The organism is Motilibacter peucedani (assembly GCF_003634695.1).
GTDB classification, from domain to species: Bacteria; Actinomycetota; Actinomycetes; order Motilibacterales; family Motilibacteraceae; genus Motilibacter; species Motilibacter peucedani.
On sequence record NZ_RBWV01000016.1, the window covers coordinates 57,336 to 114,213 of the forward strand.

General features: G+C 73.6%; 52 protein-coding genes (2 of these 52 only partly in view). 32 read left to right on the plus strand and 20 right to left on the minus strand.

Annotated features, from left to right (window positions below; translation table 11 throughout):
• The 4 genes in view from CLV35_RS17915 to CLV35_RS17930 are tightly spaced (at most 10 nt apart) and all read right to left on the minus strand, a layout consistent with a single transcriptional unit that may run on beyond the window.
• On the minus strand, positions 1–1,302 hold the 5' portion of the coding sequence (locus CLV35_RS17915; protein WP_121194883.1) for a mannitol dehydrogenase family protein. 183 nt of this gene lie to the left of the window's left edge; 1,302 of the gene's 1,485 nt are visible here — the first part of the coding sequence; the start codon lies at positions 1,300–1,302; its stop codon lies off the left edge, out of view.
• A 3-nt stretch (positions 1,303–1,305) separates the two neighbouring features.
• Positions 1,306–2,217, minus strand: a complete 912-nt coding sequence (locus tag CLV35_RS17920; protein ID WP_231122014.1) for a carbohydrate ABC transporter permease — start codon at positions 2,215–2,217, stop codon at positions 1,306–1,308.
• Complete coding sequence (locus tag CLV35_RS17925; protein ID WP_121194884.1) at positions 2,214–3,164, minus strand: carbohydrate ABC transporter permease; 951 nt, start codon at positions 3,162–3,164, stop codon at positions 2,214–2,216. The genes CLV35_RS17920 and CLV35_RS17925 overlap by 4 nt, the downstream gene beginning before the upstream one ends.
• Positions 3,165–3,174: 10 nt before the next feature.
• Positions 3,175–4,572, minus strand: a complete 1,398-nt coding sequence (locus tag CLV35_RS17930; RefSeq protein ID WP_121194885.1) for an ABC transporter substrate-binding protein — start codon at positions 4,570–4,572, stop codon at positions 3,175–3,177.
• A gap of 164 nt (positions 4,573–4,736) precedes the next feature.
• Between CLV35_RS17930 and CLV35_RS17935 the strand changes: the two genes are divergently transcribed.
• Together CLV35_RS17935 and CLV35_RS17940 are read left to right on the plus strand one after the other, a co-directional pair.
• Entirely contained in the window at positions 4,737–5,693 is a 957-nt protein-coding gene (locus tag CLV35_RS17935) for a sugar-binding transcriptional regulator (RefSeq protein ID WP_231122015.1), read from the plus strand.
• Positions 5,659–6,489, plus strand: a complete 831-nt coding sequence (locus CLV35_RS17940; RefSeq protein WP_231122016.1) for a phosphotransferase — start codon at positions 5,659–5,661, stop codon at positions 6,487–6,489. The genes CLV35_RS17935 and CLV35_RS17940 overlap by 35 nt, the downstream gene beginning before the upstream one ends.
• Positions 6,490–6,499: 10 nt before the next feature.
• Here the strand turns inward: CLV35_RS17940 and CLV35_RS17945 are convergent, their stop codons facing one another.
• Entirely contained in the window at positions 6,500–7,138 is a 639-nt protein-coding gene (locus tag CLV35_RS17945) for a hypothetical protein (protein ID WP_121194887.1), read from the minus strand.
• Between the two features lie 202 nt (positions 7,139–7,340).
• Between CLV35_RS17945 and groL the strand changes: the two genes are divergently transcribed.
• Together groL and CLV35_RS17955 are read left to right on the plus strand one after the other, a co-directional pair.
• Positions 7,341–8,963, plus strand: coding sequence for a chaperonin GroEL (gene groL, locus CLV35_RS17950; protein WP_121194888.1), 1,623 nt, complete (start codon positions 7,341–7,343; stop codon positions 8,961–8,963).
• Positions 8,964–9,089: 126 nt separating this feature from the next.
• Positions 9,090–9,992 (plus strand): SMP-30/gluconolactonase/LRE family protein, encoded by a 903-nt coding sequence (locus CLV35_RS17955; protein ID WP_121194889.1) that lies wholly within the window; start codon positions 9,090–9,092, stop codon positions 9,990–9,992.
• On the opposite strand, the gene CLV35_RS17960 is transcribed toward CLV35_RS17955, so the two are convergent.
• A complete protein-coding gene (locus CLV35_RS17960) occupies positions 9,989–10,321 on the minus strand; it encodes a hypothetical protein (RefSeq protein WP_231122017.1) in 333 nt (110 codons plus the stop codon). The two genes, CLV35_RS17955 and CLV35_RS17960, sit on opposite strands and share 4 nt — an antisense overlap.
• A 9-nt stretch (positions 10,322–10,330) precedes the next feature.
• Between CLV35_RS17960 and CLV35_RS17965 the strand changes: the two genes are divergently transcribed.
• Complete coding sequence (locus tag CLV35_RS17965; RefSeq protein ID WP_231122018.1) at positions 10,331–11,764, plus strand: DHA2 family efflux MFS transporter permease subunit; 1,434 nt, start codon at positions 10,331–10,333, stop codon at positions 11,762–11,764.
• Positions 11,765–11,773: 9 nt separating this feature from the next.
• Entirely contained in the window at positions 11,774–12,034 is a 261-nt protein-coding gene (locus CLV35_RS17970; protein ID WP_121194891.1) for a DUF4031 domain-containing protein, read from the plus strand.
• On the opposite strand, the gene CLV35_RS17975 is transcribed toward CLV35_RS17970, so the two are convergent.
• On the minus strand, positions 11,988–12,722 hold the full coding sequence (locus tag CLV35_RS17975) for a methyltransferase domain-containing protein (protein WP_231122019.1): 735 nt from the start codon (positions 12,720–12,722) through the stop codon (positions 11,988–11,990). The genes CLV35_RS17970 and CLV35_RS17975 overlap by 47 nt on opposite strands.
• 183 nt (positions 12,723–12,905) lie before the next feature.
• Between CLV35_RS17975 and CLV35_RS17980 the strand changes: the two genes are divergently transcribed.
• From CLV35_RS17980 to CLV35_RS17990, 3 genes are read left to right on the plus strand one after another with little or no spacing between them, the layout of a single operon-like run.
• Entirely contained in the window at positions 12,906–13,511 is a 606-nt protein-coding gene (locus CLV35_RS17980; RefSeq protein WP_231122020.1) for a DUF1684 domain-containing protein, read from the plus strand.
• A 46-nt stretch (positions 13,512–13,557) separates the two neighbouring features.
• A complete protein-coding gene (locus CLV35_RS17985; RefSeq protein ID WP_121194892.1) occupies positions 13,558–14,727 on the plus strand; it encodes an ROK family protein in 1,170 nt (389 codons plus the stop codon).
• Positions 14,724–15,293: a DeoR/GlpR family DNA-binding transcription regulator gene (locus CLV35_RS17990; protein ID WP_183062061.1), complete on the plus strand. Its 570-nt coding sequence runs from the start codon at positions 14,724–14,726 to the stop codon at positions 15,291–15,293. Before CLV35_RS17985 ends, CLV35_RS17990 begins: the two co-directional genes overlap by 4 nt.
• A 6-nt stretch (positions 15,294–15,299) precedes the next feature.
• Here the strand turns inward: CLV35_RS17990 and CLV35_RS17995 are convergent, their stop codons facing one another.
• Positions 15,300–16,964, minus strand: a complete 1,665-nt coding sequence (locus CLV35_RS17995) for a DNA repair helicase XPB (RefSeq protein WP_121194893.1) — start codon at positions 16,962–16,964, stop codon at positions 15,300–15,302.
• A gap of 87 nt (positions 16,965–17,051) precedes the next feature.
• On the opposite strand from CLV35_RS17995, the gene CLV35_RS18000 reads away from it, so the two are divergent.
• Positions 17,052–17,588 carry a GNAT family N-acetyltransferase gene (locus tag CLV35_RS18000; protein ID WP_121194894.1) on the plus strand — a complete coding sequence of 179 codons (537 nt, stop codon included), beginning with the start codon at positions 17,052–17,054 and terminating at the stop codon, positions 17,586–17,588.
• Positions 17,585–18,010 (plus strand): alternative ribosome rescue aminoacyl-tRNA hydrolase ArfB, encoded by a 426-nt coding sequence (gene arfB / locus CLV35_RS18005; protein ID WP_121195008.1) that lies wholly within the window; start codon positions 17,585–17,587, stop codon positions 18,008–18,010. Before CLV35_RS18000 ends, arfB begins: the two co-directional genes overlap by 4 nt.
• 2 nt (positions 18,011–18,012) lie before the next feature.
• Here arfB and CLV35_RS18010 read toward each other — a convergent pair whose 3' ends face one another.
• Together CLV35_RS18010 and CLV35_RS18015 are read right to left on the minus strand one after the other, a co-directional pair.
• A complete protein-coding gene (locus CLV35_RS18010; RefSeq protein WP_121194895.1) occupies positions 18,013–20,388 on the minus strand; it encodes a helicase-associated domain-containing protein in 2,376 nt (791 codons plus the stop codon).
• A complete protein-coding gene (locus CLV35_RS18015; RefSeq protein ID WP_121194896.1) occupies positions 20,385–20,621 on the minus strand; it encodes a hypothetical protein in 237 nt (78 codons plus the stop codon). The genes CLV35_RS18010 and CLV35_RS18015 overlap by 4 nt, the downstream gene beginning before the upstream one ends.
• Positions 20,622–20,770: 149 nt before the next feature.
• On the opposite strand from CLV35_RS18015, the gene CLV35_RS21045 reads away from it, so the two are divergent.
• Entirely contained in the window at positions 20,771–21,154 is a 384-nt protein-coding gene (locus CLV35_RS21045; RefSeq protein WP_121194897.1) for a cold-shock protein, read from the plus strand.
• An 81-nt stretch (positions 21,155–21,235) separates the two neighbouring features.
• Positions 21,236–22,486 carry a right-handed parallel beta-helix repeat-containing protein gene (locus tag CLV35_RS18025; protein ID WP_121194898.1) on the plus strand — a complete coding sequence of 417 codons (1,251 nt, stop codon included), beginning with the start codon at positions 21,236–21,238 and terminating at the stop codon, positions 22,484–22,486.
• Positions 22,487–22,491: 5 nt separating this feature from the next.
• Here CLV35_RS18025 and CLV35_RS18030 read toward each other — a convergent pair whose 3' ends face one another.
• From CLV35_RS18030 to CLV35_RS18040, 3 genes are read right to left on the minus strand one after another with little or no spacing between them, the layout of a single operon-like run.
• Positions 22,492–22,992: a hypothetical protein gene (locus CLV35_RS18030; RefSeq protein WP_121194899.1), complete on the minus strand. Its 501-nt coding sequence runs from the start codon at positions 22,990–22,992 to the stop codon at positions 22,492–22,494.
• 1 nt (position 22,993) lies between these two features.
• Positions 22,994–23,452, minus strand: coding sequence for a hypothetical protein (locus CLV35_RS18035; RefSeq protein WP_121194900.1), 459 nt, complete (start codon positions 23,450–23,452; stop codon positions 22,994–22,996).
• 10 nt (positions 23,453–23,462) lie between these two features.
• Complete coding sequence (locus CLV35_RS18040) at positions 23,463–24,989, minus strand: MFS transporter (protein WP_121194901.1); 1,527 nt, start codon at positions 24,987–24,989, stop codon at positions 23,463–23,465.
• Positions 24,990–25,038: 49 nt separating this feature from the next.
• On the opposite strand from CLV35_RS18040, the gene CLV35_RS18045 reads away from it, so the two are divergent.
• A complete protein-coding gene (locus CLV35_RS18045; protein ID WP_231122023.1) occupies positions 25,039–25,929 on the plus strand; it encodes a DUF3027 domain-containing protein in 891 nt (296 codons plus the stop codon).
• A gap of 10 nt (positions 25,930–25,939) precedes the next feature.
• Positions 25,940–28,924, plus strand: a complete 2,985-nt coding sequence (locus CLV35_RS18050; RefSeq protein ID WP_121195009.1) for a sacsin N-terminal ATP-binding-like domain-containing protein — start codon at positions 25,940–25,942, stop codon at positions 28,922–28,924.
• A gap of 16 nt (positions 28,925–28,940) precedes the next feature.
• Here the strand turns inward: CLV35_RS18050 and CLV35_RS18055 are convergent, their stop codons facing one another.
• Positions 28,941–30,482 (minus strand): MFS transporter, encoded by a 1,542-nt coding sequence (locus CLV35_RS18055; RefSeq protein WP_121194903.1) that lies wholly within the window; start codon positions 30,480–30,482, stop codon positions 28,941–28,943.
• 42 nt (positions 30,483–30,524) lie between these two features.
• Here CLV35_RS18055 and CLV35_RS18060 point away from each other — a divergent pair, with 42 nt between their 5' ends.
• Positions 30,525–31,577, plus strand: coding sequence for an Lrp/AsnC family transcriptional regulator (locus tag CLV35_RS18060; protein ID WP_121194904.1), 1,053 nt, complete (start codon positions 30,525–30,527; stop codon positions 31,575–31,577).
• A 25-nt stretch (positions 31,578–31,602) separates the two neighbouring features.
• Entirely contained in the window at positions 31,603–31,998 is a 396-nt protein-coding gene (locus CLV35_RS18065; RefSeq protein ID WP_121194905.1) for an OsmC family protein, read from the plus strand.
• Positions 31,999–32,171: 173 nt separating this feature from the next.
• Here CLV35_RS18065 and CLV35_RS18070 read toward each other — a convergent pair whose 3' ends face one another.
• Both CLV35_RS18070 and galK read right to left on the minus strand, forming a co-directional pair.
• Positions 32,172–33,638 carry a serine hydrolase domain-containing protein gene (locus CLV35_RS18070; protein ID WP_231122024.1) on the minus strand — a complete coding sequence of 489 codons (1,467 nt, stop codon included), beginning with the start codon at positions 33,636–33,638 and terminating at the stop codon, positions 32,172–32,174.
• A 196-nt stretch (positions 33,639–33,834) separates the two neighbouring features.
• Positions 33,835–34,998 carry a galactokinase gene (galK, locus tag CLV35_RS18075; protein ID WP_121194906.1) on the minus strand — a complete coding sequence of 388 codons (1,164 nt, stop codon included), beginning with the start codon at positions 34,996–34,998 and terminating at the stop codon, positions 33,835–33,837.
• A gap of 219 nt (positions 34,999–35,217) precedes the next feature.
• Between galK and CLV35_RS18080 the strand changes: the two genes are divergently transcribed.
• From CLV35_RS18080 to CLV35_RS18110, 7 genes are all read left to right on the plus strand, one after another.
• Positions 35,218–36,720 carry a sugar ABC transporter ATP-binding protein gene (locus CLV35_RS18080; protein WP_121195011.1) on the plus strand — a complete coding sequence of 501 codons (1,503 nt, stop codon included), beginning with the start codon at positions 35,218–35,220 and terminating at the stop codon, positions 36,718–36,720.
• On the plus strand, positions 36,717–37,787 hold the full coding sequence (locus CLV35_RS18085) for an ABC transporter permease (RefSeq protein WP_121194907.1): 1,071 nt from the start codon (positions 36,717–36,719) through the stop codon (positions 37,785–37,787). Before CLV35_RS18080 ends, CLV35_RS18085 begins: the two co-directional genes overlap by 4 nt.
• 43 nt (positions 37,788–37,830) lie before the next feature.
• Positions 37,831–38,904 (plus strand): substrate-binding domain-containing protein, encoded by a 1,074-nt coding sequence (locus CLV35_RS18090; RefSeq protein WP_121194908.1) that lies wholly within the window; start codon positions 37,831–37,833, stop codon positions 38,902–38,904.
• Positions 38,901–40,079, plus strand: coding sequence for a Gfo/Idh/MocA family protein (locus CLV35_RS18095; protein ID WP_121194909.1), 1,179 nt, complete (start codon positions 38,901–38,903; stop codon positions 40,077–40,079). Before CLV35_RS18090 ends, CLV35_RS18095 begins: the two co-directional genes overlap by 4 nt.
• Positions 40,080–40,119: 40 nt before the next feature.
• On the plus strand, positions 40,120–41,127 hold the full coding sequence (locus tag CLV35_RS18100; protein ID WP_121194910.1) for a sugar phosphate isomerase/epimerase family protein: 1,008 nt from the start codon (positions 40,120–40,122) through the stop codon (positions 41,125–41,127).
• Positions 41,128–41,219: 92 nt separating this feature from the next.
• Positions 41,220–42,368 (plus strand): ROK family protein, encoded by a 1,149-nt coding sequence (locus tag CLV35_RS18105; RefSeq protein WP_121195012.1) that lies wholly within the window; start codon positions 41,220–41,222, stop codon positions 42,366–42,368.
• 12 nt (positions 42,369–42,380) lie between these two features.
• The gene (locus CLV35_RS18110; protein ID WP_121194911.1) at positions 42,381–43,238 is read left to right on the plus strand and encodes an NAD-dependent epimerase/dehydratase family protein; all 858 of its coding nucleotides are present in this window, start codon (positions 42,381–42,383) and stop codon (positions 43,236–43,238) included.
• On the opposite strand, the gene CLV35_RS18115 is transcribed toward CLV35_RS18110, so the two are convergent.
• Entirely contained in the window at positions 43,225–43,452 is a 228-nt protein-coding gene (locus tag CLV35_RS18115) for a DUF2530 domain-containing protein (RefSeq protein WP_231122027.1), read from the minus strand. The genes CLV35_RS18110 and CLV35_RS18115 overlap by 14 nt on opposite strands.
• 47 nt (positions 43,453–43,499) lie before the next feature.
• On the opposite strand from CLV35_RS18115, the gene CLV35_RS18120 reads away from it, so the two are divergent.
• From CLV35_RS18120 to CLV35_RS18145, 6 genes are all read left to right on the plus strand, one after another.
• Positions 43,500–44,288 (plus strand): alpha/beta hydrolase family protein, encoded by a 789-nt coding sequence (locus tag CLV35_RS18120; protein WP_121194912.1) that lies wholly within the window; start codon positions 43,500–43,502, stop codon positions 44,286–44,288.
• A 30-nt stretch (positions 44,289–44,318) separates the two neighbouring features.
• Positions 44,319–44,735 carry a MarR family winged helix-turn-helix transcriptional regulator gene (locus CLV35_RS18125; protein WP_121194913.1) on the plus strand — a complete coding sequence of 139 codons (417 nt, stop codon included), beginning with the start codon at positions 44,319–44,321 and terminating at the stop codon, positions 44,733–44,735.
• Between the two features lie 4 nt (positions 44,736–44,739).
• A complete protein-coding gene (locus tag CLV35_RS18130) occupies positions 44,740–45,981 on the plus strand; it encodes an MFS transporter (protein WP_121194914.1) in 1,242 nt (413 codons plus the stop codon).
• Positions 45,982–46,097: 116 nt separating this feature from the next.
• Positions 46,098–47,270, plus strand: a complete 1,173-nt coding sequence (locus tag CLV35_RS18135; RefSeq protein WP_121194915.1) for a class I SAM-dependent methyltransferase — start codon at positions 46,098–46,100, stop codon at positions 47,268–47,270.
• Positions 47,267–48,241 carry a hypothetical protein gene (locus CLV35_RS18140; protein ID WP_121194916.1) on the plus strand — a complete coding sequence of 325 codons (975 nt, stop codon included), beginning with the start codon at positions 47,267–47,269 and terminating at the stop codon, positions 48,239–48,241. The genes CLV35_RS18135 and CLV35_RS18140 overlap by 4 nt, the downstream gene beginning before the upstream one ends.
• Complete coding sequence (locus CLV35_RS18145; RefSeq protein WP_121194917.1) at positions 48,238–49,239, plus strand: glycerate kinase family protein; 1,002 nt, start codon at positions 48,238–48,240, stop codon at positions 49,237–49,239. The genes CLV35_RS18140 and CLV35_RS18145 overlap by 4 nt, the downstream gene beginning before the upstream one ends.
• Here CLV35_RS18145 and serC read toward each other — a convergent pair.
• Positions 49,218–50,345 (minus strand): phosphoserine transaminase, encoded by a 1,128-nt coding sequence (gene serC / locus CLV35_RS18150; RefSeq protein WP_231122028.1) that lies wholly within the window; start codon positions 50,343–50,345, stop codon positions 49,218–49,220. The genes CLV35_RS18145 and serC overlap by 22 nt on opposite strands.
• Before the next feature lie 70 nt (positions 50,346–50,415).
• Here serC and CLV35_RS18155 point away from each other — a divergent pair, with 70 nt between their 5' ends.
• Complete coding sequence (locus CLV35_RS18155) at positions 50,416–51,180, plus strand: maleylpyruvate isomerase family mycothiol-dependent enzyme (protein ID WP_121194919.1); 765 nt, start codon at positions 50,416–50,418, stop codon at positions 51,178–51,180.
• Positions 51,181–51,193: 13 nt separating this feature from the next.
• On the opposite strand, the gene CLV35_RS18160 is transcribed toward CLV35_RS18155, so the two are convergent.
• Positions 51,194–51,568 carry a YchJ family protein gene (locus tag CLV35_RS18160; RefSeq protein ID WP_121194920.1) on the minus strand — a complete coding sequence of 125 codons (375 nt, stop codon included), beginning with the start codon at positions 51,566–51,568 and terminating at the stop codon, positions 51,194–51,196.
• 104 nt (positions 51,569–51,672) lie between these two features.
• On the opposite strand from CLV35_RS18160, the gene CLV35_RS18165 reads away from it, so the two are divergent.
• Positions 51,673–55,896 (plus strand): GH92 family glycosyl hydrolase, encoded by a 4,224-nt coding sequence (locus CLV35_RS18165; protein ID WP_231122029.1) that lies wholly within the window; start codon positions 51,673–51,675, stop codon positions 55,894–55,896.
• Here the strand turns inward: CLV35_RS18165 and CLV35_RS18170 are convergent.
• Positions 55,893–56,878, minus strand: partial view of a citrate synthase 2 gene (locus CLV35_RS18170; RefSeq protein ID WP_121194921.1) — the 3' portion only. The gene runs 88 nt beyond the window's last position; only the last 986 of its 1,074 coding nucleotides appear in the window; its start codon lies off the right edge, out of view — the gene reads right to left on this strand; it ends in the stop codon at positions 55,893–55,895. The two genes, CLV35_RS18165 and CLV35_RS18170, sit on opposite strands and share 4 nt — an antisense overlap.

Consider the following 56,878-nt stretch of genomic DNA (forward strand, 5'->3'; position numbering starts at 1 on the left):
GACGTCGCGCAGCGGGTCGACGACCTCGATCGGCTCGCCCTGCTCGTCGACGCCCTCGGCGTAGCGCGCCCAGCTGGCGACCACGGCGGCCGAGCGGTGGACTTCTCCTCCGGAGGCCAGGTTGAGGCGCACCACCGGCAGCAGCCACTTCGGGATGCGGTCGGAGCTCTCGGCGCACAGGCGTGCCAGGGTGTCGCGCACGCCGGCGTTGGAGAAGCGCTCGACCAGCTCGAGCTTGTAGCCGTCCAGGTCGATGCCGGGCACCGGCTCGAGGGTCGGGGTCGCCTCGACGTCCATGTAGGAGAGCAGGAAGCGGGCGAAGAGCTGGTCCTGCGCAGCGTCGTGCACCAGCCGGTAGCCCGCGAGGTAGCCGAAGTAGGCGATGGCCTGGTGGCTCGCGTTGAGCAGGCGCAGCTTCATCAGCTCGTAGGGCTCGACGTCGCTGACCAGCTGCACGCCGGCGTCCTCGTAGGGCGGGCGGCCCGCGCCGAACCGGTCCTCGAGCACCCACTGGGTGAAGGGCTCGCACACGACCGGCCAGGCGTCGTCGATGCCGAAGCGCTCCCGCACCTCGGCGCGGTCGTCCTCGGTGGTCACCGGCGTGATCCGGTCGACCATGCTGTTGGGGAAGCACACCTCGGCGCCGACCCAGGCGGCGAGCTCCGGGTCGCGGAGCGCGGCGAAGCTGGTGAAGCAGCGCCGTGCCACGTCGCCGTTGCCCTGGATGTTGTCGCACGACATCACGGTGAACGGCGGGATGCCGCGCGCCCGCCGGCGCACCAGCGCCTCGGTCACGAGGCCGAAGGCGGTGCGGGAGGCCGCAGGCTCCGCCACGTCGTGGACGACGTCGGGGTTGTCGACGACGAACTCCCCTGTGACGGCGTGGAAGTTGTAGCCGCCTTCAGTGATGGTGAGCGAGACGATGCGTACGCCGGGGTCGGCCATGCACTCGATGACCCGCTCGGGGTCGTCGGGGGCGAACAGGTAGTCGCGGATCGACCCGATGACCCGCGGCTCGAGCGAGCCGTCGGGGCTCTTGACGACCAGGGTGTAGAGGTGGTCCTGCTTCGCCAGCGCCTCCTGCATGCGGCGGTCGCCGGGCAGCACACCGACGCCGGTGACGGCCCACTCGTGGGCCCCGCCCTCGCTCATCAGGCGGTCGAGGTACATCGCCTGGTGCGCGCGGTGGAAGCCGCCGACACCGAAGTGGACGATGCCGGTGCGCAGGGCGCTCCGGTCGTAGGAGGGGACGGGGACCCTGCCGGCGATCTCGGGCAGGGTCGTCGAGCTCAGAGGAGTCATCGGCTACTTCACCGCACCGAGCGAGAGGCCGCGGACCAGCTTGTCCTGCGCGGCGAAGCCGGCGATCAACACCGGCAGCGACACCAGCGTCGCGGCCGCGCAGAGCTTGGCGAGGAAGAGCCCCTCGCTGCTGATGAAGCCGACGAGGAACACCGGGGCGGTCGAGGAGCGCGTCGCAGTCAGGTTGACCGCGAACATGAACTCGTTCCAGCTGAAGATGAAGCAGATCAGCGCGGTGGCGGCCAGACCTGGCATGACGACCGGGCGCACGACGTTCCACAGCACCCGCAGCAGTCCGGCGCCGTCCATCTGGGCGGCCTCGAGGATCTCGACCGGCACCTCGGCGAGGAACGAGCGCATCATCCACAGCGCGATCGGCAGGTTCATCGAGGTGTAGAGGATGACCAGCGTGTAGACGTTGTCGAGCATGCCGAGGTGCTTGACGATCAGGTAGACCGGCAGCAGCGCGGCGATCGCCGGCAGGAACTTGGTGGAGAGGAAGAAGAACATGACGTCGGTCCACTTCTCCACCTTCTTGATGGAGAGCGCGTAGGCCGCCGGCACGGCGAGCACCAGCACCAGGAGCGTCGAGACGATGCTGGCCGTCGCCGAGTTGACCAGGAACGGCATGACGTCGCGGTCGAACAGTGCCGAGTAGTTCGCGCCCGTCAGTGGCGCGAACACCGACGGCGGGTTGGTGGCTGCGTCGGCCTCCTTGTGGAACGAGGTCAGCACCATCCACGCCACGGGGGCGAAGAACAGCAGGGTCAAGAGCCAGGCGAGCACGGTCCACGCCATGCCACCGCGCGCGGCGAGGTCTGGTTCCTTCGTACGCCGTGGCAGGCGCCGCCGCGTGCTGCCGCCCGCGGTGGCTGGCCGGACTGTCTCGGTCGAGGCGTCGAGGGTGGTGCTCATGCGCCCTGCTCCTCACGGAAGAGCGACGAGATCACGCGCAGGGCGAACGTCGCGACGATGATGGTGCCGATGACGACGACGACGCCTGCAGCGGCCGCCTCGCCGTACTCGTACTTGCGGAACATGGTCTGGTAGATCTCGTAGGGCAGGTTCGTGGTCGCTGTGCCCGGACCGCCCTGCGTGATGGTGAAGATCGCGTCGAACGTCTGCAGGATGTAGATCGAGCCCAGCAGTGTCGCGAGCTCGAGGTACTGCCGCAGGTGGGGCAACGTGATGTAGCGGAAGGTGTCGAGGCCCTTCGCGCCGTCGACCCGCGCCGCCTCGAGCACGTCGCCGGGCTGCGCCTGGAGCCCGGCGAGCAGGATCAGCATCATGAACGGCGTCCACTGCCAGACCTGCGAGACCACCACCGCGGGCATCGGGTGCGCCGACACCCACGCGATGCTCGGCCCGTGGCCTCCGTAGACCTTGGCCACGGCGTTCAGGACGCCGTTCAGCAGGCCGTAGTCGGGGTTGTAGATCATGTGCTTCCAGATCAGTGCCGACGCGGCCGGCATGACGAGGAACGGGGCGATGAGCAGGGTGCGGGCCAGGCCCCGGCCCGGGAACCGGCGGTCCAGAAGGACCGCCAGCCCCAGGCCGATCGCCAGGCTGAGGAGCACCACCGAGGCCGTGAGCACCACGGTGTTGACGACCGCGGTGCGCAGCCGGTCGTCCGTGGCCACCGTCTTGTAGTTGCTGAAGGCGGCGAAGCTCTTCTCGCCCGGCTTGAGGACGTTCCAGTGCAGGGTCGAGATGACGATGGTGGCGAGGAACGGCACCTGCGTCACCACGACGGTGAAGACCAGGGCGGGCAGGAGCGGCGCCCGGCGCGCCCACCGCGCCTTCGAGCTCAGCGAGCGCTGGCGGACGGCGGGCCGTCCGGGCGCAGCAGCGAGAGTGGCCATCAGGAGTCCCCTACTTCTGCTTCTCGCCGACCGCCTCAGCGAGCTTCTGCCCGCTGTCGAGGGCCTTGTCGACGCTCGTCTTGCCGGCGATCGCGGCGCTGACCTCCTGGGAGACCTTGGTGCCGAGGTCGGCGAACTCCGAGATCGTCACGAACTGCACGCCCTTGGTGGGCCGCGGCTGCACTCCGGGGTTGACCGGGTCGGCCTCCTGGATGGCCTTCAGCGTCAGCGGGCCGAAGGCGGCGGAGGCCTTCTTGTACTCCGGGATCTCGTAGGTGCTGGCGCGCTTGCCGGACGGCACGCGGGCCCAGCCCAGCTTCTCGCCGACCAGCTTCTCGTAGTCCTTGCTCGAGGCCCAGAGCATGAACTTCGCCGCGTTGTCGGCGTTCTTCGTCGTCTTGGGCATCGCCCACGCCCACGTCCAGAGCCAGCCGGACGACTTCGTCTTCACGGTCGGAGCGAGCGCGTAGCCGATCTTGCCCGCGACCTTGCTCACCGACGGGTCCTCGAGCGAGCCGGCGGCACTGGTGGCGTCGTACCACATCGCGACCTTGCCCTGCGAGAGAGCGTTGAGGCACTCGGAGAAGCCGGCCTGGGCGGCACCGGGCTCGCCGTGCGCCTTGACGAGGTCGACGTAGAAGTTGGTCGCCTGCTTGAACTCCGGCGCGTTGACCTCGGCCTTCCAGTCCTTGTCGAACCACGTGCCGCCGAAGGTGTTGACCACCGTCGTCAGAGGCGCGAAGATCTCGCCCCAGCCCGGCAGGCCGCGCAGGCAGATGCCCTTCATGCCGGGCTGGGCGCCGTCGACCTTCGCCGCCGCGTCCGCGACCTGCTGCCAGGTCGGGCGCTCCGGCATCGTCACGCCCTTGGCCGCGAGGACGTCCTTGCGGTACATCAGGAACGAGGACTCGCCGTAGAACGGCAGCGCGTAGAGCTTGCCGTCGTCGCCCTGCAGCGAGGTGACGATCGGCTTGAGCAGGTCGGCCTTGTCGAACGAGGTGTCCTTGTCGGCGTAGCTGTCGAGCTCGTGCAGCCATCCGTTCTTGGCCCACAGTGCCGCTTCGTAGGCGCCGATGGTCGCCACGTCGTACTGCCCCGCGCCGGTGGCCACCTCCTGGGTCACCTTGTCGCGCAGCTCGTTCTCGGGGAGGATCGTGTAGTTGACCTTGATGCCGGTGTCCTTGGTGAAGGAGTCCGCGGTCAGCTTCTGGATGTCCTCCATCTGCGGGTTGCCGACCATGAGGACGTTGACGGCCTTGCCGCCGCCGCCTCCGCCGGTGCCGCTCGAGGAGCCGCCGCCGGAGTTGCCGCCACCTCCGCCTCCTCCCGCTCCGGCGCAGCCGGCGACGAGCGCGGTGGTGGCCAGCACGGCGGCGACGCTGATGCGCCGTGAAGAGCTGCGGGTCACGGGGTCCTCCTGGACTGCTGCGGGAAGGTCTGTCGTCGTCTGTGCACCTCGGCGCTCAAACGAGCGGAGTGCTGCTGTGCGGATCAATATGGGCGGTTCGGCGTCCGGCGTCAATGGAGAAGTGCGAATATGGGCGGCGACCGCTCAAACGAGCAAGGAGAGCCATGAGCGTGCCGGGTCCCTCGTCCCTCGTCCTCACCGCGAGCGTCGCTCGCCGCTACTACCTCGACGGCCGCAGCAAGATCGAGATCGCCGAGGAGTTCGGCCTGAGCCGCTTCAAGGTGGCCCGCCTGATCGACACCGCGCGATCGACCGGCCTGGTGCGCATCGAGTTCCACTTCCCGGGGGAGCTCGACCTCGACCTGTCCAGCCGGCTGCAGACCGCCTTCGGGCTGCGGCACAGCGTCGTGGTGGACAGCCCCGAGGACGACCCGGAGGTGCTGCGCCAGCACCTGGGCCGGGCCGCAGCCGACCTGCTCAGCGAGGTGGTGACCGCGGAGGACGTGCTGGGGCTGGCGTGGGCGCGCTCGCTGATGGCGATGCGCACGGCGCTGACCTCCCTCGCCCCGTGCGAGGTCGTGCAGCTGACCGGGGCGCTCTCTCGCCCCGACGTCGACGAGAGCGCCATCGAGCTGGTGCGCGACGTGGCGCGCAAGGGCAACGGGCCGGCCTTCTTCTTCTACGCGCCGATGATCCTGCCCGACGCCGCGACCGCCGCCGTGCTGCGCCGCCAGCTCGAGATCGAGCGGGCCATGAAGCGCTACCCGCGGGTCACCGTGGCCGTGGTCGGCGTCGGGTCGTGGGAGCCCCGGCACTCGACCGTGGTCGACGCGCTGACCCCGGCCGAGCGGCGCGAGATCCGGGCCCTCGGCGTGCGGGCGGAGCTCTCCGGCATCCAGATCGACGAGCAGGGCGACCCGGTCGCGACCCCCCTGACCGACCGGACCATCGGCATCACCGCCGAGCAGCTGCGCGCCGTGCCCGACGTGGTGGGCATCGTCTACGACAGCTCGAAGGCCGCGGCCGTGCGGGCTGCGCTGCGGGGCGGCTACCTCAAGAGCCTGGTCACCCATGCCAGCATGGCGCGTGAGCTCCTGGCCGGCGCAGATGACCCCCGGTGACGAGAGCGAGGTCCTGCTCCACGGCGGCACGACCAACCGGGGCCGCGTCACCCGCGTCGGCGACACCGTCCGCCGGCCGGTGCGCCCGACCAGCCGGTCGACCTGGGCGCTGCTGCGCCACCTCGAGGACGTCGGCTTCGCCGGGGCGCCGCGGTTCGTCGGCGTCGACCGGGCCGGGCGCGAGGTGCTGTCCTACGTCGAGGGCGACGTCGCGACGCCGCCCTACCCCGCGTGGGCGCTGAGCGAGCGGGCGCTCACCAGCGTCGCAGAGCTGCTCCGCGACTACCACGCGGCCGTCGCCTCCTTCGACGCGTCGGCGCACGAGTGGGGCCGCCCGCTGCCGCCGCGCTACCGCGGCCCGCTGGTCACCCACAACGACCCCAACCTCGACAACGTCGTCTTCCGCGACGGCGTCGCCGTCTCGCTCATCGACTTCGACCTCGCCGCGCCCGGGACCGCGCTCTGGGACGTCGCCTGCGCGGCCCGGCTCTGGGCGCCGCTGCGCGACCGGGCGGACTCGCCGCTCGAGGGTGAGGGCGACGTGGAGGAGGACTCGCTGCGCCGGCTGCGGGTCTTCGTCGATGCCTACGGCCTCTCGGCCGACGACCGCGAGCACGTCGCCGGCGCGCTGCTCTCCGCCCACGCGTGGTGCTACGGCATCGTGCAGGACGCCGTGACGCACGGGCACGAGTCCTTCACGCCGTACTGGGTGCAGGGCGGCGCGGCGCAGGCCGAGCGCACGCGTACGTGGCTGTTCGCCCACCGGCGCGAGGTGCGCGCCGCCCTGGTGCCGTGAGCCGACGGCCTCAGCGCTCGAGCGTGCCGCCGGCGCGCCACGCCTCGGCGGCGGTCTCGAGCCGTGCCGCCGCGCGCAGGTTGCCCTCGGCGAGCCGGCTCTCCTGCGCCTGCTCGCTCGGGCTCACGGCGAAGCGGCCGCACGCGATGACCCTGTGCACCGCGGCCGCGCGGTCCATGGCGCCGGGCGGGTCGCCGCGCAGGGCCGTCGACAGGATGGAGTCGCCCAGCGCGGCGAGGTCGCCGGGTGCGGGCCGGTCGGGCACGCCCGCGACGGCGTCGGGCACCGGCACGTGGCCCCGCCCGGCGGCGTAGATGCGGGCGGCTTCCGAGGACTGGCGCACCAGCCAGGCGCGCAGCAGGTAGAGCGACCACAGGGCGGCGGGCAGCCCGTCGTCCTCGGGCTCGGCCCACAGCTCGCGCAGGGCGTCGAGGCCGAGGGTCTCGTCCAGGCGCACCAGGTCGGCGGCGAGCGCCGCGTCCTGCTTGCCGGCCTGCAGCACGGCGACGGCCGTGGCGTAGGCGCGCTCGCGACGGGCCGCGGGGTCGGCGTCGTGGGCCGCCCAGCTCAGCCCGGGCGAGGGGAGGGGCAGCGGGCGGTGCGGGCGCGCGTACCGTCCCGCGTCCTGGGGGTGCTCGGGTTCCGTCATCGCCGTCCAGTGTGCACGCCGTCCACGAGCGGGTGGGCGGCACTTGCACTCGACGGACGAGAGTGCTAATCATGGGTTAGCACTCAGTACGACCGAGTGACAACGCGAGTGAGTCGACGAGACCGGGCCGACGCCCGGTCGTCCGTCGCGGGCGTCGTCTCGCCGCGGGTCAACCACCCCGTCCCGGGAGGACCTGCAACACATGGCCAAGATCATTTCGTTCAACGAGGAAGCCCGCCGTGGGCTCGAGCGTGGCATGAACCAGCTCGCCGACGCGGTCAAGGTCACGCTCGGCCCCAAGGGCCGCAACGTCGTCCTGGAGAAGAAGTGGGGCGCCCCCACGATCACCAACGACGGCGTCTCCATCGCCAAGGAGATCGAGCTCGAGGACCCCTACGAGAAGATCGGCGCCGAGCTGGTCAAGGAGGTCGCGAAGAAGACCGACGACGTCGCCGGTGACGGCACGACGACCGCGACCGTCCTCGCCCAGGCGCTGGTGCGCGAGGGCCTGCGCAACGTGGCGGCCGGGTCCAACCCGATCGCCCTCAAGCGCGGCATCGACAAGGCCGTGGCCGCGGTCTCCGAGCAGCTGCTCAACCAGGCCAAGCCGGTCGAGACCAAGGAGCAGATCTCCGCGACCGCCTCCATCTCGGCCGCCGACACCCAGATCGGCGAGCTCATCGCCGAGGCGATGGACAAGGTCGGCAAGGAAGGCGTCATCACCGTCGAGGAGAGCAACACCTTCGGCCTCGAGCTCGAGCTCACCGAGGGCATGCGCTTCGACAAGGGCTACATCTCCCCCTACTTCGTCACCGACTCGGAGCGCATGGAGGCCGTCCTGGACGACCCCTACGTGCTCGTCGTCAACTCGAAGATCTCCGCGGTCAAGGACCTGCTCCCGCTGCTCGAGAAGGTCATGCAGTCGGGCAAGCCGCTCGCGATCATCGCCGAGGACGTCGAGGGCGAGGCCCTCGCGACCCTGGTCGTCAACAAGATCCGCGGCACCTTCCGCTCGGTCGCCGTCAAGGCCCCGGGCTTCGGCGACCGCCGCAAGGCCATGCTGGCCGACATCGCCATCCTCACCGGTGGCGAGGTCATCTCCGAGGAGGTCGGGCTCAAGCTCGACACCGCGGGCCTCGAGCTGCTCGGCCGCGCGCGCAAGGTCGTCGTCACCAAGGACGAGACCACGATCGTCGAGGGCGCGGGCGAGGCCGACCAGATCGCCGGCCGCGTCTCGCAGATCCGCCAGGAGATCGAGCGCAGCGACTCCGACTACGACCGCGAGAAGCTCCAGGAGCGCCTCGCCAAGCTCGCCGGCGGCGTGGCCGTCATCAAGGCGGGCGCGGCCACCGAGGTCGAGCTCAAGGAGCGCAAGCACCGCATCGAGGACGCCGTCCGCAACGCGAAGGCCGCCGTCGAGGAGGGCATCGTCGCCGGTGGCGGCGTCGCCCTGCTCCAGGCCGGTGTCGCGGCGTTCGAGAAGCTCGAGCTCGACGGCGACGAGGCCACGGGCGCCAACATCGTCAAGGTCGCGCTCGAGGCCCCGATCAAGCAGATCTCGGTCAACGCCGGCCTCGAGGGCGGCGTCGTGGTCGAGAAGGTCCGCAACCTCGAGTCGGGCTGGGGCCTCAACGCCGCCAACGGCGAGTACGTCGACCTCATCAAGGAAGGCATCATCGACCCGGCCAAGGTGACCCGCTCTGCGCTGCAGAACGCTGCCTCGATCGCCGGTCTCTTCCTCACCACCGAGGCCGTCATCGCCGACAAGCCGGAGAAGAACCCCGCCCCCGCCGGTGCCCCCGGCGGCGGCGACATGGACTTCTAGGTCCCGCTCGCAGCACCGCACCACCGCCGAGGGGCGGTCCCGGCTCCGGCCGGGACCGCCCCTCGGCCGCGTCCGGGGTGCCTCCGGTACGTTCGTGGAGCCCGTCGCCGTCCGGAGGAGAGCCCCTTGCGCAGCTTCGTCGCAGACCCGGTGTCGGAGGACCTGCTCGAGCACGGCGAGGGCCCGCGCTGGGACGCGGTGCGCGACGAGCTCGTGTGCGTCGACATCATGGCCGGCGCCGTGCACCGCTGGGCCTTCCGCGGCGGGCGGCTCGCGCCCGTCCGCTCCTACGTCCTCGACCGTCCGGTGGGCGCGGCCAACCCGCTCGCCGACGGCAGCGGGTGGTTGCTCGCGGCCGGCACCGGCTTCGTCCGCCTCGACGAGGACGGCACCACGACCGAGCTGGTCGACGCAGCGCCGGGGCGCGGCGAGGTCCTGCGCATGAACGAGGCCGTGTGCGACCCGGCCGGCCGGGTCGTCGCGGGGCTCATGGCCTACGACACCGCGCCGGGCTCGGGGTGGGTCGTGAGCGGCGACCTGGACGGCGGCGTACGCACCCTGATCCCCAGGACCACGATCGCCAACGGCACCGCGTGGGACTCCGAGGGCACCACGATGTTCTGGTCCGACAGCGGCGAGGGCACCCTCGCCGCGTTCGGCTACGACCCCGCGACCGGCGCGCTCGGCGCCCGCCGCGAGGTGCTGCGCCGCGACCGCGCCGACGGCGTGGCCGACGGCATCGCCCTCGACGACGACGGCTGCGTCTGGGCCGCGCTCTGGGGCGGGCGCAGCGTCCTGCGGGTCAATCCGACCGGCGAGGTCCTCGCGGTCGTCGACCTGCCGGTCGACCAGCCCAGCGCCGTCGCGTTCGCCGGCACGACGCTGCTCGTCACGACCTCCCGCGAGGGCCTCGACGCGAGCACGCTCGCCGGCCAGCCGCTGGCGGGCGCGCTGTTCGCGGTCGACGTCGGGGTCTCGGGCCCGCCGGCCCGCCCGTTCCGCGGGGAGCTGCCGGAGCGGCTGGTCTAGAGCCCGCCGAGCGGCGCGACGCGCTCGCCGGCGTCCTCGCAGACCCACTCGGGGTCTGGCCCGAGGTCGGGCTCGACCCGCAGCTCGTGGGCGCCGTCGTGCAGCGGGCAGGCCGGCCAGCGCAGGCCCGCGTCGTCGAGCAGGCGCTCCTGCAGGTCCTGGGCGAGCTGGCCGGCGACCACGTCGGCGCCGCCCTCCCACGCCTCGATCCACCAGCGCCGACCGGCGACGACCTCCTCGAGCAGCGCCAGGACGTCGACGCCCACGGTCTCGCGGGCGGCGAGGTCGTGCAGCAGCAGTGCACGGGTAGCCAGCAGCGGATCGGGCACGACGTCATTGTGCAGGAGGACGTCGCGTACGCCTGGCGCGTGCTCTCGGTCACGAGCCTGGGCGTCGTCCTCACCGGACTGAACTCCTCCACGCTCGACGTCGGCCTGCCGAGCGTGTCGCGCCACTTCAACGCCTCGCCGACGCAGGCCAGCTGGTTCCTGCTGTCCTACATGCTGGTCAACACCGTGCTCATCCTGCTGTTCGGCCGGCTCGCCGACCTGGTGGGCCGGCGCCGGCTCTACGTCACCGGGCTCGGGGTGCTCACGCTCGGCAGCCTGGGCTGTGGCCTCGCACCCACCGCCGGGGTCCTCATCGCCCTGCGCGCGGTGCAGGCCGTCGGCGCGGCCGCGATCATCACCAACACCACCGCCCAGCTGACCGACGCCTTCCCCCGTCGGCTGCTCGGCACGGCCCTCGGGCTCAACATCACGGTGATCTCGGCGGCGCAGGTGGCCGGGCCGGTGGTCGGCGGTGCGCTCATCGGGGCCTTCGGGTGGCGCTGGGTCTTCCTGTTCAACGTCCCCGTCGGTCTCGTGGGGCTGGCCTGGGCGACGCACACCCTGCGGCCGGCCGGCACCGAGCGCGCCGAGGGCCGCTTCGACGGGGTCGGTGCGGTCCTGTCGGTCGTGTGGCTCGGCGGTCTCGTCGTCGCGCTCTCGGAGGGCGGCTCCGTCGGCTGGGCGGCGCCCCAGGTGGTGGCCGGCTTCCTCGCTCTGGCCGTCGGCCTGCCGGCGTTCGTCCTCGTGCAGCGCCACCGCAGCGACCCGCTCGTCGACCTGGCGCTCCTGGCCGACCGCCAGCTCGCCTTCGCCTACCTCTCGGTGTTCCTGCTCGCCATGGCGCGGTTCTCCCTGATCCTGCTCGCGTCGCTGTTCTTCCAGGGCGCGCAGGGACTCGACCCGCTCCAGGCCGGGCTGCGGGTCACGCCCCTGGCACTGGGCATGATGGTCGCCTCCCCGCCGGTCGGCTGGCTCTCGCGCCACGTGTCGACACAGGTGCTCGCGTCGTCCGGTCTGGGTGTGGTCTCGGGTGGACTGCTGCTGATGGCGGCCGTCGTGTCGCCGCACGCGGGCTACGCGCCGATCGGTGTGGCGCTGTTCCTGGTGGGCGTCGGGACCGGCGCGTTCATGACGCCCAACACCAGCTCCATCATGAGCAGCGTGCCGGCCAGCAGCCGCGGGGTCGCGAACGGTCTGCGCTCGATGCTGCAGAACACCGGCTTCGTCGTCAGCACCGCCATGTCGCTGGCCATCGTCACCAGTCCGCTGGCGCCGCGGGAGAAGCGGGCGACCTACGCGGGCACGCTCACCCAGCTCTCGCCCGCCGAGGTGGGGCACTTCGTCGACGGCTTCCGCACCGCCCTGGTGGTCCTGACGGTGCTGTGCGTCGTCGCGGCCGGCGCCTCGCTGGCGCGCGGCGGTGCGGCCAGGGCCACCGGGTAGCGTGAGCGCGTGACCGTGCTCGTCGACCCCGCCATGTGGCCGTGGCGCGACAGGCTGTGGGCGCACCTGGTCAGCGACACGTCCTACGACGAGCTGCACGGCTTCGCCGAGCGCCTCGGCATCCCGAGACGGGCCTTCCAGGGCGACCACTACGACATCCCCGACGTCCTCCGCGAGCAGGCGATCGCCCTGGGCGCCGAGAGCGTGACGGGCCGCGAGCTGGTCACGAGGCTGCGTGCCTCGGGCCTGCGCACCCAGAAGGTGCGCTGACGCCCTTGCGCAGCAGGAGCATGCTGTCGGCTCCGCGCTGGAACCGGTAGCGCACAGGCGCTTCTGCCGCTGCGGTGCCCGAGCTGCGCACGTCCGCCACGACCTCGTCGACGAGGTCGGGCCGGTGGGCGCGGAGGTCGACGAGCGGGAACACCCGTAGCTCGCCGCCCGGGCGCAGCACGCGGAGCAGCTCGCGCACCGCGGCCCGGTGGAACGCCGCGTCGAGCCGGTCGGCGTAGGTGAACAGCAGGTGCGAGCTCAGCACCAGGTCGAAGCTCTCCGCCGGCAGCCCCGTGTCGGGCAGCGAGCCCGCGACGTAGTCGCCGGGACGGCGTCGCAGGTCGAGCGCGAAGCGTCCCGCCGCAGCCGTGCGCGCCGCCCGGTGGGCCTCGGGGCTGCCGAACGAGCTCCAGTCGTAGGCCTCGAGGGAGCCGGCCACGTGGTCCGCACCGGTGCGTACGTCGTCCAGGGCGCGGACGGCGAGGTCGCCGGGCGCGAGGGCGTAGGCGGGGTCGAGGGCGGTGACGCGTACGCCGTGGCGCCTGCCGTCGGCGGCGAAGCTGGCCGCACCGCCGGGGCAGTCGAGGACGCGCTGTCCTGCCAGGGTGGGCAGGTCGAGCGCGAACATCTCGAGGTACTCCTCGAACGTCCGGGCCGTCACGAGGTAGTCGGTCAGGGGAGTGCTCACTGGGCCCTCCGGGCCGTCGGGCCCCCGGGAGGTCGCACTCCGTCGCAGCGCCTCGCCGGGAGCGGGCTGCTGCGTGGGGACGTCGTCGGTGCAGGCCGCTAGGTGCGGCGCCACGCCTGGGTGCTCGACGACATGGCGGGAAGCGTAGCGGCAGCGTCCGGGGCCGTGGGGCAGGATGAGGGCGTGGACGTCCTCGAGCTCGCCGACTGGCGCCGGCGCATGCAGCAGGTCTACGCGGCGGTGCGCCGCGAGAGCGACCCCCGCTCGGGGCACAAGCTGTGGCGCGCGGCCAAGGACGAGCTCTTCCGCTCGCACCCCCAGAGCCCGCTGCCCGCCGACGACCCGCTGCGGGAGACGGGGCTGCCCTACTGGCCCTACGACCCGGCGCTGCGCTTCGTCGTGCCGCTGCAGCCGGTCGAGCGCGAGCAGCTGCGGGTCTCGCCGTCCTCGAGCGACGGCGAGGTGCGCCAGAAGCTCGTGGGCCTGGTCGAGGTGCCCGATCTCGGCATCACCCTCGACGTGTGGTGGCTCGACCAGTACGCCGGCGGGCTCTTCGTGCCGGTCAAGGACGGCACGGCGCGCACGACGACCTACGGCGCCGGCCGCTACCTCGTCGACACCGCCAAGGGCGCCGACCTGGGGCTCTTCGACGGCAAGCTGGTGCTGGACTTCAACTTCCTCTACCACCCGTCGTGCCGCTACGACCCGGTGTGGGAGTGCCCGCTGGCCGCCGCCGGCAACACGACGACGGTGCCGATCGAGGCGGGCGAGCGGCTGGCTGCCGGGTAGTGAGAAGTTTCTTGACTCGGTGAAATAAGGGGCCTACGGTGTCGGCGTGCCCATCCCGTCGAGCACCCGCTCGATCCTGCAGATGCTGCTGCGCTCCGGCCCGCTGCCGCGCGCCGAGCTCGCCCGCCGGCTCTCGCTGTCCGCCGCCTCGCTCACCAAGCTGACCCGGCCCTACGTCGACGCCGACCTGCTCCGCGAGGAGGAGCCGGCGCAGCTGGCCTCCACGGGACGGCCCTCGAGCCCGCTCGACGTCGCCGCCGACCGCGTGCACTTCGTCGGCGTGAAGCTGACGGGCGACCACGCCTACGCCGTGCTCACCGACTTCCGCAGCGCCGTCGTGGAGCGGCTCGACCGCGCGCTCCCGAGCAAGGACGTCGCCGCCGTCGTCGGCGTCGTCGTGGACCTGGTCGAGGCGCTCGCCACGGTGCGGCGCCCGGTGCAGGTGGGCGTCGGCATCTCCGGCACCGTGCTGCGCGACCACTCCTACGTCACCGCCTCGACGTTCCTCGGCTGGGAGGACGTCGCCCTCCGCGAGCTGCTCGAGCCGCGGCTGGGCGTGCGGGTGGTCGTCGAGAACGACCTGCGCGCGCTCACGGCGCTGCAGCACTGGTTCGGCGGCGGCTCCGACTCCTTCGCCGTCGTCACCGCCGGCGCCGGCATCGGCTGCGGGCTCGTCATCGGCGACAGGGCCGTGGGCGGGTCGGCGGGCGCGTGCGGCCTGGTGGCCCACATGCCGGTCGACGACGGACAGGTCGAGGACCGCGGCACCACCTGCCCGCAGGGCCACCGCGGCTGCGCGATGACCTACGCGACGACCGGCGGGATGCTGCGCGCCCTGGCCGAGCGCACCAGCGACGTGCCCGGCTCGCTCGAGGAGCTCGGCGAGCGCGCGCTGGCCGGCGACCCGGACGCACGGCACGTGCTGGCCGAGGCGGGCCGCGCCCTCGGCGTCGTCACCGCCAACGTCGTCAACCTCGTCGGGCCGCGCAGCGTGGTCCTCACCGGCGAGGCGATGCAGTTCTACTCCGTGCTCGGCGACGCCTTCCACGAGGCGCTGGCCCGCCGGCTCGACCCGTCAGCCGCACCGGTCGCGGTCGAGGTGCGCTCGACCGACTTCTTCGACTGGGCGAGAGGAGCAGCAGTGGTGGCGATCCAGGACCTCGTGATGCACGGTGCCTCGTTCGAGCCGGCCGAGCTCGCGGAGGTGGCGCAGTGAGGGCGCGGACGGCGCTCGTCGACCGCGTCGACGCGCAGGCGGCCGTCGCGGCGCTGGCGGCCTCGCTCGTGCGCGACGGCGACAGCATCGCGGTCGGCGCCGGGCCCGCGACCGTGGCGCTCTCCCGCGTCCTCGCCGAGCGGGAGGAGCTCTCCGTCGTCACCAACTCGGTGCCCGTCGCCCAGGAGCTGTCCGGCCACCGCGGCATCGACGTCTTCATCACCGGCGGCAGCGTGCGCGGACCGCGGCAGGCCGTCCTCGGGCTGCCCGGCGACCAGACCCTGACGGGCATGCGCACGACGCTGGCCTTCGTCGGCGGCGACGGGGTGACCGTCGAGCGCGGGCTCTCGACCGCCGAGGTGCTGGGCGCACCGACCGACCGCGCCCTGGTCGCGACCGCCGCGGCCGTGGTCGTGCTCGCCGACTCCGCCTCGCTGGGGGTCGAGTCGACCGTGCAGATCGTCGGCCTGCACGAGATGACGCACCTGGTCACCGACGCCGGCGCCGACCCCCGGGCCGTGGAGCGGTTCCGGCGGGCCGGCGTCCAGGTGCTGCTCGCGCGCTGACGGGCGTCACTCCGCCGCGTCGGCCGTGCCTCCGGCGAGGATGTCGTCTGCGTCGAGGATGCGGTAGGCGTAGCCCTGCTCGGCCAGGAAGCGCTGCCGGTGGGCCGCGAAGTCCTGGTCGACGGTGTCGCGGGCGACGACCGAGTAGAAGCGCGCCGCGCGGCGGTCGGACTTCGGGCGCAGGACGCGGCCCAGGCGCTGGGCCTCCTCCTGGCGCGAGCCGAAGGTGCCGGACACCTGGATCGCGACGGCCGCCTCCGGCAGGTCGATCGAGAAGTTCGCGACCTTGCTGACGACCAGGGTGGTGATCTCGCCGCTCCGGAAGGCCTCGAACAGCCGCTCGCGCTCCTTCACCGTCGTCTCGCCCTTGATCACCGGGGCGTCGAGGCGGTTGCCGAGGTCGTCGAGCTGGTCGATGTACTGCCCGATGACGAGGATCCGCTCGCCCTCGTGCAGCTCGGTGAGCCGCTCGACGAGCCGCGCCTTCGTCGCCGTGGTCGAGCAGAGGCGGTAGCGCTCCTCCGGCTCGGCCGTCGCGTAGGTCAGCCGCTCGTGCTCGCTGAGCGTCACGCGTACCTCGACGCAGTCGGCGGGCGCGATGTAGCCCTGCGACTCGATGTCCTTCCACGGCGCGTCGTAGCGCTTGGGCCCGATCAGCGAGAAGACGTCGCCCTCCCGGCCGTCCTCGCGCACCAGCGTCGCGGTCAGGCCGATCCGGCGGCGGGCCTGGATGTCGGCGGTGAAGCGGAAGACCGGCGCCGGCAGCAGGTGCACCTCGTCGTAGACGACCAGGCCCCAGTCGCGAGCGTCGAACACCTCGAGGTGCTGGTAGACGCCCTTCCGCTTGGTCGTCAGCACCTGGTAGGTCGCGATGGTGACCGGGCGGATCTCCTTCTTGGAGCCGCTGTACTCGCCGATCTCGTCCTCGGTCAGCGAGGTGCGCTTGAGCAGCTCGTGGCGCCACTGGCGCGCCGAGACGGTGTTGGTGACGAGGATCAGCGTGGTCGCCTTGGCCTGCGCCATCGCGGCCGCGCCGACCAGCGTCTTGCCCGCGCCGCAGGGGAGGACCACCACGCCGGAGCCGCCGTGCCAGAAGCCGTCGACGGCCTCCTGCTGGTAGGGCCGCAGCGTCCAGCCGTCCTGCGCGAGCTCGATCGGGTGGGCCTCGCCGTCGACGTAGCCCGCGAGGTCCTCGGCGGGCCAGCCCAGCTTGAGCAGCACCTGCTTCATGTGGCCGCGCTCGCTCGGGTGCACGACCACGGTGTCGGGGTCGACCCGCTCGCCGACCAGCGGCGCCACCTTCTTCGAGCGCAGCACCTCCTCGAGCACCGGCCGGTCGGTGGTGTGCAGCACCAGCCCGTGGACGGGGTGCTTCTCGAGCGTGAGGCGGCCGTACCGGTCCATCGTGTCGGCGATGTCGACCAGCAGGGAGTGGGGCACCGCGTAGCGGCTGTAGCGCAGCAGCGTGTCGACGACCTGCTCGGCGTCGTGGCCGGCGGCACGCGCGTTCCAGAGCCCGAGCGGGGTGACGCGGTAGGTGTGCACGTGCTCGGGGGCGCGCTCGAGCTCGGCGAACGGGGCGATGGCGCGGCGCGCAGCGGGGGAGTCGTCGTGGTCGATCTCGAGCAGCAGGGTCTTGTCCGACTGGACGATGAGCGGGCCGTCGGTCACGCGGGTCCTTCCGGACGTCGAGCTGGGGGTTCCAGTGTCAACCAGGCGCCGCGCGGCGCTCTTCCCGGGCAGGGGACGATGGGGACCATGACCTCCGACACCCTCGCCACGACGTACGCGGCGGTGCGCGGCGCTGTCGTCGACCCCGCGCTGCGCGACGCGCTGGTGGACGTCTGGGTCGAGGGCGTCAACGGCGGCGGAGCGGTCGGCTTCCTGGCGCCGGTGACGGCCGCGGACGTGGCGCCGGTCCTCGAGCACAAGCTCGCGTCCGTGCTGGCCGGCGACTACACGCTGGTGGTGCTGTCGGGGCCTGACGGGCCGGTCGGCCTCGCCTTCCTCGAGCGCGTCTACAAGCCGCACATGCGCCACTGGGCGACGGTCACGTGCGTGGTCGTCACGCCGGCGCTGCAGGGCCGCGGGCTCGGCCGGCGGCTGATGGAGGCGGTGCACGAGACGGCCCGCGCCGAGGGGCTGGAGGCGCTGAGACTGGCGGCGCGCGACGGGCACGGGCTGCACGAGTTCTACGCGAGGCTGGGCTACGTCGAGATCGGGCGCTTCCCGGACGCCATCCGGGTGGCTCCCGGCGACGAGCGCGACGAGCTGCTCTTCTGGCGGCGACTCTGAGCGCGCCGCTGCGGGTCACCAGCCGGGTGGAGATCCCGCCCGGCGAGCTGGCGTGGCGGTTCTCCCGCTCGAGCGGACCGGGCGGCCAGGGCGTCAACACGACCGACTCGCGGGTCGAGCTCTCCTTCGACGTCGCGCGCTCGCCCTCGCTGCCCCCGCACCTGCGCGCCCGCGCCCTCGAGCGGCTCGCCGACCGGCTGGTCGACGGCGTGCTCACCCTGTCGGCGTCTGAGCACCGCTCACAGCTGCGCAACCGCGACGCGGCCCAGCAGCGGCTCGCCTCGCTGCTGCGCGACGCGCTCGCCCCGCCCGCCGCGCCCCGCCGGCCCACCCGGCCGACCCTGGGCTCCCAGCGCCGGCGCGTCGAGGCCAAGAAGCAGCGCGGCGAGACCAAGCGCCTGCGCCGCTCTCACGACGACTGAGCTCAGGCCGGGGCGTTGGCAGCAGGGGCGATGCCGGTGATGCGGGCCACGGCAAAGGTGCGCACCGAGTCGGTGAGGTGGTCGAAGGCCGTGACGTAGCCGCCCTCGACGCTCATCGGCTCGACCACGCGCTCGGTGGCCGACGCCTCGGCGTTGACGTAGCCGATGACGACGGGCACCTGCTGCTGCACCGCCTGGCGCAGCAGCGCCACGACCTCGGCGGTGGCGACGCGCGGCACGCCGAAGCTCGACGCGGGCAGCCGGGGGTCGCGGCGCACGCTCGCGGCGGCGCGGTCACCGGCGCGTACGGCCCGGACCGCCGCGGCCAGCGTCCCGTCCGGCGGGGCGGGGGGCTCGCCGACCAGGCGCGGAGGCCGCGGGCGGTGGGGGCTGCGGCGTGAGTCAGGGCGGCGGACGACCACCTCGCCCTCGGCGGACTCGGCCGCCGGCGCCAGGCCGAGCGAGCGCAGGCGCTCGAGCACCATGTCGACCGGTGCCTGCGCGGCCAGGACGGTCGGCGCCAGCCGGCGCAGCCGCAGCTGGGCCGCGCGCCGGTCGGCGACGAGCTCGGTGAGGACGGCGGGGTCGTCGCAGCGCAGGTACGCAGAGGCGGTGCCGACGCGTACGCGGCCGTGGCGGCGGGCGACGTCCTCGAGCAGGTACGCGAGCGGCTGGGGCACGGGGGTGCGCGAGTGGGTGGTGAGCAGCTCGAGCAGCTCGCCGGAGCTGCGCCCGGCGTCGAGCGCGCGGCGCACGGAGTCGGCGGTCAGCCGGTAGACCGTGGCGCCGCCGGTGCTCTCGACGTCGGCCATCAGGGCGATCTCGCGGGCCAGCGCCGGCACGAGCGGACCGGGAGCGACGACGGTGAGGTCGGCCTGGAGCAGGATCTCGGTGCTCGGCTCGGGCAGCCCCGGCGCGAGCGCCGCGGCGACGGCGTCCTCGTCGGAGTCGAGCAGCCGCCGCCCGGCCGCGGAGAGGGCGCCGCGGCCGGTGACGCCGAGCACCTCCGCCTCGGCCAGGGTCCAGCCCACCAGCGCGTCGCGCGAGCGCCCGGCCCGGCGGGGACGGTGCCAGGTCAGCCGGGCCAGCAGGCTGTCGCGCTCGACCGCCAGTCCGGCCCCGACGTCCGCGAGAGCGGTCAGGACCGAGGTGCGCAGGTCGGGCGCGAGCGCGCGGTCGAGGCCGGGCCCGAGGGCGTTGAGCGGCTTGTCGCGCTCGTCGCGGGCCCCGGCGAGGGACGCCACCCGCGTCGATGCGAGCCACGCCTGCGCGAGGACGGCCCAGCGGCGCTCGACGGGCTGCGCGAGCCAGGTGTCGTAGGCGGGGCCGGGCAGCCACTCGTCGCCCTCGAGGCTCGGGCCGAACAGGCCGGCCGAGTGCGCGGTCTCGACGACCAGCGCGGCGGTCGGCTCGTCGACGTCGAGCGCGACCGCCGTGCGCTTCAGGTCGCGGACGCTGAGCCCGCCCTGCCGCAGGACCGCAGGCGGGGCCAGCCCCCAGGACTCGAGCAGGTCCTCGCACCGGCGCACGAGGTCGTAGGCGGCCTGCGCGGCCGCCTGCTCGGCCGAGCGCACGCCGCGCTCGGTGGTCGCGAGGGCCGGGGGCACCGGCGCCGGATCGGCGTGGACGCGGCCGCCGCGCAGGTGCAGCGCGACCTCGAGCGGGAGGGTCACCGTCTCGGGGCCCGTCGGCACGAGCAGGCCGTGGGCGAGCAGCCACTCGACCGGCGTGCGGGCCGAGCCGGGGTCGACCTGGCGGCGGGCCGAGGGCAGCGCTCCGGCCGGCGGCCCCCACTCGAGGCGGGCGAGCGCCTCGCGGGCGCCGGGCGGGGCGCCGGCGAGCAGCGCGTCGAGAGCTGCGGCGTCGGAGAGGACGGCGGCGACCGCGGCCGCGTCACGGGTGACGTCGCCGGTGGTGGAGGCCCCGAGCGCACGCACCAGCGACGCGACGGCCTCCGGCGACGCGCCGGTGAGCAGCGTCTCGACCGGCGGGCCGAGCCCGGCCGGCTCGCGGACGGCGGTGCGGACGGCGCGCACCAGGCGTACCTCGTCGCCCTCGCCCCACACCAGCGCCTGCTCGCGCAGCACCGCCAGCACGGCACGGGCGTCGGCGCCCCAGCGCGCGGTCACCTCGGCCGCCGTCGTGGGCTCGGGCAGCGTCGCCAGCACCTCGACCACCTGGAGGCCGGCGAGGTCGAGCCGGTCGAGGGCGCGCGCCACGCTCGGCGCGCTGGTGGCGCGGGTCGCGAGCGCGCCGACGTCGGCGGGCACCGGGCCGAGCAGGTCGGGACGGGCCCGCAGCAGCGCGGCGAGCGCGGCGTCGTCGCGCGCCCGCAGGTCGTCGGCCAGGCTGCGCACGGGAGCCCCGCGGTCGGTCACGAGCGCGGGATGCGGCGCGCGCGCACGCCCACGAGCAGCCCGCACAGGGCGACCGCGAAGCCGAGCGGCGCGAGCAGCGCGAGCAGGTAGACCAGGACGGGGAGCGGGTCGGTGCCCAGCAGGAGGGGCACGACGGCGGCCACGCAGGCCAGCGCGCCGGCGACGAAGATCACACCGCCGACGACCACCCAGCGGTCGCCAGGGCCGGGCGTGTCGCGGTCGTTCGGGCGCATATGCCCAAGCGTAGGCGCCGTGGGACGGGTAACCTGACGCCCGCCCGGCACGACCGGGGGCCCGCGCCGCAGAGCCGGAGCCGGCAGCGGATCCACACCGCGTGCCCTCTACCCCCAGACAGCCTGCCCAACCCAGCGAGGAGGACGCCGTGCCGACCGGCAAGGTGAAGTGGTACGACACGGACAAGGGCTTCGGCTTCGCCACCAGCGACGACGGCGGCGACGTCTTCGTGCACGCCTCCGCGCTCCCGGCGGGCGCGACGGCGCTCAAGCCGGGCCAGCGCATCGAGTTCGGCGTCGCGCAGGGCAACCGCGGCACCCAGGCGATGGCCGTCCGGCTGCTGGACGCGCCCCCCTCGCTCGCGAAGGCCGCGCGCCGCAAGCCCGACGACCTCGTGCCGATCGTGGAGGACGTCATCCGCCTGCTCGACCGGGTGGGCGAGGGCCTGCGCCGCGGGCGCTACCCCGAGCGTGCCGCCGGCGCCAAGCTGGCCGCCGTCCTCCGCGCCGTCGCCGACGACCTGGAGGCGTGAGACAGCCGACACCGCAGACCAGCTGGGAGCCGCATCGGAGCAGCGTGCCCGGCCCGCCCCGCACCACAGAGACGGAACCGCATGAAGCCCCGAGTCCTCCCCACCCTGCTCGCCTGCGCCGCGATGGCGGCGACCACGCTGAGCGCGGCCGCCGCGCCCGCCTACGCGTCGACGACCCTCAAGCCCGGTGCCGACGTCCTCAAGGCGCTCGGCTCGGCCAAGAAGGGCACGACCATCACGCTGGCCAGCGGAAGCTGGTCGGCCCTCTGGCTCGACAAGTGGACGACGAAGAAGCTCGACCTGACCGGCGTCACGCTGCGCGGCGCCTCGCGCACCGGCGTCGTCGTCCACGGCCTGACCCTCAAGGGCGTCAAGGGCCTGACGGTCACGAACCTCACGCTGGCCAACTCGTCGTCGGCGCCCGAGAGCGTCGTGCGCATCAGCGACGGCAGCTCGCACCTGGTCTTCGACCACGTGACCGTCAAGCCGAAGGCGCACTCCGGCTTCGACATCTGGAAGAAGACGAGCTACGTGACGGTGCGCGCCAGCATCGTCGACGGCCGCGGGGTGACCGGCAAGCTCGCCACCAACGGCACGGCACGCGCGATCAGCGTCAACGGAGCGCCGTACGACCTCGGCAGCTGGCCGTCGAACCTGACCTTCTCCGGCAACGACCTGTTCGGCGCGGGGTCCGACATCATCACGATCGCCGGCGGCAAGCACGTCGTCATCTCGGGCAACCGGATCCACGACCCGCAGAAGAACGCCGACCACAACGACGGCATCCAGTCGGTCGGCTCCGACGACCTCAAGATCGTCGGCAACCGCTTCTGGGCACCGGGCCCCAACGGCCCGGACCAGGCGATCATGCTCGGCCCGAACCGCTCCGTGAGCACGCTGCGGGTCAGCGGCACCTACATCGCCGACAACCTCGTGACGGCGTGGCGCGGCAGCGGCATCAACCTGGTCAGCACCAAGGCCACGCGGGTCATCAACAACACCGTCGGAGCCATGGGCACGTCGGGCTCCCGCGGCTCGAGCCTGGTGAAGTCGGGCAACAGCGGGCTCCAGGTCGTCAACAACATCCTGTTCAAGGTCTACGGCTCCGGCGCGGTCGCCCGGCAGGACCACAACTGCATCGCGGACGGCGCGACGAGCAAGGACATCAAGACCTCGTCGCCGGGCTACGACACCGGCAACGACTTCAAGCTGCTCGCGTCGAGCAGGTGCCGCAACAACGCCGACTCCTCTGCCGCGACGAAGACCGACGTCGGCAACCGCAGCCGCGACGCCAAGCCGGACCGCGGTGCGTGGGAGTACGTCGGGAAGTAGGCCCGCTACGCGATGACGGACAGGTCGCGCGCGAGCAGAGCGCGCGCGACCGGGCCCAGCTGCGCGAGCGGGGCGCCGACCGCGAGGAAGCGGCGGGAGTGGACGCGCGCCGCCGCGTGGGCGCCGGTGCCGAGCGGCCCGGTGACCTGCGCGGCGGGCTGCGCCTGCGGCAGGCGAGCAGTGGCGATCTCGAGCAGCCAGCCCTCGAGCGGCTCGCCGTCGGGGCCGGCCTGCGCGACGGTGACGGGGTCGTCGTCGGGCGTGACGTCGATCGCGACGACGAGGTCGGGCAGCGTACGGTTCAGCGCCACGCCCGCCGCGCACGCGGCGAGCGCCACGTCGGCGCCGCCGGTCGGCACCAGCACCAGCGTGCCCGCGCCGCAGTCGGCGACGCGCGTGCCGGAGTAGGGCGCCAGGCGGGCCAGGCGCGGCAGGCCGAGGTCGGCGAAGCCGGTGAGCACCGCGTCGCGCTCGGGCTCGCCCGCGACCAGGGCGACGACGCGCACGTCAGGCCGGCACGAGGCGGAACTTCCAGATGCCGCGCACCTGCTGGCCCGACTTGTCGAAGGCCACGACGGTCAGCGGGAAGTCCTGGGTCAGCGACGAGCCGACCGGCAGCTTGAAGTGCGTGGTCTTGAGCGTCTTGGGCGTGACGACCTGGGCCTGCTGGCCGTCGCCGATCTGCACCTTCCAGCCCGCGTCGGCGACGTCCTTGTCGACGCTGATGCCGACCGTGTCGCCCGCGCCCACCTCGACGTCGGTGGCCGTGGCGTCGCACGCCGACTCCTGCACCGGCGAGCTCGACTTCTGCGACCAGCAGGCCGCGTCGGCGCGGTGGGAGCTGCTGCCCGCGAAGGCGGTCACGCCCGGAGTCGGCTTGTCGCAGCCGGCCAGCACCAGCGGCGCCAGGACCGCGAGACCGAGGGCGGCGCCGCGCAGGCGGCGGGAGGTGTACGGAGTTGCCACGCTGCGAAGGCTACCTGTGACGCCGGCGGGCGCGACCCCGCAGGGCCCCGCGCAGAGCCATGGCCGTGGGCACGAGCAGCGCGAGGGCCGCCAGCCCGAAGCCCAGCCCCTCGTGCGGCCGCAGCAGCGTGCCGGCGCCAGCGCCGGCGACCCACGAGAGCTGGAGCAGGGTCTCGGAGCGGGCGAACGCGGAGGCGCGCACGTGCGGCGCCACGTCGCGCTGGATCATCGCGTCGAGCGCCAGCTTGCCGAGCGTCTGCGAGACGCCGGCGACGACGGCGACCACCAGGATCGTGATGAGCCCGAACAGCACGAAGCCCAGGGCGGCGGCCGCGGCCGACGCCACCAGGCAGGCCAGCACGGTGACCTCGGCGGGCCGGCCGCGCAGCGCCGAGCCGAGCGAGGCCCCCGCGGCGCTGCCTACGCCGGCCGCGGCCGCCGCGGCGGCGATCAGCGCCGTGGCCGGCAGCCCGTGCATCGGGTGGGCGCGCAGCAGGAACGCCAGGTGCAGCAGCAGGAAGCCGGCGAACGCGCGGATGCCGGCGTTGGCGCGCAGCGCGTCGAAGACGGCAGGGCCGACGGCCTGTACGCGGCGGGCCCGGCTCTCACGCAGCCGCCCGGCCCAGCCGGCCGCGCGTGGCGGCGCCGCCACGGTGTCGGCCGCGTCCGGAACCTCGACCTCGTCGGGCGCCGCGTCGCCCTCGTGGAGGTGCTCGGCGAGCACCGCGCGCCCGCCGGCGCCGCGCTCGTCGTCGAGGGCCTTGGGCAGGCGTACGGACAGCACCACGCCGACGACGAAGATGAGGAACGCGACGCGCAGCGACCACTCGGGGCCGAACAGCGTGACCACCCCGGCGCCCAGGGGTCCGGCGGTGGAGAGGGCGGCGAGGCTGGCGAGCGAGACGCGGGAGTTGGCGCTGACCAGGTCGAGCTCGGCCGGCAGCAGCCGGGGCATCGCGGCCGAGCGGGCGACCCCGAACGCCTTGATGCAGACCAGGACGCCGAAGGCGGCGGGGTAGAGCCGGCGCCCGTCGTCGGTGGTGCCCGACACCGCGGCCGCCATGACCAGCGCGAGCAGCGCCCGCAGCCCGAAGGTGCCGGCCAGCGCGAAGCGGCGCCCGTGGCCCAGGCGGTCGAGCAGCGGCCCGACGACGGGGGCGAGGAGCGCGAACGGCGCCATGGTGACCAGCAGGTAGACGAAGACCCGCCCGCGCGCCTCGCCCGTGGGCACGGAGAAGAACAGCGTCCCGGCCAGGGACACGGTGACGAAGGCGTCCCCTGCCGAGCCGAGCGCCGTGACGTCGATGAGCTTCGCCAGCCCCGTCTCGCCGGCGCCCGCCGACCGGATGAAGCGGCGCGTGGCCTGCCAGCCGACGCGCGTCAGCGCCGCCGTCTCGCGCGCTGCCGTGCCGGCCGCCCGGGCGGCACCGAGGGCGTGCTCGGCCGCCTTCGCCCGCGCCTCGTCGACCTCGCCGGCGTCCTCAGGGGCGCGCTTGACGAAGGGATCGGCGGAGGGGTCGGGTGCCACGGCGTCCATCCTGCCGGTGCGGCACGCGGACCGTCACACAAGTGGGAGGATGTCGCACGTGGAGACAGGCATCAGCGGCGACGCGACCCCCGGCGACGCGACGACCGCACGTCCGCGGGCGGCCCGCAGCCGCAAGGCGGTCCTCGACCCGGTCGCGGCGGCGGCGGTGGACCTCGCCCGCTCGGTCGCCGAGGAGCTCTCGGCCGACACCCCGACCCGCGAGGGCGTCGGCGCCCACCTCGGCGTCACCGTCGAGGGCGAGCGTCTGGTCTCCCACGAGTTCGAGTGCCTCCTGCCGGGCTACCACGGCTGGCGCTGGTCGGTCGTGCTCGCCCGCGCACCGCGCCAGAAGACCGCGACGGTCGTGGAGTCGGCGCTGCTGCCCGGCCCGGACGCGCTGCTCGCGCCGGAGTGGGTGCCCTGGAGCGAGCGGCTGCGCCCGGGCGACCTCGGCGTCGGCGACGTGCTGCCGACCGAGGAGGACGACCCGCGCCTCGCCCCTGGCTGGACCGCCGGCCCGACGCTCGACGACGAGGATGCCGCCGAGCTGTGGGAGATGGGGCTGGGGCGCGCACGCGTCCTCTCGCTCGAGGGCCGCACCGACGCGGCGGAGCGGTGGTACTCCGGCGACGGCGGCCCGCAGGCTCCCATCGCCCTCGCTGCGCCCGCCCACTGTGCGACGTGCGGGTTCCTCGTGCTGCTCGGCGGCTCGTTCCGCCAGGCGTTCGGCGCGTGCTCCAACGTCTACTCGCCCTCCGACGGCCGCGTCGTCGCGCTCGACCACGGCTGCGGCGCCCACTCCGAGGCGGCGGTGACGCCCGCCAGCATCGAGCCGGCACCGCCGGTGCTCGACGAGCTGGGCTACGAGTACGTCTCGGTGCCGGCCGGTGCCCACCCCGACGGCTCGGTCGACTCCGCGAGCCCGGGCGAAGACCTCGGCCACAGCTGAGCCTGCGCGCGTGACCGACCCGTTCGGCACCGCGCAGCTGCGCCGGCGGGTGCTCGAGGCCTACGCCGCCTCGCCCGCTCGGCTGCGGGAGGACGCGAACGCCGAGGAGGACCTGGTCCTCGGGGGCTACCGCGACCGGGTGGTCGTCGAGCTGGCCCAGAACGCCGCAGACTCCGCGGTGCGCGCGGGTGTGCCCGGCCGGCTGCTGCTCTCGCTCGAGGACGACCGGCTGGTGGCGGCCAACGCGGGCGCGCCGCTCGACGCGGCCGGCGTGGAGGCGCTGTCGACCCTGCGCGCCTCCAGCAAGCGGTCGGCCGACTCCGCTGGGAGGTTCGGCGTCGGCTTCGCCGCCGTCCTCGCCGTGTCGGACTCCCCGGCCATCGGCTCGCGCCCCACCGGTGGCGTGGGGTGGTCGCGCGAGGCCGCGGTCGCTGCGCTCACCGGGCTGGCGTCGGGGCTCGACGGGTCCCAGCTGCGTGGTGAGCTCGACCGGCGGGGGAGCGCCGTGCCCGTGCTGCGGCTGCCGGAGCCGCGTGCGGTCGAGGTGCCCGAGGGCTACGACACCGCCGTGGTGCTGCCGCTGCGAGCAGGCGCCCGCGAGCTGGTGGCGCGACTGCTCGACGAGGTAGGTCCGGTGCTCCTGCTCTCCCTGCCGGCGCTGCGTGAGGTGGTCGTGCGACGCGACGGTGCCGAGCGACGAGTGGTCTCCGAGAGCGCGCTGGGTGGCGTCCTGCTCTCCGACGGTGACGCCTCGGTGCGCTGGCGCGTGGTGCGCCGCTCGACGGGGGCACCTGCCGACGCGCTGGCCACCCGCCCGCTCGAGGAGCGCACGCGCAGCGAGCTGACGGTGACCTGGGCGGTGCCCGACGGCTCCGGTGTCGCCCTGCCGGGCGTGGTGCTCGCACCGACACCGACCGACGAGCCGCTCGGCCTGCCCGCGGTCCTGGTCGCCACGCTGCCGCTCGAGCCCACCCGCCGCCGTGCGGTGCCGGGTCCGCTGCTGAGCGCCGTGGCGCGGCTGGCGGGGGAGGCCTACGTCGAGCTGCTCGAGCAGCTGGCGGCCGAGGACCCGGCGCGCGCCCTCGCCGCCTTGCCCGGGCCCCTCGCGGCGGGCGAGGTCGACGCGCTCGTGCGGGCAACTATCGCCGAGCTGCTGCCCCGCGCCGCCGTCGTGCCGGGCGCCGACGGAGGCCTGGTCGCGCCCGAGCGCGCGGTGCTGGTCGACGGAGCGTCGCCGTCGCTGGCGGCCCTGCTCGCCGACGAGCTCGACGGGGTGGCCGCGCCGGTGGCGGCGCGCTCCGCCGGGCTCCTCGAGCGGCTCGGTGCCCGCCGCCTGGCGCTCGCCGACGCCGTCGACTCGTTGGCCGGCAGGAGCCGCGAACCTGCGCAGTGGCAGGCGCTGTACGCCGCCCTCGCCGATGCGCCCCTGGACGCCCTCGGTGCGCTGCCGGTGCCGCTCGCCGACGGCAGGGTGGTGCGCGGCGCCCGCGGCACCGTACTGGTACGCAGTGGCAACCCCGTCGACCCACGGGCGTTCGAGGTCCTCGGCGTACGCGTCGTCGACCCGGCCGCAGCCCACCCGCTGCTCGAACGGCTGGGTGCCGTGCCTGCGACGCCGGCCGCCCTGCTGGAGGGGCCCGAGGTGCGCGGCGCCCTCGACGCGTCGGAGTCCATGGACGACGACGAGGCGCTCGAGGTGAGCCGGGCGGTGCTCGCGCTCGTGGAAGCCGACCCGTCGGCAGCCCGCTCGGCCGATCTCTCCGGGCTGCTGCTGCCCGACGACGAGGGCGAGCTCGCGCCGGCCCATGAGCTGCTGCTGCCCGGTGGCGCGCTCGCAGCCGTCGCGGACCCGGATGCTTTCGGCGTGGTGGACGCCGACCTCGTGGAGCGGTGGGGCGCCGACGTGCTGCGCGCCGTGGGGGTCGCCGACGGGTTCGCGGTCGTCACCCTCACCGAGGTCGCGCTCGATCCCGACGAGCTCGACGCGCTGGAGATCGACGGTCTCGGCGACTGGGTCATGGACGTCGCGCCGCCCCATGGTGGACTGCCGTGGTTCGTGCCGGAGCTCGAGGTGGTGCGCGACCTCGACGCGGTCGCGGACGACCGGTGGCCCGACGCTCTCGCCCTGCTGGGGCAGCCGCCCGCTCGAGCGGCGGTCGTCGAGCAGGTCCGGGTCGTCTCGCCCTCGGGCGACGCGTCGCTCGTCCCGTCCTACGCCGCCTGGTGGCTGCGTCGCCGTGCCCGGGTGTCCGGTTGGCGGCTGACGGAGTTCGCGCTCGGCTCTGACTCGCTGCTGCTGCGGCTCTTCTCGCCGCTACCCGTGCCTCTCGACCCGGAGCTGGCGACGGCGATGGGGGTGCGCAGCTCGCTCGACGCCGTGCTCTCCGACGCCGACGGCGTGGCGTCGCTGCTCGACAGGCTGGCTGCTGACGAGTGCACGATCGACCGCCGGGAGCTCACGCAGGTCTACTCCGCCCTGGCGCGCTCAGCGGTCGAGACCTCGGGAGGACTGCCCGATGCGGTGCGCGTGCCGGACGGTGCGACGGGCACGCGGCTGGTGGATGCGGACGACGCTGTGGTGCTCGACGCACCAGACCTGCTGCCGCTGCTGGAGAGGTATGCGGTGGTGCCTCTCGCCCGAGACCTCGCCGTGCCACTGGCCGAACTGCTGCGCCTGCCCCTCGCGTCGGAGATCGTCGACGTCGGCGCGCCCGGGGGTGGCGTGCTGCGTACGGTGCCTGAGCTCGTCGGTCTCGTCCTGCCGACCGCACCGCGGGACTGGGTCGAGCACGACGAGATCAGCGTCGGGGCTGCCGAGCTGTCGTGGCGGGTGGTCGACGGCGAGGTGCACGCGTCCACGCTCGACGGGCTGGCGAAGGGGCTGGCCTGGGCGGCCGGGCGCTGGGAGCTGCGTGGGCTGGTCGGTCGGCTGCTCGCTGACCCGTCGCCCGCGGCCGTCGAGGCCCTGCTCGCAGAGCACGACCTCGACGGCTGAGCGGCAGAGACGGCCCCTAGGCCTGCGCCCCCACCGGCTGCTCGACAGCTGCGCCCGGCGCAGGCGGCGTCACCGGCTCGTGCAGCAGCACCGCGACGACCGCCCCGCCGACCACGCCGAGGACGCCCGCCACGAGGAAGGTGGTGCCGAGCGCGCCGCCGACAGCCGAGTGGATGGCCGCGTCGAGGCTCGCCCGTGAGCTGGCCGGTGCGGCGGCCAGGACCGAGGCCGACCCGCCGCTGCTCACCGCGTGGGCCAGGTCGGCGCCGCCCGGCAGGAGGGCGTCGACCCGCGCGCTGAAGATGCTGCCCAGCACGCCGATACCTGCCGCGAAGCCGAGCTGCCGTCCCGTGTTGACTGCCCCGGCGGCCATGCCGCCGCGCTCGCGCGGTACGGCGGCCATCGCCGCAGCGACGACCGTCGGGATGGCGATGCCGGTGCCGACCCCGATCACGGCGAGGCCGGGGAGGACCGCGGCCCACCCGGAGCCGCCGTCGAGGCCGAGCAGGAGCAGGTCGCCCACGCCGATGACCACCAGGCCGCCGCCGACCGTCCAGCGGGGCGAGACGCCGTGCAGCACGCGCCCCAGGCCGCCGGCCACGACGAAGGCGATCCCGCTCAGCGGCAGTGTGACGAGGCCGGCCGAGATCGGGCCGAGGTCGAGGACGGTCTGCAGCCAGATCGAGACGTAGATCAGGCCCGCGAACGCGGAGATCGAGAGCAGCGCCGCGGCCACCAGCACGAGCACGAACGAGCCGCGGCGCAACAGGGCCAGGTCGAGCATCGGCTCGGCCACGCGCCGCTCGACAGCGACGAACGCAGCCAGTGCGGCGACGGAGACGGCCACTGCCCCGAGCGTCTGACCCGAGGTCCAGCCCTCCTCGGCGGCGCGTACGAGCGCGAAGGTCAGCGCGGCCGCGGCCAGGGTGAAGGCACCGCCGCCGACCCAGTCGATGCGCGGGCGCTGCGGCAGGCGCGACTCGCTCAGCGTGCGCCGTGCCATGACGATCGTGACCAGCCCGATCGGGACGTTGACGAAGAAGATCCAGCGCCACGAGAGGCCCTGGGTGAGCAGGCCGCCCAGGACGGGACCAGCGGCGACCGCTGCGCCCGATGTCGCGCCCCAGACGCCGAAGGCGGTGCCGAGGTCGCGGCCGTGGTAGGCCGTGTGCAGCAGGGCGATGGTGGTCGCGAGCATCGCGGCGGCGCCCGCGCCCTGCACGAACCGCGCCGCGACGAGCGGGCCGACGGACGGCGCGATGCCGCAGACCAGCGACGCAGCGAGGAACACCGCGAGGCCGACGAGGTAGGTGCGGCGGCGCCCGACGGCGTCGGCGATCGACCCGACGAGGAGCAGCAGCGCGGCGAGGGCGAGCGCGTAGGCGTCGACCACCCACTGCAGGCCGGTGAACGAGGCGTCCAGCGTGGTCGCCATGTCCGGCAGGGCGACGTTCACGATCGAGACGTCCAGGAGCAGCATGAACGTGCCCAGGCAGACGGCGAGCAGCGGAGTCCAACGTCCGGGCGGGGCAGCGGTGGCGGTTTCGGAAGGGGTCATGCACCGAGACTGGCTCGCGCCTGGGCCGGCACACCAGCGAAGATGGGGATCGTGCAGAGATCCGCCACAGCGACGTCCTCGAAGTTGGAAACCATCAGCACGGACGCCCTGGACCGGCGCATCATGAGTGCGCTCCAGTTCGACGGTCGCGCCTCCTTCCGGCGCATCGCCCATGCGCTCGGCTCCTCCGAGCAGACGGTCGCCCGCCGCTACCGGCGCCTGCGCGAGGCCGGCATCCTGCGCGTCGTCGTCCTGCCCGACCCCCGCGCGTCGCGCGAGAGCCTGTTCGTACGCATCCGTACCGCTCCCGGCGCTGCGGAGCCGATCGGCACCGCGCTCGCCCGCAGGCCCGACGTCTCGTGGGTCACCCTCGCCGCGGCGGGGACCGAGGTCATGTGCGCGCTGCGGGCCGACGACCCCCGCGACCGCGACGAGCTCGTCCTGCGGAACCTGCCGCGCCTCAGCAAGGTCACCGACGTCTCGACGGCCGCGCTGCTGCACGTCTTCGCCGAGACCGGGCTGCAGGAGTGGCAGGGCTTCGACGCACGTCTGAACGCTGAGGAGATCGCCGCGCTGGGCGCCCGCTCACGCCGCGACGTCCCTGTGCGCCGCACCGCCGACGAGCCCGGCCTCACCCCTGACGACGACGCGCTCCTCACCCTGCTGGCCTCCGACGGCCGCATGTCCTACGCGGCGCTGGCCGCCGCCACCGGGCGCAACGAGGCCGCCGTCGCCCGACGGGTCGAGGCCCTGCTCGAGCGCGGCCTGCTGTTCGTCGACGTGGAGGTCGCGTACGCGCTCATCGGCTTCCGCGCGGCCGCGACGCTCTGGCTCACTGTCGCCCCGGCCGACATCCACCGCGTCGGCACCGAGATCGCGCTGCACCCGGAGGTCGGCTTCGTCGGCGCGGTGTCCGGCCCGGCCAGCCTCGTCGTCGCGGTCACCTGCCGCGACACCGCCGACCTCTACCGCTACATCACCGAGCGGCTGGCCCCGATCTCTGCGATCCGCCAGCACGAGGTCACGCTCACCGTGCGCCACCTCAAGCAGGCGGGCACCGTCATGGAAGGGGACCGCCTGCCGCGCATCCTGTAGCGCGGCTCTGTCGTAGCGTGAGCGGATGCCGACCACGTACGCCGTCCGCGTGGCTGCCGGCTCGCTGCGCGGCAGCCTTCGCGAGGACCTCGTCATGCCCCACCCCTGGACCGCCGAGGGAGTCGTCGCCGAGCTCCAGTTCAGCGGGGCGCACGTGCTGCACCTCGCCGTCGCCGGGTGCGTGCTGAACGACGCGTACCGCGAAGCTCGAGCCCTCGGCATCGAGCTGGCCGGTGTCCTCGTCACCGCCGAGGGCGGCTTCGAGCCGGAGACCTGGGCGTCGACCGGCATCCGCTACCGCGTCGAGGTCGACTCTCCGGCTGGCGGGGACGAGGTCGACCGGATGCTCGAGGTGGTCGACGAGGTCGCCGAGATCCCGAAGACTCTACGGGCCGGCGCGTCGGTGAGCCGCACCCTTTAGCCCCGCTCGGCGACGTACGCGTGGAAGGCGTCTTGCCCGGGCCGGGCCCGCGCCCCACGAGTGCAAGCTGGTCGCCTGCCGCGGGCGCACCGGGGACACGTCGTTGACGAACCCGGTCATGGTGTCCACCGCTGTAGCGACCGCAGTGATCACCGGGAGCTGCGTGGCGTGTCCTATGCGACGTCGGGGCGGGTTCTGAGCGGTGACCGGAGGTGTACGCGCAGGTCAGGCGTGGTCAACGGCACGGTGCTCCACGTCGCCACCGCCGTTCCCGTGCTCCGATCAAGCAGCAGTCGAACACGGTGCGGGGTGGTGATGACGTAGAGGTCGGCGACGAACGTCTCGCCCTGCCAGGCGCCGGTGGCCACGACCGGGCGACCCAGGGGCGAGCTCTCGCGCCAGCCTCCGTGACCAACGGCGACCTCGATGAACGACTCGGCAGGCGACTCCGTCGCCGCCCCGGTGGACGCCCCGAGTCGCAGGTGCCACCCGCCGTCCATCGGCACGAGAGTCACCTCGATCGCCTCGGGCAGGGCCGAGCCCGGCGCGGAAGCGTCGATGCGGGCCGCGGCGGAGCGGGCGGGGTCCGCCAAGCCCGGCACGGGTGCGAAGGACAGGCTCTGCAGCCGTCGAGCAAGGACCTCGTCGTCGTGGTCGTCGTCCGGCTCGTCCAGACCTGGCAGCAGGCGGTCCTGGACGGCTCCAACTGCCGCCCCGTGCGGGCCGTCACCGGCGGTGACCGCGACGACCAGGTCGTGCTCGGGGTAGACCATGCAGAACTGCTCGTAAGCCCCCTCGCCGCGGTACCCCTCGCGCGACATCCAGAACTGGTACCCGTACCCGGCGTTGGAGTCCGCATCCCACGGACCGTCCGCCGCGTGCAGTGTCTCGATGTGCCGGCGGGTCGCCAGCCGCACCCAGTCAGCGGGGACGAGTTGCCGACCTTTCCAGGCGCCTTCACGCAGCAGCAGTTCACCGAAGGCGGCGACCGCCTCGGTCCTCAGGTGCAGGCCGTGGAACCCGAACGCGGCGCCGCTGGCGAGCCGGTCCCACTCGGCGTCCAGGATGCCCATCGGCTGGAAGAGGCGCTCTTCCAGCAAGTCCGAGAGCGAGCGGCCGGTGACCTGCTCCACCATCCGGGCCAGGACGTAGGTGGTCGCGTTGTCGTAGGCGTGTCGTGTGCCCTCGAGCTCGGTGAACGGGACCCGCAGGAAGCCCTTGGTCAGGTCGCCTGGTTCGAGCCGCCAAGCCTCCTCGAGGCTGTCGCCGGCGTGACCGGTGGTCATGGTCAGCAGGTGGTGGACGGTGATGCGGCGTCCTTGCTCCGAGACGTCCTCAGGGACGTGGTCGCGCAGGACGTCCACAACCCGGTCCTGCAGGGACAGCAGTCCCTCGGCGATCGTCAGGCCCACCGCGATCGAGGTGAACGACTTGCTCAGGGAGTACAGCAGGTGCGGACGATCGGCCGAGTACGGGGCCCACCAGCCTTCGGCGATGACGTGGCCGCGACGCACGACCACGAGGGAGTGGCACTCGACGGACTGCTCGTGGAGCCGGTCCAGCAACGCGGCGATGGCGCGCGAGGACACTCCCGAAGCCGCCGGGGTCAGGCGTGGCAGAAGCGCAGGCTGGCGCGGCACCTGGTGACTCTAGCCAGGGACACAGACCAGGTCCTGCGCGGTTCGCAGCTTCGAGACGTCTGCACATCGACGGCCCGAAGATCGGTACGGGCGGTCACCGCGCCGCGCCCCGGCGGCGGCAGGAGCGGGCGACCGCCCTAGCCGGTCGGCCGCCGCCCTCATCGGTGCACCAGAGCATCGACCGGCCGAGGGCGCGTCAGCTCTCCCGGCGCGCTCCCGCCGCGGGCCGGGCGACGAGGAACTCGGGCTCCTTGAAGTCGGCCGCCGCGAAGGCGTCACGGACGGCGGCAGAGACGGCGTCGAGCAGGTCCTCCGGCACCAGCGCGATGGCCGAGCCGCCGAAGCCGCCGCCGGTCATGCGGGCGCCGAGGGCGCCGGCGCGCTGAGCGCTGTCGGCGGCGACATCGAGCTCGTCGCACGAGACCTCGTAGTCGTCGCGCAGCGAGGCGTGCGAGCCGTTCATCAGCTGGCCTGCAGTGGTCAGGTCACCGGCGCGCAGCGCCTCGACCGTCTGGAGGACTCTCGCGTCCTCGGTGACGACGTGGCGGGCGCGACGGCGTACGACCTCGTCCGAGATCTTCCCCAGCGCCTCGTCCAGCCCGTCGAGCGTGACGTCGCGCAGCGCCGGCACGCCGATCTCGCGGCAGGCCTGCTCGCACTGCGAGCGGCGCTCTCCGTAGGCGCCGTCGTCGAGCGCGTGCTGCACGCGGGTGTTGATGACCAGCAGGCGCACGCCGAGCGCGGGCGCGTCCAGCGGCACCTGCTCGGCCTCGCCCGAGCGGCAGTCGTAGAACAGCACGTGCCCGTCGGTGCACAGCAGCGACGCGGTCTGGTCGAGGATCCCGGTAGGGGCGCCGACGAAGTCGTTCTCCGAGCGCTGCACGATGCGCGCCAGCTCGGTGCGGGGCACGTCGATCCCGTAGACGCCGGTCGCGGCCAGCGCGACCGCGCACTCGAGCGAGTGCGACGACGAGAGTCCTGAGCCGAGCGGCACGTGCCCGTCGACGACCAGGGACAGACCGCGTACGTCGTGGCCGGCCTCGCGCAGCGCCCACACGGTGCCCGCGACGTAGCGCAGCCAGCCCTCGACGTTGTCGGGCTCCAGCTCGGACAGCGCGATCGAGCCGACCGCGTCGGCCTGGAGGCTGCGGATGTCGAGCCGGTCGTCGTCCCGGCGGGACGCAGCGACGTAGGTGCTCTGCTCGAGAGCGAAGGGGAGCACGAAGCCGTCGTTGTAGTCGGTGTGCTCGCCGATCAGGTTCACGCGGCCGGGAGCGGCCCACACGCCCTCGGGCGCGCTGCCGTGCACCTGCTCGAAGACCTCGGCGGCGTTCGTCGTCGACTGACCGGAGTTGACCATTCGTGATCCTGGATGGTGAGGAGTTGACCGGCGGGCTGCTGGATCCGCAGCGTACGGCACCTAGTCGCATCGACGGCAGCGGCGGAACTTTCGAACCGATCCGCAGAAGCCTCTTCACAAGACCGCAGAAGGGGTCTACCTTCCGGGGACCGCAGCGCAACGGGGCGCCGCGGGAGGTGGAGAGGGGCGACCGTGGCAGGTGCACCGCCGCTGCTGCGCATGGCCGGCATCGTCAAGGAGTTCCCTGGCGTGCGGGCGCTCGACGGCGTCGAGCTCGAGGTCACCGCGGGGGAGGTCCACTGCCTGCTCGGCCAGAACGGCGCGGGCAAGTCGACGCTGATCAAGGTGCTCGCCGGCGCGCACCGCCCCGACGCCGGGACCATCGAGTGGCAGGGGCGGCCGGTCGAGCTCGGGACGCCGGCCGAGGCGGTGCGGCTCGGCATCGCCACGATCTACCAGGAGCTCGACCTGGTGCCGACGCTGTCGGTGAGCGACAACGTCTGGCTCGGGCACGAGCGCTCCAGCGCCGGCGTCTCACGCCTGACGCGCGAGCACGACGCGACGCGGGCACTGCTCGAGCGGCTCGGCCACCCCGAGATCGAGCCGGGCCGCGAGGTCGGCCGGCTCTCCGCCGCCGGTCAACAGGTCGTCAGCATGGCCCGCGCGCTCTCGCACGACGCGAAGGTCCTCGTCATGGACGAGCCCTCGGCCGTCCTCGACAGCGACGAGGTGGCGAACCTCTTCCGGATCGTGCGCGACGTGACCACCTCGGGCGTCGCCGTCGTCTACATCTCCCACCGGCTCGAGGAGATCCGGCAGATCGGCGACCGGGTCTCGGTCCTCAAGGACGGCCGCACGGTCGCGGCGGGACTGCCCGCCCGCACCACGCCGACGGCCGACGTCGTCCGGCTGATGACCGGCCGCTCGATCGAGTACGTCTTCCCGCCCCGCCCCTCGCGGCCCGACCCCTCCGAGCGCGACGTGCTGCTCGAGGTGCGGGGCCTCACGGTGGCGGGCGCCGTGCACGACGTGTCGTTCACCGTCGGCCGTGGCGAGGTCGTGGGGCTCGCCGGGCTGGTCGGATCGGGCCGCTCGGAGATCCTGGAGGCCGTCTTCGGCGCCCGGAGGCCGACGAGCGGCACGGTGGCCCTCGGCGGGCGGACCCTGAAGCCCGGCCGGGTCGGCTCCGCGGTGCGCGCCGGCATGGGTCTCGCGCCCGAGGAGCGCAAGAGCCAGGCGCTGTTCCTCGACGCGTCCATCGCCTCGAACGTCTCGGCCGCCTCGCTGCGGCGCTACTCGCGCTGGGGCTGGCTCGACCGGCGTCGCGAGCTCGCCGACGCCCAGGCGCAGGTGGAGGGGCTCGACCTGCGCCCCGCCGACGCGAGGCGCGCCGTGCGTACCCTCTCCGGCGGCAACCAGCAGAAGGCCGTCGTCGCCCGCTGGCTGCTCACCGAGTGCTCGCTCCTGCTGCTCGACGAGCCGACGCGCGGCGTTGACATCGGCGCGCGGGCCGAGCTGTACGCGCTGGTGCGCTCGCTCGCGGACCGCGGGGTCGGCGTGCTGGTCGTCAGCAGCGAGATCCCCGAGGTGCTCGGGCTCTCGGACCGGGTGCTGGTCGTCGCCGAGGGCCGGGTGGTCCGGGAGGCGCGCGCCACCGAGCTCGACGAGGACACCGTCCTCGAGATCGTCATGTCCGGTACGACTGAAGGAGCCCTCGCGTGAACGAGCAGGTCTCGAGCACCGGAACCACCAGCACCGGGACCACCGCGCCGCCGGCGCAGGAGCAGAAGCGGGTCGAGCGGGCGGCTGCCAGCACGGCGACGCCCACCTCGCGCCTCGACCGGGTGCTCGCCAACCCGGCGGCACGCAACCTCGGCCTCGTCGCCGTGCTGCTGCTCATCTGCGTCATCGGCGTGGTCGAGTCGGGCAGCTCGTTCGCCTCGCAGTCGAACGTGCTGACCATCCTGCGGCTGGCCTCCACCATCGGCGTCGTCAGCGTCGGCATGACGTTCGTCATCATCGGCGGCGGCATCGACCTGTCGGTGGGGGCGATCGTCGCGCTGAGCTCGGTGTGGGCGACGACCGTCGCGACCCAGGACTTCGGGCCGTTCGGCATCATCTTCACCGCGCTCGTCGTCGGCACGGCGTGCGGCCTCGTCAACGGCGTGGTCGTCGCCTACGGCCGCGTGGTGCCCTTCATCGCGACGCTCGCCATGCTCGCATCCGCCCGCGGCCTCGCCGAGAAGATCAGCGACCTGCAGACCCAGCGCGTCACCCACACCGGCTTCATCAGGTTCTTCCGCGCCGAGCCGGCCGGGATCCCCGTGCTGGTGCTGATGTTCGCCGCCACCGCCGTGCTCGGGTGGCTCCTGCTCAACCGCACGACCTTCGGCCGACGCACGTTCGCGATCGGCGGCAACGCGGAGGCGGCGCGCCTGGCCGGCATCGACGTACGCCGGCACACCGTCGCGCTGTTCGCGCTCCTCGGCCTGTGCTGCGGCATCGCCGCAGTGATGATCATCGCCCGCACCACCGTGGGCACCAGCAGCCACGGGAACCTCTACGAGCTCGACTCCATCGCCGCAGTGGTCATCGGTGGCACGTTGCTCTCCGGTGGCCGCGGCTCCATCGTCGGCACCGTCCTCGGTGTCGTGATCTTCTCGACGCTCAACAACATCTTCACCCTGCAGAACCTCGACACCTCCGACCAGGCCGTCGCCAAGGGACTCATCATCGTCGCGGCGGTCCTGCTCCAGCAGCGCGTGGCCCGGGTCCCGGGCACCTCCTGACCAACCCAGCTCGCACATCCCCGTCTTCGAAGGAGAAGGCACCATGGACCTGCCAGAGAACCTGCGACGCAGGAGCTTCCTGCTCGGCGCCGGAGCGCTCGGCGCCGGCGCGGCCCTCGCCGGCTGCACCGGCAACTCGAGCAAGGACGACACCGCCAACGTCGCTGCACCCGCCGCGTCCTCCGCTGGCGGGGGTGGCGGCAACGACGCCATCGGGCAGAAGGTCGTCGTCGGCTTCAGCGCGCCGGCCGCCGACCACGGCTGGATCGGCGCCATCACCAAGAACGCCAAGGCGCAGGCCGCGCAGTACTCCGACGTGGAGCTGAAGGCGACCGAGGGCACCAACGACACCAACCAGCAGATCTCGCAGGTCGAGACGCTCATCAACGCCAAGGTGGGCGTGCTGGTGATCCTGCCCTACGACGGCAAGGCGCTGACCGAGGTCGCCACCAAGGCGATGGACGCCGGCATCCCGGTCGTCAACCTCGACCGGGTCTTCGACTCGCCGCTTGCCTACCGGATCTGGATCGGCGGCGACAACTACGGCATGGGCGTCGCGGCCGGCACGTACATCGCCAAGGCGATGAAGGACAAGGGCGTGAGCAGTCCGGTGATCGCCGAGATCCCGGGCATCGACTCGCTGCCGCTCACCCAGCAGCGCAGCAAGGGCTTCGCCGACGCGCTCAAGGCGGCCGGCTTCAAGGTGGCCAACCGGGTGCCCGCCGACTTCACGCCGGAGGGGGGCGAGAAGGCGGCGTCCAACCTGCTGCAGGCGGCCGGGAAGATCGACGCGATCTGGAACCACGACGACGACCAGGGCATCGGCGTGCTCTCCGCGATCGAGAGCGCCAAGCGCAGCGAGTTCGTCCTCGTGGGCGGCGCGGGCAGCAAGAACGCCATGGATGCGATCAAGGCCGACAACGGCGTGCTGAAATGCACTGTGACCTACAGCCCGTCGATGTCGTCGTCGGCCATCAAGCTGGCCCGGCTCATCGGCCACTCGAAAGGCATGAGCGACCTCGTGGAGAAGGAAGTGCCCACCTCGATCACCCTGGCATCGGCGACGGTGACCAAGGACAACGTCGACCAGTACATGCAGTTCGGCTTCACCTCATGACGCAGGGCAAGCCTGCGCTCGGGGTGGCCATGGTGGGCTACGCCTTCATGGGCGCCGCCCACTCGCAGGCGTGGCGGACCGTCGGCCGCGTCTACGACCTGCCCGTCGCGGCCGAGATGCGCGTCGTCTGCGGCCGCGACGAGGGCCGTGCCCGCGAGGCGGCCGACCGTCTGGGCTGGGCCGAGGTGGAGATCGACTGGCGCCGGCTGCTCGAGCGCGACGACGTGGACGTCGTCGACGTCTGCACCCCGGGCGACAGCCACGCCGAGATCGCCATCGCCGCGCTCGAGGCCGGCAAGCACGTGCTCTGCGAGAAGCCGCTCGCCAACACCGTCGAGGAGGCGGAGGCGATGACGGCCGCCGCACAGCGGGCCGAGGCAGCCGGCGTGTTCTCGATGGTGGGCTTCAACTACCGCCGCGTGCCGGCGGTGGCCCTGGCCCGCCAGCTCGTCGAGCAGGGCCGGCTCGGCACCATCCGCCACATCCGGGCGCAGTACCTCCAGGACTGGATCGTCGACCCGGAGTTCCCGCTCGTGTGGCGGCTGCAGAAGGACAAGGCCGGCTCGGGCGCGCTCGGCGACATCGGCGCCCACATCGTCGACCTCGCCCAGTTCGTCACCGGTGACACCGTGGCCGGGGTGTCGGCGCTGATGGAGACCTTCGTGAAGCAGCGCCCGCTGGCCGAGGCCTCGAGCGGGCTCTCGGCGGCGGGCAGCAGCGAGCTCGGCGACGTCACCGTCGACGACGCCTCGCTGTTCCTCGCCCGCACGACGGGCGGCGCGGTCGCGACCTTCGAGGCCACCCGCTTCGCCGCTGGGCGCAAGAACGGCCTGCGCCTCGAGGTCGAGGGCTCCAAGGGCAGCATCGCCTTCGAGTTCGAGTCGATGAACGAGCTGCTCTTCCACGACCACACCGAGCCCGCGGCGACCGCGGGGTTCCGTCGGATCTCGGTCACCGAGCCGGAGCACCCCTACATGTCGGCGTGGTGGCCGGCCGGCCACATCATCGGCTACGAGCACACCTTCACCCACGAGGTGCGCGACTTCCTCGAGGCGGTCGGCTCGTCGCGGCCGCCGAGCCCGTCGTTCGCGGACGGGCTGCAGGTCCAGCGGGTCCTGGCAGCGGTCGAGCAGAGCGCCGCGAAGGACAGCTGCTGGACAGCCGTCGAGTCCTGAACCTGTCCCGACCCGCTCCGAACCGCGACTGGAGAGCCGCATGCCCCGTCCCGTCACCCTGTTCACCGGCCAGTGGGCCGACCTGCCGTTCGAGGAGGTCGCCCGGCTCGCGTCCGAGTGGGGCTACGACGGCCTCGAGATCGCCTGCTGGGGCGACCACTTCGAGGTCGACAAGGCGCTCGCCGACGACTCCTACGTCGCCGGGCGGCGCGAGATCCTCGACCGCTACGGCCTCCAGGTCTTCGCCATCTCCAACCACCTGGCCGGCCAGGCGGTCTGCGACGCCGTCATCGACGAGCGCCACAAGGGCATCCTGCCCGCACGCATCTGGGGCGACGGGGAGCCCGAGGGCGTGCGGCAGCGGGCGGCCGAGGAGATGAAGGACACCGCGAGGGCGGCGGCCAAGCTCGGCGTCAAGACCGTCATCGGGTTCACCGGCTCGGCCATCTGGCACTACGTGGCCATGTTCCCGCCCGTGCCGCAGCACATGATCGACGCGGGCTACGACGACTTCGCCCGGCGGTGGAACCCGATCCTCGACGTCTACGACGAGGTGGGGGTCCGCTTCGCCCACGAGGTGCACCCGAGCGAGATCGCCTACGACTACTGGACGACGGTCCGCACCCTCGAGGCGATCGGCCACCGCGAGGCGTTCGGGCTCAACTTCGACCCGAGCCACTTCGTGTGGCAGGACCTCGACCCGGTCGGCTTCCTGTGGGACTTCCGCGACCGGATCTACCACGTCGACTGCAAGGAGTCGGTCAAGCAGCTCAACGGGCGCAACGGCCGGCTCGGCTCCCACCTGGCGTGGGCCGACCCGCGGCGCGGCTGGGACTTCGTCTCGACCGGCCACGGCGACGTGCCGTGGGAGCCGTGCTTCCGCATGCTCAACGCGATCGGCTACGACGGCCCGATCAGCGTCGAGTGGGAGGACGCGGGCATGGACCGCCTCGTCGGCGGGCCCGACGCCCTGGCGTTCGTGCGGCGGCTGACCGCCATCGAGCCGCCCGCGGCGGCGTTCGACGCGGCGTTCAGCTCCGGGTCCTGAGAGACGGCAGCCCGACCGGGGGCCGAGGAGGGGAGCGGGCCGTGGCGTTCGGCGTGCGACCGCGTACGCCTGTGCAGGCGGCGCTGCTGCGGATGCTGCGCGACGAGGGTCCCGTCTCCCGCGCCGCCCTGGTCGACGCCCTGGGCGTCGGCCGGGCGCGGCTCGCGGTCGAGATCGACGCGCTCGGCGCCGTCGGGCTCGTCGAGGACAGCGGCGTGAGCGTGAGCCGTGGCGGGCGACCCTCGCCGCAGGTGGCGCTGCGCTCCGGGCTGCGGTTCGCCGGGGTCGACCTCGGCGCCACCTCGGTCACCGTCGCGGTCGGCGACAGCCGGCTCGAGGTGCTCGAGGTGGTCGAGGAGCCGTGCGACGTGCGGGAGGGGCCGGTGCCCGTGCTCGGCCGGGTCGACGACCTCCTGCGCAAGGTCCTGGCGAGCACGGGCACGCCCGACCTGGCCGCCATCGGCATGGGCGTGCCGGGACCGGTGAGCTTCCGCGAGGGCGTGCCGGTGAGCCCGCCGATCATGCCGGGCTGGAACCGCTACCCGGTGCGCGACGAGCTGGCGCGTCGGCACGGGTGCGCCGTCACGGTCGACAACGACGTCAACATCATGGCCACGGGCGAGCGCTGGGGCGGCGTCGCCAAGGGCATGGACGACTTCTTGTTCGTGAAGGTCGGCACCGGCATCGGCAGCGCGGCCGTGATCGGCGGCCACGTCTACCGCGGGGCCGCCGGGTCGGCCGGAGACATCGGCCACATCAAGGTCGCCGACGGACCGACCTGCGGCTGCGGCAACGACGGCTGCCTCGAGATGGTGTTCGGGGGAGCGGCGCTGAGCCGCGACGCGACGGCGCTGGCCCGCAGCGGGGAGTCGGCCGCGCTCGCCGCACGGCTCGTGGGCGGCTCGCCGGCCGGGGACGGCGTGCTGACGGCGCTCGACGTCGGGGCGGCGGCGCAGGAGGGCGACGCCGCCGCGATCGCGCTGGTGAAGGCGGGCGGGCGGCTGCTCGGGGGCGTGCTGGCCGACCTGGTCAACTTCATGAACCCGACGCTCGTCGTGATCGCAGGTGGCGTCGCGCGCCTCGGGCACCCGCTGCTCGCCGAGATCCGCCAGACCGTCTACCGCCAGTCGACGCCGCTGGCGACGAGCAACCTGCCGATCGTGCTCAGCGAGCTGGGCGACACCGCGGGCGTGCTGGGGGCGCTGGTGACGGCGAGCGACGAGCTCTTCGCACCGGCCTGAGAGGATGCCGCCATGACGACCATCGCAGTGACAGGTGCCAACGGCAAGGCCGGCCGGGCGGTCGTGGCCGACCTGCTGGAGCACGGCTACGACGTGCAGGCCAGCGACGTCAACGGCGTCTTCGGCGACCAGGGCGACCTGGGCACGCCGCTGGTGCGCGCCGACCTGACGCAGTACGGCGCAGCCGTGGAGGCGCTCGCCGGCGCCGAGGCGGTCATGCACCTGGCCAACATCCCGGCACCAGGCATCTTCACCCCGGCGGAGACCTACAACGTCAACAGCGCCATGAACTCCAACGTCTTCCTGGCCGCCGCGCAGCTCGGCCTGCGCCGGGTCGTGTGGGCCTCGAGCGAGACGACGCTGGGGCTGCCCTTCGACGTGCCGCCGCAGTACGCCCCCGTCGACGAGGGGCACTACCCCTTCCCCACGAGCACCTACTCGCTCTCGAAGGTCGCCGGCGAGACCACCGCAGCCCACATCTCCGGCTGGTCGGGCATCCCGTTCGTCGCGCTGCGGCTGTCCAACATCTTCCGCCCCGGCGACTACGGCGTCGTGCCGTCGTTCTGGGCCGACGCCCAGCTGCGCCGGTGGAACCTGTGGGGCTACGTCGACTCGCGCGACGTCGCGGCCGCGTGCCGGCTCTCGCTCGACGCCGACGTGTCGGGCGCCTCGAGCTACGTCATCGCGGCGGCCGACACGATCATGGACCGTCCTTCGCGCGAGCTGCTGGCCGAGGTCTTCCCGGCCGTCGAGCTGACCCGCGAGGTCGGCGAGTTCGAGACGCTGCTGGCCATCGACAAGGCCCGCGCCGAGCTCGGCTACGCGCCGGCCCACTCGTGGCGCGACCAGCCCGAGGTCAACGCCGGCTGAGCGAGGCCCGGCGCCGCCGGCAGTACCAGACGCCGAACAGGCCGAGGGCCGTGCCGGCGGCGCACATGCCGATCCACCAGCCGTGCCCCGCGTCGCGCAGGCGGCCCGTGAACGGCAGCAGCGCCACGAGCGCCAGCGCCCACACCGCGGTGCCGGCGGACACGATGCCGACGCCGTCGACGTCGAGCGGGCGCACCTCGGGCTCGTCGCTCACGGCGTGGAGCCTACTTCGGGGACCGTGCGTCGGAGACACTGTCGCCGGTGAGCGCGCCCAGCCCCGAGAACCGTGCCGTCCTCGACCGGTCGGCCGGGCCGCCGGACGCCACCGTCGCGTACGGTCCGGCGCCCGAGCAGGTCGCCGACCTCAGGCTGCCGCCGGGGGACGAGCCGGCGCCGCTGGTGCTGCTGTGGCACGGCGGCTTCTGGCTGCCCGAGTGGGACCGCCACCACGCCGCGCCGATGGCCGAGGCGCTCGCCGCAGCCGGGTACGCGGTGGCGAGCCTGGAGTACCGCCGCACCGGCTCGGGCGGCTGGCCGGCCACGGCCGCCGACGTCGCAGCGGGCGCGGACCGCGTACCCGGTCTCGTCACAGCCGCAGCGCCGGGCCGCGTCGACCTCGACCGCGTCGTCTTCGCCGCCCACTCGGCCGGCGGCCACGTCGCCGTCTGGGCCGCGCAGCGCGCCGCCGTCGGTGAGCCGGCCGCCACGACGCCCGTAGGCGTGCTCGCCCTGGCGCCCGTGCTCGACCTGGTGGCGACCCACCGGCACGGCGACCCGGTCGCCGACCTGCTGGGTGGGTCGCCCGAGCAGGTGCCCGAGGCCTACGCGGCCGCCGACCCCTCCGCCCGCGGGCCGGTGGGCGTGCCGCTCACCGTCGTGCACGGGCTCGAGGACTCCCGGGTCCCGGTCGAGTCATCCCGCAGCTGGACCCGCGCCCACGGGGACCGGCTCGTCGAGGTGCCGGGCGCCGACCACTTCGCGGTCATCGATCCCGAGTCGGCCGCCTGGCCGGTGGTGCTGCACGAGCTGGCGACTCTCGCAACTCGTTAGCCTCGCTAACGGTCTGCTAGCGTTGGGGGCATGGCGGACGACGAGCTGGGCCCTGAGCTGCGGGTCGCGGTCATGCGGCTCGCGCGCCGGCTGCGCAACGAGCGCAACAGCGACCTGCCCGTCGGCCAGCTGACCGCCCTCGCGACGCTCGACCGGCACGGCCCGCTGACCCCGGGGGAGCTGGCCGAGGCCGAGCACGTGTCGCCGCCCTCGATGACCCGCGTGCTCGCCGCGCTCGACGCCAGGTCGCTGGTGCGCCGCGAGGCCCACCCGACCGACGGTCGCCAGCAGGTCGTCTCCATCACCGACGAGGCCCGCGCCCTGCTCGTGGCCGACCGGGCGCGGCGCGACGCCTGGCTGACCTGCCGGCTGCGGGAGCTCGGGCCCGCCGAGCGCGACGCGCTCACTGCCGCCATCCCGGTCCTCCAGACGCTGGCGGGGAGCTGACCGGGTGTTCCGAGCCCTGCGGATCCACAACTACCGGCTGTTCTTCATCGGGTCGGTCGTCTCGAACACCGGCACCTGGATGCAGCGCGTCGCGCAGGACTGGCTGGTGCTGCAGCTCACCGGCAGCGGCACGGCGCTCGGCATCACGACCGCCCTGCAGTTCCTGCCCGTGCTGCTCTTCGGGCTCTACGGCGGCGTGGTGGCCGACCGGTTCCCCAAGCGCCGCGTGCTCCTGACGACCCAGACCACGATGGGCGTCGCCGCGCTGCTCCTGGGCCTGCTCGAGGTCACCGGCGTGGTGCAGGTCTGGCACGTCTACCTGCTCGCGGTGCTGCTCGGGCTGGGCACCGCCTTCGACAACCCGGCCCGCCAGTCCTTCGTCATCGAGATGGTCGGGGCCGAGGACCTGCCGAACGCGGTAGGCCTCAACGCCACGTCGTTCAACCTCGGCCGCGTCGTCGGTCCCGCCACCGCCGGGGCGCTGATCTCGGCGTTCGGCAACCACACCGGCCCCGTCTTCCTGCTCAACGGCGCGTCGTTCATCGCCATCCTGTTCGCGCTGACCGCCATGCGCCCCGAGGAGCTCGTGCCCGGCCCGGTGAGCGGCCGCCGCCGCGGTGCGCTCGCGGAGGGACTGCGCTACGTACGCGGTCGCGACGACCTGCGCACGATCCTGCTCGTCACCTTCTGCTTCGGCACCTTCGGCATGAACTTCGCCATCACCACGGCGCTCATGGCGCGCGAGGTCTTCGGCAAGGGGGCCGGCGGCTACGGCCTGCTCGGCACGATCATGGCGGTCGGCTCGTTGACCGGTGCCCTGCTCGCCGCCCGCCGCGAGAAGCCGCGCATCGACCTCTTCCTCGCCTCGGCGATGGCCTTCGGCGTGTGCGAGACGGTGGCCGGGCTGATGCCGACCTACGCGAGCTTCGCCGTCATGCTCGTCCCACTGGGCCTGACCTCGCTGACCGCCCTCAACAGCGCCAACGCCCTGCTGCAGCTGCGCGCCGACCCGACGATGCGCGGGCGGGTCATGGCGCTGCACGTCTTCGTCGTCTTCGGCACGGCACCGCTGATCTCGCCGGTCATCGGCTGGGTGGGGGAGCACCTGGGCGCGCGCTGGAGCATCAGCGGCGGCGGGCTGCTCTCGCTGGCCGGGGCTGCGGCGGGCGCCGTCCACCTCGCGCGCGTGCGCCGTGCCGGGGAGGCCGTCGCGGCGGCTCCCGAGCGCGCCGTCGCCGGCAGCTAGTCTTCGGCCCATGGGACCCCGGGAGCGCCGCATCGTCGTGCTGGCCGCGCTCGCGCTGCTGGTGCTGCTCGTCGTCGGCAAGGCCCTGCTGCGCTGAGCCCGACTACCCTGGAGCCATGCCGATGCTGCCCCTGCCCACCGCTCTCGAGCAGGTGCGCGAGGCGCTCCTCGACGACCGCGGGCTCGTGCGCGCGGTCGCGTCGGGCCACCGGCGCGGCGCCGAGCAGCCCTGGCGCCGGGTCGAGATCCGCCCGGTCGAGCTCAAGGCGGGCCGGCGTCTCCAGGTCGTGACCTACGACGAGCGGCAGGCCTTCACCGCCAACTTCGCACCCGGCGAGGACGCCGCGGCCCGGGTCGGCGAGCTGCTCGAGCACCCCTTCGGCAACTGGCACGTCGAGACCGCCGCCGAGACCCTGCAGCTGCGCGTCACCAAGAAGGGCGAGGGCCAGCTGAGCCGGGCGCGCAGCAGCGCACCGGACGCGCCCCGCGCGCAGGGGAACGACCGGGCTCCGCGCCACCTGCTCGCGCCCGACGACCCGCTGTTCTCGGTCCTCGGCGCCAGCGGTGCCAAGCGCCGCCAGGTCGACGCCTTCCTCCAGAGCGTCGCGGCGACGGGGGGCGAGCTGCCGGCCGACCGCGTACGCGTCGTCGACCTCGGCTGCGGCAACGCCTACCTCACCTTCGCCGCCCACCGGTTCCTCAGCGGCGACCGCGAGGTCGAGCTGCTCGGCGTCGACACCAAGGCGCAGTCGCGCGAGCACGGCGAGCGCGTCGCGGCCTCGCTCGGCATCTCGGGCTCCGTGCGCTTCGTCGAGTCGACGATCGCCGACGCGCCGATCGAGGCGGCCGACCTCGTCCTCGCCCTGCACGCCTGCGACACCGCGACCGACGAGGCGCTCGCCCGCGCGGTGCGGGCGCGCGCCACAGTGCTGCTCGTCGCGCCGTGCTGCCACCACGACCTGCAGAGCCAGCTCGTGGGGCAGGAGGCGCCGGAGCCGTACGCCGTGCTGACCCGCCACCCGATCCTGCGCGAGCGCTTCGTCGACGTCCTCACCGACTCGCTGCGCGCGGCGCTGCTGCGGCTGCTCGGCTACCGCGTCGAGGTCGTGGAGTTCGTCGCGGCGGAGCAGACGCCGCGCAACGTCCTGCTGCGTGCGGTGCGCACAGGAGCGCCGCCGGCCGCCGGAGCCGTCGAGGAGTACCTCTGCCTGGTCGACGACTGGGGCGTCGTGCCCGCTCTGCAGCGAATGCTGCACGACGAGCTCGTACCCGTCCTCGGCCGCCCGTGACCCACCCGGTCGTCGCGCTCGTGGCCGCAGCCGCCGTCGGTGCGCCGCACGTCGCCTTCGTCATCGGCGACTCCCGCATCACCGAGTCGAGCGGGCTCGTGGCGAGCCCGACGCACGCCGGCGTCTACTGGACGCACAACGACAGCGGCGACAGCAGCCGTACTTTCGCCCTCGACAGCCGCGGCCGCACGCTCGGCGTGTGGAGGTGGCAGGTGGCGAAGGCCCGCGACTGGGAGGCCGTGACCGCCTCCACGGACCCGGCGGGACGTGGTCTGCTGTGGGCTGGTGACATCGGCGACAACAGCGGCAGTCGCACCAACGGCATCCTCGTTCACCGCGCGGTCGAGCCTGCGGAGGTCGCCGGCGGGGGGACGCTGAGGGCGACGTCCTACCGGCTGCGCTACCCCGACGAGCCGCACGACGCCGAGGCGATGTTCGTCGGGCGCGACGGGCGGCTGCGCGTGGTGACGAAGGGCCTGCTGGGCGGACGCGTCTTCGTCGTGCCGAAGAGCCTGTCGTCCGCTCACCCCAACGTCCTCGAGCCCGAGGCTGACGCGCCCTTCCTCGTCACCGACGCGGCCGAGATGCCGAACGGCGACTACGTGCTTCGCAACTACACCACTGCATACCTCTACGAAGCTGACGGCGCCCTGATCCAGAGCTTCGACCTGCCCGAGCAGCCGCAGGGCGAGTCGATGACCGTCGTCGACGGCGGCAAGGCGCTGCTCGTCGGCAGTGAAGGGCGGCGCAGCACTGTGCTGCGGGTTCCCGTGCCGACCGTGCCGGCACCGGAGCCCATGCCGTCGGGCACGGCCCCGGTGGAGCCAGGAGCCTCGGCGGCCGCGGACGACGACGAGACGCTGCGTCGCGTCGTGCGCGGCCTGACCGTCGTGACCACGACTGCTGCCGGGCTTCTGGTGCTCGTGCTGGTCGGTGCCGGCGCCGCCTGGCTGAGGGGGCGCCGGCGATGAGGGTGCTGGCCGCCACCGACAAGCTCAAGGGCACGCTGTCCGCGGCCGACGCGTGCGCTGCCGTGGGCCGCGCCGCCCGGGCGCACGGCTGCGACGTGGTCGAGCTGCCGCTCGCAGACGGCGGCGAGGGCACGCTCGACGCGCTCGGCGGGGCCAACCGGCGCTCGCGGGTGACCGGCCCGCTGGGGGAGCCGGTGGTCGGCGCCTGGCGGCTCGACGACGGTGAGGCGGTCGTCGAGATGGCGCAGGCCGCGGGTCTGGTGCTCGCCGGCGGACGCGAGGGCAACGACCCGTGGGGGGCGACCACCCGCGGGGTCGGCGAGCTGGTGCTGCTCGCCCTCGACGAGGGGGCGCGCTCGGTCGTCGTGAGCGTCGGAGGGTCGGCCAGCACCGACGGCGGGCGCGGCGCCTACGAGGTGCTGGCGCCGCACCGGCAGCGGCTGGCCGGCGTCGAGCTGGTCGTCGCGGCCGACGTCACCACCCCTTACCTCGACGCGGCACGAGTCTTCGCCCCGCAGAAGGGCGCCGACGCCGCCCTCGTCGAGCGGCTGACCGAACGGTTGCAGGACACCGCAGCGCAGCTGCAGGCCGACACCGGCGTCGACGTCAGGGCGCTGCCCGGGTCAGGAGCCGCGGGCGGGCTGGCCGGCGGGCTCGCCGCCCTGGGCGCGCGCATCGTCCCGGGCTTCGACCTGGTGGCAGGGCGGCTCGGGCTGGCCGCGCAGGTCGCGGCCGCCGACCTCGTCGTCACCGGCGAGGGCCGGCTCGACGCCAGCTCGCTCGCGGGCAAGGTCGTGGGCGGTGTTCTCGGTCTGGCGGGCGGCACCCCGGTGGCGGTGGTGTGCGGGACCCGCGACGACGTACGCGTCGACGCCGAGATCCGCTGCCTGGCCGAGGCCTACGGCGAGCGGGCGAGCCTGCACGACACGGCCGCCTGCATCGAGGCGGCCGTGTCGCAGCTGCTGTCAGACCGGGGTCAGAGCCGCTCGACGACGTAGTCGATGCAGCGGGTGAGCGCCTCGACGTCGGCGGGGTCGACGGCGGGGAACATGCCGATGCGCAGCTGGTTGCGGCCCAGCTTGCGGTAGGGCTCGGTGTCGACGATGCCGTTGGCGCGCAGGACCTTCGCCACGGCGGACGCGTCTACCGAGTCGTCGAAGTCGATGGTGCCGACGACGTTGGAGCGCTGCGCCGGGTCGGCCACGAACGGCGTGGTGAACGAGGTCTTCTCGGCCCAGGTGTAGAGCCGCGACGCCGAGTCGGCGGTGCGGGCGGTCGCCCACGCCAGACCACCGTTGCCGTTCAGCCAGTCGAGCTGGTCGGCGAGGAGGAACAGCGTGGCGACCGACGGGGTGTTGTAGGTCTGGTCCTTGCTGCTGTTGTCGATCGCGGTCGGCAGGTCGAAGAACGGCGGGATCCACCGCTCGCTCGCCGCGATCTCGGCCGCGCGGGCCAGCCCGGCGGGGGAGAAGACGGCCAGCCACAGCCCGCCCTCGGCGGCGAAGACCTTCTGCGGCGCGAAGTAGTAGACGTCGGTCTGCGAGATGTCGACCGGCAGGCCGCCAGCGCCGCTGGTCGCGTCGACCAGCACCAGCGCGCCCTCGTCGGCGCCCTCGACCCGCTGGATCGGCATGGCCACGCCGGTCGAGGTCTCGTTGTGGGTCAGCGCGTAGACGTCGACGCCGGCCTCGGCCTGCGGCAGCGGGTGGGTGCCGGGGTCGCTCTTGATGACAGTGGGGTCGGCGAGGAACGGCGCGCCCTTGGTGGAGGCGGCGAACTTCGACGAGAACTCGCCGAAGCTGAGGTGCTGGCTCTTCTCGCGCACCAGGCCGAAGGTGGCGATGTCCCAGAAGGCGGTGGAGCCGCCGTTGCCGAGGACGACCTCGTAGCCCTCGGGCAGCCCGAACAGCGCGGAGACGCCCTCGCGCGTGCGGCGCACGAGGTCCTTGACCGGCTTCTGGCGGTGGCTCGTGCCGAGCAGGGCCCGGCCGGTGGCGTCGAGGGCGTCGAGCGCCTCGGGACGCACCTTCGAGGGCCCGCAGCCGAAGCGGCCGTCGGCGGGCTTGAGGTCGGCAGGGATCGTCAGCTGTGTCGCGTCCGTCACAGCGGACAGCGTACGGCCGCCCCGAAACCGACGGGACAGCACCCGCTCGCGGGTGGCACGCTCCCGTCCCATGGAGACGATCGAGCCGGCACGCCACCTGAAGTCGCTGCGTTCCGACATCGCCCGCATCGCGCAGCTGGCACCGGGCCTCGGCGACGACCCCGTGCCCGGGTGCCCCGGCTGGAGCGCGGCCGACGTGGTGCGCCACGTCGCGGAGGTCTACCTGCGCCAGGCGGCCGCCGTGCGCCTCGGCCACCGGGTGCCGCCGGGCGACCCGGTGGCCGCGCCCCAGCCGGGGGAGGAGGTCCTCGACCTCTTCGACCGGGCCAGCGCGTGCATCCTCGAGACCGTCGACGCCGACCCCCACCGGGAGTGCTGGACGTGGGCGCCGACCTCGGGCCGGCTGGCCTTCTGGCAGCGCCGCATGGCGCAGGAGACGCTGGTCCACCGCGTCGACCTCGAGCAGGCGGCGGGCATCGCCCCGGTCGTCGCCCCTGACCTCGCCGCGGACGGCGTGGACGAGGTGCTCACCGTCTTCGTCCCGCTCTCGCTGCCGCTCGACGGGCCGGCGCAGGGCGTCCCCGACGACCTCGAGGTCTCCGCCACGGTCAGCAGTGGCGAGGACGCGTGGGTCGTCGAGGTCACGGGCGTGCGGGCGGAGGTGACGCGTACGTCCTCGCCGCTCGCGCCGCCCACCGCGGCGAGCGTCGAGGGGCCGCCCGCCGCGCTGCTGCTCTGGCTCTGGGGCCGCGACGGCGAGGGCGAGCTGGCCTTCGACGGCGACCCGGCCCACGTGTCGGCGCTCCAGCGGGTCCTGGCCGCCTCGACGCAGTGACCCGTCGGGCGGCTCAGAACCCGTCGAGGTAGAGCCAGGTGCCGTCCTCGCGGACGAAGCGGCTGTGCTCCTCGAGGACGCCGCGCTCGTCGCCCCGCCGGTAGTGCGCCCTGAAGTCGACCTCGCCGCGCGGGTCGAAGAGCCCGCCGCTGCTCGAGAGCACCTCCAGGCGGGTCCACTGCTGCTCGCGGTCGAGCTCCAGCGTGGCCGGCCGGGTGTCGGGATGCCAGCTGCGAAGCAGGAAGTCGACCTCGCCGACCGCGAACCCGCTGAACCGTGCGCGCATGAGCTGCTCCGGCGTGGCTGCTGCAGCCTCGCCGCGGTGGAGGCGGCCGCAGCACGCGTCGTAGGTGTCGCCGGAGCCGCAGGGGCAGCGTTCGGGGTTCATCGGGCCACCTTGACATCCGGGCCGTGCCACGCGACAGGATGGGCCCTTCCCCGGAGCCGTGCCCCTCGCTCCGTGCCAGTGCAACGACGCACGAAGGACGCCTCATGCTGCTGCCCCGCGCCGCCCGCCGGGCCGTGCTCGCCGGTCTTGTCGCCCTCCCGCTCCTCGTGCCGGCCGCGCCGGCGCAGGCCGCGACCACAGATCCGCCGGCGCCGGTGACGGACCCGACCGCCTACGTCGACCCGTTCGTCGGCACGGGCAGCGGCGGCTCGACCGTCGGCGAGATCAACGCCTTCCCCGGCCCGGCGGCGCCCTTCGGCATGCTGCAGTGGAGCCCGGACACCGAGGACTCCTACAGCGGCTACCAGTACGCGAACGACCGGATCCGGGGCTTCAGCCTCACGCACGCCTCGGTCGGCTGCAGCCAGTTCGGCGACGTGCGCATCCTGCCGACGGTCGGCGCGGTGGGCAGCGACCCCGAGTCGACGAGCTCGCGCTACAGCCACGACGAGGAGCAGGCGTCCCCCGGCTACTACGCGGTGACGCTGCAGGACTCCGGCGTGCGCGCGGAGCTGACGGCGACGACGCGCACGGGCCTGGGCCGCTTCACGTTCCCGCCGAGCACCCAGGCGCAGTTCCTCGTCAAGGGCGCGGACACCTTCGGTGCCCAGCACGGCGGCGACGTACGCGTGGTCGACGACCGCACCCTGGAGGGATCCGAGACCTCCGGCGGGTTCTGCGGCGCGGGCAACACCTACACGATCCACTGGTCGATGACCTTCGACCGGCCCTTCACCGCTCACGGCTCCTGGGGCGGGGATGCTCCCGGCGCCTACGTCACCTTCGACACCACGGCAGACCGCACCGTCGAGGCCAAGGTCGCCGCCTCCTTCGTCAGCACCGACGGGGCGCGCGCCAACGCGGGGGCCGAGGTCCCCGGCTGGGACTTCGACGCGGTGCGGGCCGACACCCGCGCCCGCTGGCGCGACGTGCTCTCCCGCATCACCGTCGGGGGCGGCACTGAGGAGCGGCGCCGCACCTTCTACACCATGCTCTACCACTCCCTCCTGCACCCCAACACGTTCAACGACGTCGACGGCCGCTACGTCGGCTTCGACGACGAGGTGCACTCCGTCGCGCCGGGGCACACGCAGTACGCGAACTTCTCGGCGTGGGACACCTACCGCTCCCTCGCGCCGCTGCAGGGGATGCTGGTGCCCGACATCGCGAGCGACATGGCACAGTCGCTGGTCAACGACGCGCAGCAGGGCGGCTACCTGCCGCGCTGGCCGGTCTACAACGGCTACACCGCCGTGATGAACGGTGACAGCGCTGCGCCTCTCATCGCCAACCTGCACGCCTTCGGGGCACGTGACTTGGACGTCGACGCAGCCGTCGACGCGATGGTGAAGTCGGCCAGCAGCAGCGAGTCGGTGAGCTGGGGGTACGTCGACCGCGTCGGCACCGACGACTACGCCAACCTCGGATACGTGCCCAACGAGCGGGCCGAGCGCGGCCACGTGTGGAAGGGCGCGTCGGAGACGCTGGAGTACGCGGTGGACGACTTCGCGGTCTCACGGCTCGCTGCCTCTGCCGGTCGCGCCGATGTCGCGGCGAAGTTCGCTGCCACGGCGCAGAACTGGCGCAACGTCTACGACCCGACCACCGACTACCTCCGCCCGCGCGACGCAAAGGGCGAGTTCCCGGCCGGACCCGGCTTCGTGCCGCCGGGCGACGGCCAGTTCGGGCAGGACGGGTTCGAGGAGGGCAACGCCGAGCAGTACCGCTTCTTCGTCCCCCAGGACATGGCCGGCCTGGTCTCGCTCATGGGCGGCCGTGAGAAGGCGGCGTCCATCGCGGACGCGTTCTTCGCCGGCGGCCTCAACTCCGGCCCGAACGTCCCCTTCATGTGGGCCGGCAACGAGGTCAACTTCGTGACCCCCTGGGTCTACGACTACCTCGGCCGGCCGAGCCGGACCCAGGACGTGGTCCGCACCATCCAGGACACGCTGTTCGGCGCCGTCCCCGACGGTGAGCCCGGCAACGACGACCTGGGTGCGCAGTCGTCGTGGTACGTCTGGAGCGCGCTCGGGATGTATCCCGTGACCTCGGGCACGGCGTACCTCGCCGTCAACACCCCGCTGTTCCCCTCCGCCACGATCACGCTGGCCGGGGGCAAGCGCATCACGATGACCGCACCGGGCGCCGGGGACGCCCGCTACGTCACCGGCCTCACGGTCGACGGTGCGGCGACCAGCCACACCTACCTGCCCGAGAGCCTGGCCACCAGCGGCGGCACCGTCGACTTCTCGCTGGGCACCAGCCCGAGCACGACGTGGGGGACAGCAGGCTCGGACGCGCCCCCGTCGTGGCGCGAGCACGAGAACGCGTTCCAGACCATCGCCCAGCCCGAGCACCTCTCGGTCGCCCCCGGCGGTGCGGCTGGAGCGGCGCGCCTCGACGTGCGCCGGCTGGAGGGCGGCGCGACGGGGATGCCGTTCACCGTGCACGCGGAGCCGGGCGTGACCGTCACGCCGTCGTCGGGGACCGTCCCTGTCTCGGGTGCCGACGGCTCGGGCTCGCTGGCGCTCCACGTCTCGTCGCCGTCGGGGACCTCGACGGGCTACCGCGACGTGACTGTCTCGTTCGGGACGGAGTCGACGCGTACGTTCCGCGCCCTCGTCGCCCCAGCGGACGGGCTGCTCGCCTCCTACGACCGCGTCGCGACCATCGACGACGGGCAGAACAAGGGCGGCTTCGACGACGAGGACTGGGCCTTCTCCCGGCAGTCGCTGGCCGCCCACGGGCTGGCTCGGGGAAAGGCGATGTCCGTGCCCGGCACCGGCCTGACCTTCACCCTGCCCGAGGTGCCGGCTGGACTGCCCGATGCGGTGGGCGCCGACGGCCAGACCATCCAGCTGCCGCTGCAGAAGCTCGAGTCGCTCTCACTGGTCGGCAGTGGGGCCAACGGTGACCAAGGGGGCACAGTGACCGTCACCTACACCGACGGCTCGAGCCAGAAGCTGCGCCTGACCTTCAACGACTGGGCCCTCGGTGGTGGGCCGGAGTCTGGCGTGCGCTACGGCAACATCGTGGTGGGTCGCGGAGACTACCGGGTGCAGGTGCAGAGCAACACGCAGACCCGTCAGACACTGTCCACCTACGTCTTCGCGACCGCGCCGCACGCGCTGGACGCGAGCAAGGTCGTCCACAGCATCACGCTGCCGAAGAACCCGAACTTCGTGGTGCTCGGGGTGGCGACTGAGGTCGCTGGAGGAGTCCCTGCCGTCGCTTCACTCCGCGAGCGCGTCGACGCACTCGTGGCATCCGGTGGTGTGGCCCGCAGCGTGCAGCGAGACCTCGCCGGACCACTGGGCCAGGCGGCCCGCGCCGAGAAGGACAGCGACGTCACCGGCCTCCTGACCGCGCTGCAGAGCATCGCCGCTGCTGTGGACACGGCGACGACGAGCAAGGTCAGCGGCGATGCGAAGGCGGCGCTGCGTACGCTGCTCGAGCAGTGGCTCTCGGCGCCGGCCGGGACCCCAGCCCTGCGGGCCCGGATCGACGCTCTCACCGCCAGCGGCGACATCGCGACGAGCACGGCCCGGGACCTGCAGGCGACGCTGGCCCGTGGCGACCTGAGGGGGCTGCGCACGTCCATCGCGTCGGCCCCGGCCTCGAAGGTCAGCGCAGCTGCGAAGTCGCAGCTGCTGCCGATGGTGGATGCGCTGCTCGCGCCGCCGCCGGTGCTCGGCGACCTGTCCGACTCGTTCACCGGGACGGGCATCGGCGACGAGGACCAGGGCAATGCCGACTTCGACGGCGACGGCTGGTTCTACTCGCGCTCGGCGCTGGCCGACCGCGGCATCGTGCAGGGCAAGCCGCTGACGGTGCCGGGGACGGGCCTCACCTACACCCTGCCGGCCGTGCCCGCCGGGACCCCGGACCACCTCGCCGCACGCGGCCAGACGATCGACCTCTCGACGCTGCCGGCCGGCACACGGAGGCTCTCCTTCGTCGGCTCGGCGCACCACGGCGACGCGCAGGCGACGGCGACGCTCACCTACGCCGACGGCAGCACGCAGACGGTGCCGCTGGAGTTCGGCGACTGGGCGCTCGGCGGTGACGCGGGCGCACAGCCCCGGTTCGGGGACGCCGGCATCGTGCAGCTGCCCTACCGCGCCAGCACCGGGGGCGGCCACGACGACGTGAGCATCTGGCTGTTCGCGACGCCGCCGACGACGCTGTCAGCAGGTACGCGACTCGTCAGCGTGACGCTGCCGGACGAGCCGAGGATCGCGGTGTTCTCCGTGGCCTACGGCAGCTAGACGGCGCTGAGCGGGCGAGGTCCCGGACCGATGTAGCGGGCGGCCGGGCGGATGAGCCGGCCCGTGCGCTTCTCCTCGAGGACGTGGGCCGACCAGCCGGCCGTGCGCGCCGCGGTGAACATCGGCGTGAACATGGTGGCGGGCACCTCGGCGAAGTCGAGGACCACCGCGGCCCAGAACTCCACGTTGGTGGCGAGCACCCGGTCGGGGCGACGGGCGTGCAGCTCCTCGAGCGCGGCCGTCTCGAGCGCGGCGGCCACCTCGGCGCGCGGGGCGCCCACCTCGTGCGCGACGCGGCGCAGCGTGCGGGCGCGGGGGTCCTCGGCGCGGTAGACGCGGTGGCCGAAGCCCATCAGCCGCTCGCCGCGCTCGAGCACGCCCTTGACGTAGCCGAGCGCGTCGCCGGACTTCTCGACCTCCTCGACCATGTGCAGCACCCGCGAGGGCGCCCCGCCGTGGAGCGGGCCCGACATCGCGCCGACCGCGCCGGAGAGCGCGGCGGCGGTGTCGGCGCCGGTCGAGGCGATGACGCGGGCGGTGAAGGTCGAGGCGTTCATGCCGTGCTCGGCCGCCGAGACCCAGTAGGCGTCGAGCGCGGTCGCGTGCCGGGGGTCGACCTCGCCCCGCCAGCGGGTGAGGAAGCGGGCCACGGCCGTGGGTGCCGCGTCCACCTCGGCGGTGGCGACCGGGGTGCGCTCGCCGCGCGCGGACTGCGCGATGAAGTCGAGCGCCGAGGCGGAGAGCCGGGCCAGCTCGTCGCGGGCGGTCTCGGGAGCGGTGTCGAGCAGCGGGCGCAGCGACCACCGCGCACCGAGCGCCGCCAGCGATGCCTGCACGTCTACGCGCACGTCACCCGTGCGCACCGGCAGCTCGCCGCCGTCGGCGTGCGGCAGACCGGGCTCGAAGCCGCCGTCGACGAGCAGGCCCCACACCCGCTCGAAGGGCACCTTGCCGACCAGGTCCTCGATGTCGACGCCGCGGT

Bases quoted from the DNA above. Each gene is read 5' to 3' on its own strand.
- CLV35_RS17920 (WP_231122014.1), bottom strand. From the start codon at position 2,217: ATGAGCACCACCCTCGACGCCTCGACCGAGACAGTCCGGCCAGCCACC.
- CLV35_RS17925 (WP_121194884.1), bottom strand. From the start codon at position 3,164: ATGGCCACTCTCGCTGCTGCGCCCGGACGGCCCGCCGTCCGCCAGCGC.
- CLV35_RS17935 (WP_231122015.1), top strand. From the start codon at position 4,737: ATGAGCGTGCCGGGTCCCTCGTCCCTCGTCCTCACCGCGAGCGTCGCT.
- CLV35_RS17945 (WP_121194887.1), bottom strand. From the start codon at position 7,138: ATGACGGAACCCGAGCACCCCCAGGACGCGGGACGGTACGCGCGCCCG.
- groL (WP_121194888.1), top strand. From the start codon at position 7,341: ATGGCCAAGATCATTTCGTTCAACGAGGAAGCCCGCCGTGGGCTCGAG.
- CLV35_RS18000 (WP_121194894.1), top strand. From the start codon at position 17,052: ATGACCTCCGACACCCTCGCCACGACGTACGCGGCGGTGCGCGGCGCT.
- CLV35_RS18015 (WP_121194896.1), bottom strand. From the start codon at position 20,621: ATGCGCCCGAACGACCGCGACACGCCCGGCCCTGGCGACCGCTGGGTG.
- CLV35_RS18025 (WP_121194898.1), top strand. From the start codon at position 21,236: ATGAAGCCCCGAGTCCTCCCCACCCTGCTCGCCTGCGCCGCGATGGCG.
- CLV35_RS18040 (WP_121194901.1), bottom strand. From the start codon at position 24,989: ATGGACGCCGTGGCACCCGACCCCTCCGCCGATCCCTTCGTCAAGCGC.
- CLV35_RS18055 (WP_121194903.1), bottom strand. From the start codon at position 30,482: ATGACCCCTTCCGAAACCGCCACCGCTGCCCCGCCCGGACGTTGGACT.
- CLV35_RS18060 (WP_121194904.1), top strand. From the start codon at position 30,525: ATGGGGATCGTGCAGAGATCCGCCACAGCGACGTCCTCGAAGTTGGAA.
- CLV35_RS18065 (WP_121194905.1), top strand. From the start codon at position 31,603: ATGCCGACCACGTACGCCGTCCGCGTGGCTGCCGGCTCGCTGCGCGGC.
- galK (WP_121194906.1), bottom strand. From the start codon at position 34,998: ATGGTCAACTCCGGTCAGTCGACGACGAACGCCGCCGAGGTCTTCGAG.
- CLV35_RS18080 (WP_121195011.1), top strand. From the start codon at position 35,218: ATGGCCGGCATCGTCAAGGAGTTCCCTGGCGTGCGGGCGCTCGACGGC.
- CLV35_RS18090 (WP_121194908.1), top strand. From the start codon at position 37,831: ATGGACCTGCCAGAGAACCTGCGACGCAGGAGCTTCCTGCTCGGCGCC.
- CLV35_RS18095 (WP_121194909.1), top strand. From the start codon at position 38,901: ATGACGCAGGGCAAGCCTGCGCTCGGGGTGGCCATGGTGGGCTACGCC.
- CLV35_RS18100 (WP_121194910.1), top strand. From the start codon at position 40,120: ATGCCCCGTCCCGTCACCCTGTTCACCGGCCAGTGGGCCGACCTGCCG.
- CLV35_RS18105 (WP_121195012.1), top strand. From the start codon at position 41,220: ATGCTGCGCGACGAGGGTCCCGTCTCCCGCGCCGCCCTGGTCGACGCC.
- CLV35_RS18110 (WP_121194911.1), top strand. From the start codon at position 42,381: ATGACGACCATCGCAGTGACAGGTGCCAACGGCAAGGCCGGCCGGGCG.
- CLV35_RS18125 (WP_121194913.1), top strand. From the start codon at position 44,319: ATGGCGGACGACGAGCTGGGCCCTGAGCTGCGGGTCGCGGTCATGCGG.
- CLV35_RS18135 (WP_121194915.1), top strand. From the start codon at position 46,098: ATGCCGATGCTGCCCCTGCCCACCGCTCTCGAGCAGGTGCGCGAGGCG.
- CLV35_RS18145 (WP_121194917.1), top strand. From the start codon at position 48,238: ATGAGGGTGCTGGCCGCCACCGACAAGCTCAAGGGCACGCTGTCCGCG.
- CLV35_RS18155 (WP_121194919.1), top strand. From the start codon at position 50,416: ATGGAGACGATCGAGCCGGCACGCCACCTGAAGTCGCTGCGTTCCGAC.
- CLV35_RS18160 (WP_121194920.1), bottom strand. From the start codon at position 51,568: ATGAACCCCGAACGCTGCCCCTGCGGCTCCGGCGACACCTACGACGCG.
- CLV35_RS18165 (WP_231122029.1), top strand. From the start codon at position 51,673: ATGCTGCTGCCCCGCGCCGCCCGCCGGGCCGTGCTCGCCGGTCTTGTC.